The following is a 55,768-nucleotide window of genomic DNA, read 5'->3' as shown; positions in this document are numbered from 1 at the left end:
GCAAGCCCACGGCTTCGCACATGCGGCGAATCTGACGTTTCTTTCCTTCGCGCAGCGTGAAACTCAGCTGGTCTTCATTTTGCCAGCGCACCTTGGCCGGCTTGAGTGCCTTGCCGTCGAGTGACAGTCCGTGGTTGAGACGTTTCAAGTCGCTCTCCGGCAACTTGCCCGGCTTCGAATATTCCACGCGCACCAGATACTCCTTGTCGACGCTCGAATCTTCGCCGATCAGATGCTTGGCAATGCGGCCATCCTGCGTCAATACCAGCAAGCCAACCGAATCGATGTCGAGTCGTCCGGCCGGTACCAGGCTGCGCAACTGGGTCGGATGAAAGACGGTGTCGACCTTGTCTTCGCTCCAGCGGGTGGCGGCTTCCACCAGCGCGACCGCCGGTTTGTAACCATCTTCGGCCTGGCCGCTGACGTAACCCATGGGCTTGTTGATCAGAATCGTGACGCGTTTCGATTGTTCGGCGGCGGCTTGCCGCTCGACGGTGACTTTCTGATGCGGCAAGACTTTGCTGCCAAGGATGGCGACCACCACGCCGTCCACGCGCACCCAGCCTTTTTCGATCCACTCATCGGCTTCGCGGCGGGAGCACAATCCGAGTTCGGACATGCGTTTGGAAAGGCGTACTGGTTCTGTCATGATGAAATTAAAACGAATAAATAGGTGATGCCTGAGCGGGGCAGAAATGCATGGCCATGAGTTTACACGCGCAATGCCTGCAGCAGATCGGTTTCCAGTTGAATCTGGTTGCGCGGATGATTAAGTACCGGACCATCGATGACGAATACGTCTTCCACGCGTTCGCCGAGTGTCATGATCTTGGCGGTGTGCAGGTTGATCTTGTATTTCGCCAGCACATTGGAAATGGTGTAGAGCAGGCCGGTGCGGTCGTTGGCGGAGACCGACAGCAAATAATACTGGCCGCGTTCATCGGGACGCAGATCGACCGTCGGATTGATCGGGAAGGTGCGTGACTGGCGCGACAGGCGGCCACGAATCGGCGGCGGCAGCGGGCCGTCCGACTTCAGCAGCTCGGCCAGTTCATGCTCAATCAGGTTGATGATGTCGCGATAGTTTTTGGCGAACACCGGCGCGCTGATCACGAACGCATCGAGCGCATAATTCTTTTTTGTGGTGTGAATCTTGGCATCCAGAATGCTGAAATTCTTTTCATCGAAGTAGCTGCAGATGCGGGCAAACAGATCGGCGCGGTCCTTGGTGTAGACGGCGACCTGCACGCCTTCGCCAATCGGCGCCAGACGGCATTTGACCAGTGGCACCGGACTGTCGATGCGATCATGGAATGACCGCGTTTGCCAGGCGATGTCGGAAGCGTCATGGCGCAGGAAGTAGGCCACGTCAAGTTGCTGCCAGAATTTTTCATGGGCATCGGCTTCCAGCCCGTACAGACGCAAGGTCTTGATGGCTTCCTGTTGTGTGTTTTTCAGTTCGCGGTCGGCAGAAGGTGCTTCGCCGCCCAGCACGCGCAGCGTGATCCGGTACAGGTCTTCCAGCAGCTTGCCTTTCCAGGCATTCCACACCTTCGGGCTGGTGCCGCGGATATCGGCCACCGTCAACAGATACAGGGCGGTCAGGTGACGCTCATCCTTGACGCTGTCGGCAAATTGCTGGATCACGTCGGGATCTGACAGATCCTGTTTTTGCGCCACTTGCGACATGCTCAAATGATGCTCGACCAAAAACACGATCAGTTCGGTATTTTCCGCTGACACGCCATGTTGTTCGCAAAATTGACGGGCGTCGGCCATGCCCAGTTTGGAGTGGTCGCCGCCGCGTCCTTTGGCAATGTCGTGAAACAGCGCGGCGATATACAGGATCCAGGCTTGTCCGAAGTTGGCCATCAACTGACTGCAGAATGGATATTCGTGCGCATGTTCGCTCATGGTGAAGCGGCGCACATTGCGCACCACCATCAGGATGTGCTGGTCGACGGTATAGACGTGAAACAGGTCGTGCTGCATCTGGCCGACAATGCGGCGGAAATTCGGCAGGTAACGACCGAGCACGCTGGTCTGATTCATGCGGCGCAGAGCGTGGGTAACACCGCGCTTGCCCTGAATGATCTGCATGAACAGCGCGTGATTGTGCGGATCGCGGCGGAAGGCATTATCGATTTTGAAGCGTGCATGCCAGAGCGCGCGCATGGTCCGCGCCGACATGTTTTTGAGTTCCGGATGCTGAGTCAGCAGCAAAAATACTTCCAGCATCGCCGACGGTGTCTGTTCGAATGTATCGTCGTGCGCGATATCGAGAAAGCCGTTGAGTTCGTTGAAGCGGTCGTTGATCTTTTGCGGCACCACTTGTTGCGGAAACAGTTGCGCTTCGATGTTTTGCAGCAAGATGGTATTGAGCTGGGTGACTGCCTTGGCGGCCCAGTAATAGCGCTGCATCAGATACTCGCTGGCGCGCCGGGTATCGGTCGTCTTGAAGCCGAAGGTTTCGGCAATCGGTGTCTGGATATCGAATACCAGCCGGTCTTCGCGACGATTGGTGTAGATGTGCAGGCGGATCCGGATATCCTTGAAGGCGCGCTCTTTCTGCTTGAGCTGGCGCGCTTCGGTGGCGGTCAGCAAACCGCGCTGCGCCAGTTTGCTCCATGAATCGCCAAGCCCGGCAGCCTTGGCGACCCAGATGATGACTTGCAGGTCGCGCAGTCCCCCTGGGCTTTCCTTGCAGTTTGGTTCCAGGCTGTATGGTGTGTCTTCATACTTGATGTGGCGCTGGCGCATTTCCAGCGTCTTGGCCTGGAAAAAGGCGCGCGGATCCATGGCGGCGCTGCAGCGTTCCTGCAGCACATGAAACAGGGGCCGGTTGCCGGTCACCAGTCGCGCTTCCAGCAAGCTGGTCTGGACCGTGATGTCGGCCGCAGATTCGGCCAGGCATTCTTCTACGGTGCGGATGCTGTGACCGATTTCCAGTCCGATATCCCAGAACAGTTGCACCAGCTTTTCCAGCTTTTCCTGCAAACCGGCGTCGGGCGTGCCGTTGAGCAAAATCAGCACGTCGACATCGGAGTGCGGAAACAATTCGCCACGCCCATAGCCGCCGACCGCCACCAATGCAATGTCGCGCGGCATGCCGGACTCATCCCAGGCTTTGGTCAGGGCCGCATCCACATTGCGTCGCAACTGGGTCAGCAATTGATCGGTCTTGCCGTCAGCCTGAAACGTTTCTATCGCCAGTTGGCGATCCGTCTTTAATTGTTGTTTGAGCGAGGCGGCAAGGTTGGGCATGGAGTGGGTTTCTGGTGCTGATCAGGCGCTGGTGGTGGCAGTGGCGGTTGCTGGCGTGATGATTGCCGGTGGCGCCGGCATGCCGGGCGACACGGTCAGGACTTCGTAACCGTCGGCAGTCACCAGTACAGTATGTTCCCACTGTGCCGACAGGCTGCGATCCTTGGTTTTGATGGTCCAGCCGTCGCCCATCTCGCGGATTTCACGGCGGCCGGCATTGATCATCGGCTCGACCGTGAAGATCATGCCGGCTTCCAGTTTTTCCAGCGTGCCGGGACGACCATAATGCAATACCTGTGGCTCTTCATGAAAAACCTTGCCGATGCCATGGCCGCAAAATTCGCGGACTACACTGTAACCGGCCTTTTCGGCGTGTTGCTGAATGACGTGGCCGATGTCGCCGAGATGTGCACCCGGTTTGATCTTGGAAATGCCCAGCCACATGCACTCATAAGTGATCTCGGTCAGGCGGCGCGCCAGAATCGATGGCTCGCCGATATAGAACATGCGGCTGGTATCGCCGTGGTAATCATTCTTGATCACGGTGACATCAATGTTGAGGACGTCGCCGTTCTTCATGACCTTGTCGCCGGGGATGCCATGGCAAATGATGTCATTGAGGGAAGTGCAGATCGCCTTGGGGTAGGGGGTGTAGCCGGGCGGGCAGTAATTGAGCGGCGCCGGAATCGAATCCTGCACGTCGCGCATGTATTCGTGGCAGAGCCGGTCCAGTTCGCCGGTGGTGGTGCCGGCTTTGACGAAGGGGGCGATGTAATCGAGCACTTCTGCGGCCAGTTTGCCGGCGACGCGCATGCCTTCAATATCTTCCGCGTTTTTGATCGAAATGGTGCTCATGATGGTGTTAATCCGCTAAAAATCTTCAATCCGAGATTATAAACGAGCTGGCCGGGCGTGTCTGATCAGGTCCGGCGCAAAGCAGTCAGCTGCGGGCTGAAATGCCGTCGCGGCTGAAATGGTGATTGTCTTGCTTGCAGCGCTTGAATGGATTGGCTGGATGAGGTAGAATGCGCGGCTAACTTGAATTGTTCAGGTTGGAAGGCTTGATTTTCAGCAAGATGCCTGTCGGACGTGCAGCAATGTCATGGCGGGATGTCAGGTTGTCAACCTTGCTTATTTGAAATGTAGTGCACGCAAAACGCGAATCCGTTCGCCAAAAGGGTGCCTGGCCATGCATACGCCGGGTGACCGAATGGATTCCAGACCTAACCCTGGAGAAAATTATGTCCGTAACTATGCGCGAAATGCTGGAAGCCGGTGTCCACTTTGGTCACCAAACACGTTTCTGGAACCCAAAGATGGCGCCGTTCATCTTCGGTCACCGCAACAAGATTCATATCGTCAACCTGGAAAAGACCCTGGGCATGTATCAGGAAGCGCTGAAGTATGTGCGCCAACTGTCGTCCAATCGCGGCAACATCCTGTTCGTCGGTACCAAGCGTCAGGCACGTGAAACCATTGCTGCCGAAGCACAGCGCGCTGGCGTTCCTTTCGTTGATCAGCGCTGGTTGGGCGGCATGCTGACCAACTTCAAGACCATCAAGACATCGATCAAGCGTCTGAAAGACATGGAAGCAATGATCGAAGACGGTTCGATCGAAAAGCTGAGCAAGAAGGAAGCCCTGTTGTTCAGCCGCGAAATGGAAAAGCTGCAAAAATCCATCGGCGGCATCAAGGATATGGGCGGCATTCCTGACGCTATTTTCGTGATCGACGTCGGCTACCACAAGGGCGCCATCACTGAAGCCGCCAAGCTGGGTATCCCGGTTATCGGTGTGGTTGATACCAACCACTCGCCAGAAGGCGTGACTTACGTCATTCCAGGCAACGATGACTCCGCCAAGGCGATCACATTGTATGCACGCGGCATTGCCGATGCGATTCTGGAAGGCCGCGCCAATGCGGTCAACGAAGTCGTGGAAGCAGTCAAGAACGGCGGCGATGAGTTCGTCGAGGTAAGCGAACAGGCTTAATTCCGCCTTTTTGCAGCAGGTTTCAAAAGAGGGGTGACAGCGAGAACAAGCGCAGTTGACCCCTTTTTTTTGAGTAAATTTGTCGAATTTCAGATGTCCGTCGAACGGACATCCTTTGTTAGGAGAAGTATATGGCGGCAATTACCGCAGCACTGGTAGGCGAACTGCGCGCAAAGACTGATGCGCCAATGATGGAATGCAAAAAGGCACTGACCGAAGCCGACGGCGATCTGGTCAAGGCGGAAGAACTGCTGCGCGTCAAGCTGGGCAGCAAGGCTTCCAAGGCATCTTCCCGCGTGACTGCTGAAGGCGTGGTCGCGGCGTATATCGTCGGCGGCGTCGGCGCACTGGTTGAAGTCAACTGTGAAACCGACTTCGTGACCAAGAACGATGAATTCCTCGCGCTGGCCAATTCGGTTGCCAAGCTGGTTGCCGAAAACAACCCGGCAGACCTGGCTGCTCTGGCAGCATTGCCGCTGGATGGCAAGACCGTTGAAGAAAAACGTGCTGAACTGATCGGCCGCATCGGCGAAAACATGTCGATCCGTCGTTTCCAGCGTTTTGAGACAGCCGGCAAGCTGGTGTCTTACCTGCACGGCACACGCATCGGCGTGGTAGTCGATTTCGAAGGTGCTGATGAGCAAGTCGGCAAGGATGTCGCCATGCACATCGCAGCGATGAAGCCGGTGGCACTGTCGTCGGATCAGGTACCTGCCGATCTGATCGAAAAAGAGCGCTCGGTTGCATCCCTGAAGGCTGCAGAATCCGGCAAGCCTGCCGATATCGTTGCCAAGATGGTAGATGGCTCGGTGCAGAAATTCCTGAAGGAAGTTTCCTTGTTCAACCAATCGTTCGTCAAGAACGACAAGCAAACAGTTGAACAAATGCTGAAGGCCGCAAATACGTCGGTCAAGTCGTTCACCATGTACGTGGTTGGCGAAGGCATTGAAAAGAAACAGGACGACTTTGCAGCTGAAGTGGCTGCGCAAGTCGCCGCAGCGACCAAGCAGGCGTAAGTGATGTAGGAAAAGCGGGCCGAGAGGCCCGTTTTTTTAGGATGGCGTATTGTTGAGGCGGTTTTGTGACTGGCGTTGCAGGGGCAGGCATTTCAAAATGTAATTTCGCAGCGCAGCAAGCGGGGCAGGGCATAAAATGCCGAACGTTGCCGGTGGCAGCGATGTCGCAGTAAATTGCCGGACAGCCGCAGGCATGCCGGTGCGGTCCGGGAAAATCAGTTTCAGCAGTGCGGTATCAGCAGTTCAGTTTCAGCAGCAGATCAAGCAACAGATTCAGTACACACAGTCAAATCGGATAGAACACGGAGCCCAGCACATGACGACACCAGCCTATAAGCGCGTACTCCTTAAACTCTCCGGCGAAGCCCTGATGGGCGATGACGCTTACGGCATCAACCGCGCCACCATCGAGCGCATGGTGGCAGACGTCGCTGAAGTCAGCCGTCTCGGTGTCGAGCTGGCCATCGTCATCGGCGGCGGCAATATTTTCCGCGGCGTCGCGCCCGGAGCGCAGGGCATGGACCGCGCTACCGCCGACTACATGGGCATGCTGGCCACGGTCATGAACTCACTGGCACTGGCCGACGCAATGCGTCAGGCCGGTCTCACGGCACGGGTCATGTCAGCCATCGGCATCGAGCAAGTGGTCGAGCCTTATGTCCGCCCCAAAGCATTGCAATACCTGGAAGAGGGCAAGGTCGTAGTTTTCGCCGCCGGTACCGGCAACCCGTTTTTCACCACCGATACCGCGGCTGCCTTGCGCGGTTCGGAAATCGGTGCCCAGATCGTCCTCAAGGCCACCAAGGTCGATGGCGTTTATACTGCTGATCCGAAAAAGGATCCGGCCGCAACGCGTTATTCCACGATTACCTTCGATGAAGCCATTTCCAAGCATCTGCAAGTCATGGATGCGACCGCCTTCGCGCTGTGCCGCGACCAGAAGCTGCCGATCAAGGTGTTTTCCATCATCAAGCCCGGTGCGCTCAAGCGCGTTGTGATGGGTGAAGATGAGGGGACCCTGGTACACGTATAAATTGCGCGGGAGGGATGTCGGCGAGGGTGCCGGCGTGCCTGTCTGCAAATAAACGGGTAAACGGTCAGGTTTTTATTTACACTTCGGTTTTAGTATTACCGCATTAGATAGGAGAGCAGCAATGACTACCGCTGACGTCAAGAAAAGCGCAGAACAGAAAATGATCAAATCCATCGAGACGCTCAAGGCGAATCTCTCGAAGGTGCGCACCGGTCGTGCGCATACCGGCATTCTGGATCACATTCTGGTCGATTATTACGGTACCCCGACGAATATCACTCAGGTCGCCAATGTGACCCTGATCGATGCTCGTACCATTGGCGTGCAGCCATGGGAAAAGAAAATGCTGGCCGCAGTTGAAAAAGCCATTCGTGATTCCGACCTCGGTCTCAATCCTGCTTCCCAGGGTGACGTGATCCGCGTGCCGACGCCGCCGCTCAATGAAGAGCGCCGCAAGGAGATGGTCAAACTGGTCAAGAACGAAGGTGAAGATGCCAAGATTGCAGTCCGCAATATTCGCCGCGACGGCAATGAAAGCCTGAAAAAGCTGGTCAAGGACAAGGTTTGCTCGGAAGACGACGAGCGTCGTGGCCAGGAAGAAATCCAGAAGCTGACCGACAAGTTCGTGGCCGATATCGACAAGCTGGTGGCAGAAAAAGAAAAAGAAGTTCTGACGGTGTAGGCATCGGCTTTGCGATGGCACATGCAATGTGCCATCATGCAAACGGCCGGCATCCAGTCCGCGACTCAGTTCATTTTTTACACTGTATGACTTATAAAAGCTCAACCCAGGCGGTGCCAGAGGTATCGACGGTGCCGCGTCACGTTGCCATCATCATGGATGGTAACGGGCGTTGGGCCACCAAACGTTTTCTGCCGCGCGTGGCAGGGCACGTCAAAGGCGTCGAGGCGGTGCGTGACATCGTCGAAGCCTGCAGCCAGCGCGGCATTGAATATCTGACCCTGTTTGCCTTCAGTTCAGAGAACTGGCGTCGTCCCGCCGATGAAGTGTCGCTGCTGATGCGTCTGTTCATGACGGCGCTCGAACGCGAAGTCAGCAAGATGCACGCCAACAATATCCGCTTGCGGGTGGTGGGCGATCTCAGTCGCTTCGATCTCAAGTTGCAGGAGATGGTTACCAAGGCCGAGGCGCAGACCGCCGGCAATACGCGCCTGACCCTGACCATTTGCGCCAATTACGGCGGGCGCTGGGATATCATGCAGGCGATTGCCAAGATGTTGCGCGAGCAACCGGGTGTGACCGATTTTTCCGAAGATCAACTGGCACCGCATCTGGCAATGGCGTATGCGCCTGAGCCGGACCTGTTTGTTCGTACCGGCGGCGAAGAGCGCATTTCCAATTTCCTATTGTGGCAACTCGCCTATAGCGAGCTGTACTTCACCGAAACTTACTGGCCCGATTTCGATGGCGCGGCGCTGGATCTGGCGATTGCATCCTATCGTCAGCGGGAGCGACGTTTCGGACGTACCAGCGAGCAACTGGTTGAGCAAAAAAAGGCTTCCTGATGCTGAAAACGCGTGTCATCACGGCGTTGGTTCTCCTGGCAATTCTGTTGCCGATCCTTTACCTGAATAACTTCTTTGCCTTTGCCACGGTGACGGTCGTGTTTTTCGCCGCCGGCATCTGGGAAGGGTTTCGCCTGTTTCGCAGCAACCGGCCGGAACTGCTGGCCGGTGTCTGGACCGTGGCGTTTGCTTTCATCGTCTTCGTTACCGGCTTGCCGAGCGTGCGTGCCTTGTTCGGCTTGTGCGTGGCGTTGTGGGTGATTCGTTTCGTACCCGCGCTGGGGCTGGGCTTGCCCAAGCTGGAGTCGGCCGGCAACCGTCTGCTGAGCGTGACCTACTCGCTGGCCGTGCTGGGTTGTTTCATTGCCATTGTTTCCCTGTTTCAACATGCGCCGCTGTATCTGCTGTCGGTCATGGCGATTGTCTGGATTGCCGACGTAGGTGCCTATTTTGCCGGCAAGGGCTTCGGCCGTCACAAGCTGGCACCGTCGATTTCTCCGGGCAAGTCCTGGGAGGGCGTCATTGGCGGCTGGCTGGCGGTGCTGGTGGTGGGCGCGATTGTCGCCATGTATGTCGATGGCGATACCTTCGTCGGACGCCTGTACGCGCATTTCGGCTGGCTGGGCTTCGTTGCGGTGATGAGTCTGCTGGTCGCGGCCAGCGTCGTCGGCGACTTGTTCGAATCACAACTCAAGCGTCGCGCCGGCATCAAGGACAGCAGCAATTTGCTGCCGGGCCACGGCGGCGTGCTGGATCGCATCGACGCGCTGATTCCCGTGTTGCCGCTGGCAGCGCTGATCGATCTCTGGCTGTAGGAATTTCATGCAAGCAATTACCATTCTCGGCTCTACCGGCTCGGTGGGCGTCTCCACGCTGGATGTGCTGGGGCGTCATCCTGAGCGTTATCAGGTCTTTGCGCTGACGGCGCATACGCGCGTGGCCGAACTGGCAACGCAATGCCGGCAATTCCGGCCACGTGTGGCGGTAGTCGGCACGTCGGCGGCGGCGCTCGAATTGCAGGGACTGTTGCGCCAGCAAGGGCTGAGCACCGACGTGTTATACGGTGAGCAGGCCTTGTGCGAGGTTGCTGCGGCGCCGGAATGCGACATCGTGATGGCGGCCATTGTCGGCGCTGCCGGTCTGGCGTCGACACTGGCGGCGGCGCAGGCCGGCAAGAAAATTTTGCTGGCCAACAAGGAATCGCTGGTGATGTCGGGGCAACTGTTGATTGATGCGGTGGCCCGCAACGGCGCCACATTGCTGCCCATCGACAGCGAGCACAATGCGATATTCCAATGCCTGCCGCATGATTACAAACGCTCCTTGCCGGATTTCGGTATCGAACGCATCATGCTGACCGCCTCTGGCGGCCCGTTCCTGACGCGCGCGGTGGAGACGCTCGACAGCGTCACGCCGGAAGAGGCTGTGGCGCATCCCAAGTGGGTGATGGGGCGCAAGATTTCGGTGGATTCCGCCACCATGATGAACAAGGGCCTGGAAGTCATCGAGGCGCACTGGTTGTTCGGCGCGCCGGCGGCCAATATCGAAGTGGTGATCCATCCGCAGAGCGTGATCCATTCGATGGTGTCCTATGTCGATGGCTCGGTGCTGGCGCAGTTGGGCAATCCCGATATGCGCACGCCGATTGCCAATGCACTGGCCTATCCGGAGCGCATTGCGTCAGGGGTGGCGCCGCTTGATCTGGCGCAGATCGGTCAATTATTTTTCGAGCGACCCGATTTCGCGCGTTTTCCGTGTCTGAAACTGGCGTATGATGCTCTGCAGGCCGGAGGCAGCGCGGCAGCCATATTGAATGCCGCCAACGAAGTTGCCGTTCAGGCCTTTCTGAACCGGGAAATTGGATTCCGCATGATTGATCAATTGATCGCTCGCGTGATGGATAGCGTGTCGTCTGCGCCCGTCACTGACATTGCCGGCCTGCTGGAGCAGGATCGTGTTGCGCGCGCTGCCGCGCAAGCCTGCATCACGTCATGAACCTGCTGCATACCATACTGGCATTCGTCGTTGCACTCGGTACCCTGGTGGTGGTGCATGAACTCGGTCATTACTGGGTGGCACGCCTGTGCGGCGTCAAGGTATTGCGCTTTTCGGTCGGCATGGGGCGGGTCGTCTGGTCGCGCCGTTTTGGCCGCGATCAGACCGAGTGGGCGATTTCCATTTTGCCGCTCGGTGGCTACGTCAAGATGCTCGATGCCCGTGAGCAGGATGTCGCTGACATCGATCCGGCCGATCTCAACCGTGAATTTACGCGCCAATCGGTGTGGCGCCGGATTGCCATTGTAGCGGCCGGGCCATTGGCCAATTTTATCCTCGCCATCCTCTTGTTTGCCGGTCTGTACATGCATGGCATTCCCGAGCCGGTTGCCAGGTTGCGTGCCGCCGAGCCGCAGACGCTGGCCTACCAGGTTGGTGTGCGCGGCGGAGAAACCATTACTGCCATCAATGGCGAAGCCGTGCATGGCTGGTCTGATCTGCGCTGGAAGCTGATGCAGCTGGCGCTGGAAAAAACGACCGCGCGCATGGATGTCGAGCGTGCCGGGCCGGCCGGCTCAAAGCGCATCGATACCATCGTGTTGCCGCTCGACAGTCTCAGTGCCAAGGATCTGGAGAGCGATTTTCTGACGCGGCTCGGTCTGAGTCTGGCGCGTCCGCCGGCGATTCTGGGCAAGATCATGGATGGTCCTGCGCAACGTGCCGGACTGCAAAGCGGCGACTTGATTCTTGATGTCAACGGTGTGGCCGTCAAGGATGGTTTGGCGCTGGTGGAGCTGATCCGCGCCTCGCCGGGCAAGCAATTGGAATTGCATGGCGTGCGGGCAGGGCAGGATTTCCGTATTGCACTGGTACCCGATACGCAAGAGGACAACGGCAAGACGATCGGTCGCATCAAGGTCGAAGTGCCGCTGGCGCCGGAGATGACGGTCATCAGCGATGGGCCGCTGACGGCCATCGCCAAGGGCGCACAGCGGACCTGGGACACCAGCATGCTGACCTTCAAGATGATCGGCAAAATGCTGACCGGACAGGTCTCCTGGAAAAATATTACCGGCCCGATTACCATTGCCGATTACGCCGGACAGACCGCGCGCATTGGCCTGGTCAGTTACCTCAGCTTCATCGCCTTCATCAGTATTAGTCTGGGTGTAATGAATCTCTTGCCCATCCCGGTTTTAGATGGCGGGCATTTGCTGTATTATTCGCTGGAGATTTTGACTGGACGCCCTGTGTCCGAGCGGTTTGGAGAAATTGCTCAGCGTGCCGGTCTCGGTATTTTGATGACCCTGATGCTCGTGGCTGCTTTCAACGACATCGTGCGTCTGATGTTTTAGAACCTGTTGACGTTCTTTTAGGGAATAGTCCGTGGTCATTGTGGCAATACAATGGCGGTCGCGGGCTTTTACAATTATCCGGCTTGCCTTGCGGCGACAACCGGCAAGAATATAGTTAATAAACGATAGCTAATGAAATTACATTCCGAGCACTTCCCGGCACCGATTTTTTCCCGTCGTCTGATTGCCGCTGCAGCTTTTGTGCTGTGTTCCAGCCAGGCCTTTGCGGTTGAGCCTTTTGTGGTCAAGGACATCCGGGTCGAGGGCATCCAGCGTACCGAAGCCGGTACCGTGTTCAGCTACTTGCCGGTGCGCGTCGGCGATACCTTTACCGATGAAAAGGGCACCGCCGCCATCAAGGCCTTGTACGCAACCGGCTTTTTCAAGGATGTACGGGTGGAAGCCGAAGGCGACGTGCTGGTGGTGCAAGTGGAAGAGCGGCCGGCGATTGCCAGTGTCGACTTCACCGGCATCAAGGAATTCGATAAAGAACAACTGACCAAGGCGCTCAAGGAAATCGGCGTCGGCGAATCGCGCATTTTCGACAAGTCCCAGGTTGATCGTGCCGAGCAGGAACTGAAGCGTCAGTATCTGTCGCGCGGTCTGTACGGCGCCAAGGTCACGACGACCGTGACCCCGGTCGAACGCAATCGCGTGGCCGTGACGTTTGCCGTGGATGAAGGCGAAGTTTCCCGCATCAAGCAAATCAATATCGTCGGCAACAAGGCATTTTCGGACAGCGATCTGCGTTCCCAGCTCAAGCTGACCACGCCGGGCTGGTTTACCTGGTACACCAAGGCTGACCAATACTCCAAGCAAAAGCTGGCCGGTGACATCGAAAGCCTGCGTTCCTACTATCTGGACCGCGGCTACCTCGAAATGCAGGTGGAATCTACGCAAGTGTCGATTACGCCGGACAAGAAAGACATCTACATCACCGTCAATGTCAAGGAAGGCGACAAGTTCACCGTTTCCGACATCAAGCTTGAGGGTGAAATGTTCGGCATGGAAAAAGACCTGGCGACCTCGATCGAGCTCAAGAAGGGTGACGTCTATTCCGGCAGCAAGCTGACTGAAAGCACCAAGAAAATCGGCGAACGCCTCGGTAATTTTGGTTATGCATTTGCCAACATCAATACCAACCCGATCATTGATCGGGAAAAGAAGGAAGTTGCCTTCACCATCATGGTTGACCCGGGCAAGCGCGTCTACGTGCGTCACGTCAACATTGCCGGCAACGGCAAGACCCGCGATGAAGTCATCCGCCGCGAATTCCGTCAGTTTGAAGATTCCTGGTATGACGGCGAGAAGATCAAGCTGTCGCGTGATCGCGTTGACCGTCTGGGCTACTTCAAGGAAGTGACCGTCGAGACGCCGGAAGTACCGAACACGACCGATCAGGTTGATGTCAATCTGAAGGTGGAAGAAAAGCCGACCGGCAACATCATGATCGGTGCCGGTTTCTCGCAAACCGACAAACTGAGCCTGACCGGTTCGATTTCGCAAGCCAATGCCTTCGGCAGCGGCAACACCATCGGTATCGATGTCAATACCAGCTCGCGCTATCGCACCATTGCGGTGTCGCAAACCAATCCGTACTTCACCGATGACGGCATCAGCCGCACCTATGAAGTGTTCCTGCGCACCATCCGGCCATCGGCGTACACCACCGGTGATTATCGCGTCAAGACAGTCGGCGGTAACGTCCGGTTCGGCGTGCCGTTCTCGGAACTCGATACGATTTTCTTCGGCGTCGGTGTGGAAAACACCAAGGTCGATACCGATGCCACCAGCCCGAACCTGTATCAGGCTTATGTGCGCGACTTTGGCGGTTCTGCAAATTGTGCAAGTAATGCAACTACCGATCTAGCTAAAAATGGACCTAACTGCGGTATCGGTACCGCTTCTACCACAAGCTTCCCGCTAACGGCAGCATGGCAGCGCGACAGCCGCGACAGTGCACTGGTGCCGACCAAGGGCCGTTATCAACGTGCCAATTTTGAAATATCCGCCGTAGGTACCTTGCAGTACTATCGCGCCATTTACCAGCATCAGTACTTCCAGCCATTGTTCAGCAATGCCGTGACCCTGGCCATGAACGGCGAGCTGGATTACGGCAAGGGCTATGGCGGCAAGCCGTACCCGATCTTCAAGAACTTCTATGCCGGTGGTATCGGCTCCGTCCGTGGTTACGAGCCGTCATCGCTGGGTAACCTGAAGGATCAGTACGGTGACTCGATGGGTGGATCGTCGCGCGCGATTGCCAGCCTGGAATTGCAATTCCCGTTCCCGGGTTCGGGGCAGGATCGCAGCTTGCGCTGGTTCACTTTCTTTGACGGCGGTAACGTGTTTGCCGATGGCGAACGCATCAAAGTCAACGATTTGCGCTATTCTGCTGGTTTCGGTATCAGCTGGATTTCGCCAATCGGTCCGCTCAAGCTGAGCTACGGTAAAGCCTTGAACGCGAAGAACGGTGACGGTTCGGTCACCAACCCAGGTGATAAACTGCAATCCTTCCAGTTCCAGCTCGGCACCGGATTCTGACCAGACTTAATGGCATAATTGTTTTTTGCAATACGGAGAATGATCTTGAAGTTCATGACCAAATCGTTGTTATCGTTTCATACCGCAGTGCTGGCAGTCGGCCTGCTTTCGTTTTCCCATGCGCAGGCGCAGGAAAAAATCGCTTTTGTCAGCACTGAGCGCATTTTCCGCGAAGCGGCGCCAGCCAAGGCTGCGCAAACCAAGCTGGAGCAGGAATTCGCCAAGCGCGACAAAGACCTGCAAGACGTGGCTGCACGCCTGAAGGCAACTTCCGACAAGCTCGACAAGGATGCCGCCGTGCTGTCCGAGTCCGAGCGCATGAAGCGTCAGCGCGACCTGAGCGATCTGGACAAGGAATTCCAGCGCAAGCAGCGCGAATTCCGTGAAGATCTGAATCAGCGTCGCAATGAAGAACTGGCAGTGGTGCTGGAACGTACCAACAAGGTGATCCGTCAGATCGCCGAAGCTGAAAAATACGACATCGTATTCCAGGAGGCAGTCTATGCCAGCAAGCGCATCGACATCACCGACAAGGTGCTCAAGGAATTGTCCAAGTAATCCAATCCGCCGTCCGCGGTTGCATTGTGTGCCCCTGGCAGCAATGCGCAGCGGCGGCGGAGCAACAAGCTAAGAAGGCCAACATGAGTATTCGGCTGGAACAGTTGGTCGAACGCCTGGGTGGCCAACTGCAGGGCGATGCACAGATTGAAGTCAGTGCCATCGCGCCGCTCGACGCGGCAACTGCGTCCCACATCACGTTTCTCTCCAATCCCAAATTCAGAGCGCAGGCCGGGCAAACGCAGGCGGCAGCGCTGATCTTGTCCGAAGCCGATAACGCTGCCATCAGCAGTTATGGCGGCGCGCGCATCATCACCAAAAATCCTTACGCCTATTTCGCCCGTGCCGCGCAGTTATTTGCCGCTGCTGCTGCCGATCCGCTGGTGCCCGGTGTGCATGCCAGCGCTTGCGTTGACCCTGCCGCCAGTATTGCCGCCAGCGCCGTCATCGGACCGCAGGTGGTGATTGAAGCGGGTGCCGTCATCGGCGAGCGCGCCGTGATCGATGCCGGCAGCTATATCGGTCGTCACGCCAGTGTCGGTGCGGATACCCATTTTTATGCCCGGGTTACCCTGCATGCTGCTTGTATCATCGGCGCACGCGGTATCGTGCACTCCGGTGTCGTCATTGGCGCTGACGGTTTCGGCTTTGCCAATGAAGGCGGCGAATGGATCAAGATTCCGCAGGTCGGTCGGGTGGTCATCGGTGACGACGTCGAAATCGGCGCCAACACCACGATTGATCGCGGCGCCTTGTCGGATACCGTGATCGAAGAGGGCGTCAAGCTCGATAACCAGATCCAGATTGCCCACAATTGCCATATCGGTGCGCATACGGCGATTGCCGCCTGCGCCGGTATCGCCGGCAGCGCCACCATCGGCAAATATTGCTCGATTGGCGGCGCGGCGATGATTCATGGCCATATCACGATTGCCGACCGGGTCCATGTCTCGGCCGGCACGCTGGCATTGCGCTCGATTTCGGAGCCGGGCCAATATACCGGGTTTTATCCGGTCGCCAAGCACGGCGATTGGGAAAAATCTGCTGCACTGGTACGCAATCTGGGCTCAATGCGTGAGAAAATCCGGGCATTAGAAAAAACGATCAAATCGCTGACAGAACAAAATGACTAGCCTAGACATCAATCAAATCAAAGAATACCTCCCGCATCGTTATCCGCTGTTGCTGGTCGACCGCGTACTCGAATGGGAAAGCGGCAAGACCATCACCGCACTCAAGAACGTGACTGCCAACGAAGAGTTCTTCAATGGCCATTTTCCGAACAAGCCGGTAATGCCGGGCGTACTGACCATCGAAGCGCTGGCGCAAGCCGCCGCCTTGCTGTCGTTCCTGACGGAAGGCCGCAAGCCGGATGAGCATACCGTGGTGTATTTCCTCGGTATCGACAAGGCTCGCTTCCGCCGTATCGTGGTGCCGGGCGACCAGCTCAAGCTGCAAGTCGAGATCGTGCGTATCGTGCGCGGTATCTGGAAGTACAAGGCAGTGGCCACGGTGGATGGCGAGATGGCGGTCGAAGCCGAGTTCATGTGCACCATGCGCAATGCCAACGATGGCGCCAAGCCCGACTGATCCATGGCTATTCATTCCAGCGCCGTTATTGCCCCCGGCGCACAACTTGACTCATCAGTAGAGGTTGGTGCGTTCACGGTGATCGGTCCGCATGTGCAGATCGGCGCCGGTACCCGTATCGGTCCGCATGTCGTGATCGAAGGCCATACCACGATTGGCCGTGACAACCAGATTTTCCAGTTCAGCTCGCTCGGCGCTGCGCCGCAGGACAAGAAGTACGCCGGCGAACCGACCCGGCTGGAAATCGGCGACCGCAATACCATCCGCGAATTCGTGACCTTCAATCTGGGCACGGTACAGGATGCGGGCGCGACGCGCATCGGCAATGACAACTGGATCATGGCCTATGTGCATCTGGCCCATGATTGTCAATTGGGCAACAACATCATCCTGGCCAACAATGCAACGCTGGCCGGACATGTGCATCTGGGCGACTGGGTGTTCCTGGGCGGGTTCACTTCGGTGCACCAGTTCTGTCATATCGGCGCCCATGCGATGACGGCATTCACCGCTGCAGTCAGCCAGGATATCCCGCCGTTCGTGACGGCGGCCGGCAACCGCGCAGTACCGGCCGGCATCAACAGCGAAGGCTTGAAACGACGCGGTTTCAGCAGCGAACAGATCATGGCGATCAAGCGTGCCTACAAGGTCGTCTATCGCTCCGGTCTGCCGCTGGAACAAGCCAAGCTGGAACTGCAGCAACTGGAAGACAAGTCTCCCGAATCCGCAGCGCATATTCGTCAGATGCGAGAATTCATCGAGGTTTCGACACGTGGCATTATCCGATAACGTCTCCATAGCGATGGTCGCCGGCGAAAGCTCCGGCGATCTGCTTGCGAGCCGGTTGTTATCGGGTTTGCGTCCGCGTTTGCCGCATGCGCATCTGCATGGCATCGGCGGCATGCACATGGCGGCCGAGGGTTTTGTCAGCGACTGGCCCATGGACAAGCTGACCGTGCGCGGCCTGTTTGAAGTGATTCCCCGTTACCGCGAAATCAAGGGCATTCAAAATGCCTTGCGTGATCAGTTGCTGGCGCAGCGTCCGGCGGCCTTCATCGGCATTGATTATCCCGGTTTCAATCTTGGTCTCGAATTGCAATTGCGCGAGGCCGGCATTCCCACCATGCATTTCATCGGTCCGCAAATCTGGGCCTGGCGTGGCGGTCGTATCAAGAAAATCGCGCGTGCAGTGTCGCACATGCTGGTCATTTTCCCGTTCGAAGAAGAGATCTACCGGCGCGCCGGCATTCCGGTAACCTATGTCGGTCATCCGCTGGCGGAAGTGATTCCGATGGTGCCGGATCAGGCGGCGGCGCGCACGGCGCTGGGTCTGTCGCAGCAACGGCGGGTAGTCGGCATCTTGCCCGGCAGCCGGATTTCAGAATTGAAATACAACAGCGCCAGTTTTCTTGGCGCAGCGCGTTTGCTGGCGCAACGCGATCCGCAACTGCAATTTGTAGTGCCGATGGCGGGCGACAAGCAGCGCGCCTGTTTCATGCAATTGCTGCAACAGGCGGGCGTGGCCGATCTGGACATTCAGGTCATCGACGGTCAGTCGCATCGCGTGATGGAAGCATCCGACGCGGTGCTGGTGGCCTCCGGTACCGCCTCGCTGGAAGTGGCGCTGTACAAGAAGCCGATGGTGATAGCGTACAAGATGATGTGCGCTTCCTACCAAATCATGCGCCACATGAATTACCAACCCTGGATTGGTTTGCCGAATATTCTGGCACGCGAATTTCTGGTGCCGGAGTTGGTGCAACAGGCGGCAACGCCGCAAGCGTTGGCGGATGCCTTGTGGCAGCAAATGGAAGATCCGGCACATCTGGAGCGCTTGCGACAGCGCTTCATCGATATGCATCACTCACTCTTGCGCGATACCGCAAATGCAAGTGCGCAAGCGGTTTGCGCAATGCTCGAAAGACACGCCGGCGGAACCAGTTCCGGGCGATAACACAATGGTAAACATGGCGGCTGATCTGAGTTTTAATTTGTTCGATTACGATGGCGAAGTGATTTGCGGCGTCGATGAAGCGGGCCGTGGCCCGTTGGCCGGCCCGGTGTTTGCGGCTGCCGTGATACTGGACCCGCAGCGGCCGATTGCCGGTTTGCGCGATTCCAAGAAGCTCAGCGAAGCACGGCGCGACAACCTGGCGCTGGAAATCAAAGAGCATGCGCTGGCCTGGGCGGTGGCGCAATGCTCGGAAGAAGAGATCGACAGTCTCAATATCCTGCACGCCAGCATGCTGGCAATGCGACGCGCAGTGGAAGCCTTGCAGGTGGTGCCGACACTGGCGCTGATCGATGGCAATCGCTGCCCGGTGATGACGATACGTTCGGAAGCCATCATCAAGGGTGACGACAAGGTGGCTGCCATTTCGGCCGCATCGATCCTGGCCAAGACCGCACGCGATGCGGCACTGGTCGATTTGCATATGCAGTATCCGCACTACGCGTTTGATCGTCACAAGGGTTATCCGACCGCATTGCATCTGGAGTTGTTGCGTTTGCACGGTGTATCGCCGGTACATCGCCGCTCTTATGCGCCAGTGCGCGCTTTGCTGTCGGTCGCCGGTCGCAAATGACGGAGCCCCGGCATGAAACCGATCTCTTCCCGCGATAATCCGCTTTACAAAGAACTCAAGCAACTGGCCACCAGCGCCCAGGCACGGCGTAAAGCCGGCCAGAGCCTGCTGGATGGCGTGCATCTGGCGCAGGCCTGGCTGCAACGCGGCGTCGCGCCGCTGTACTGCATCGTGGCCGACAGCGCGTTGGCGCATGCGGAAGTCAGTCCGCTGGTGGCGCAGTGCGAGCAGCTTGGCACTGCCTGCATTTGCTTGCCGGATGTCTTGTATCAGGCCATCAGTCAGGTTGAGCATGGGGTCGGTTTGTTGCTGGTTATCGAGACGCCCAGACCGGTGGCGCCGCCAGCATTGACGAGCTCGGCAGTATTGCTCGACAACGTGCAGGATCCCGGCAATCTCGGCTCGATTCTGCGCAGTGCGGCAGCCGCAGGGATCACGCAAGTGTTTTGTGCACCGGGCACCGCCGCGGCATGGTCGCCCAAGGTGCTGCGCGCCGGCATGGGCGCGCATTTCCTGCTCGATATCGTCGAAAACGCTGACTTGCTGACGCTCTGCAAGGACAGTCGCATTCCGGTGTTGGCCACCAGTTCCTACGCGCAGAAAACCATTTACCAGGCCGACCTGAGCGCACCGGTGGCATGGTTGTTCGGTCATGAAGGGCAGGGCGTGTCGGCCGAGTTGCTGGCTGCGGCCAGTTTGCAGGTGGTGATTCCGCATCGCGGTGCGATGGAGTCACTCAACGTTGCCGCCGCTGCCGCCGTCTGTTTTTTCGAGCAGATGCGCCAAAGCGTGCCGCATTAAGACATCCGTGCCGTCATGACCCGCCCGAACCAGGACCTGTTTCAGTTCTTTCGCGGCAATTGGCGCTTGACGCGCGCGGTACTCGATGGCGCACAACGCACTGTGGCGCAGGCCAGCGGTGTCGCCGGATTTGTTGCCGGCAGCGGGGCCGGCGAGCTGCTGTTCGAGGAGCGTGGACAATTGCTGCTGACCGCCTCGGTCAATGGCCGCCCGATCCCGTTCACGCGGCGTTATCGTTATGTCTTGCGGGATGACCTGGTCGACGTGTTTTTCGCCGACGGCACCGATAACGGCAAATCCTATCAATCGTATCGCTGGTCGCCGTCACGCCAGGCCTTGCTGCCATGTGCAGTGCATACCTGCATCGCAGACTGTTACAGCAGCCAGTACCGGCTCGCGGATGGAGATCATTTCGAGATGCAGACCACGATTCAGGGACCGCACAAAAGCCAGGTATTGCAGACCATCTTTGCCAGAATGCCGTGAGCCGGCGGCAATGAAAAATGCCGTCCAGTGTTGGCTGAACGGCATGTTTTGCCCGAGCTGGCGGGCATGACGTCACGCTGAAATCAGGATTTGAGATCGGCAATCAGGTCGATGTACTGCTGCATGGCATCTTCTTGGCCGGTGCCTTTGAGTGCATTCCATGCATCCCATTTGGCGCGGGCCACGAAGTCGGTCATGCCCGGACGTTCGCCTTGCGCATCGCCGCTGCTGCCTTGTTTGTAGAGACCGTACATCTTCAGCAGTGTCATGTTGTCCGGCCGTTGCGCCAGATTCTTTGATTCCGCTACCGTTTGTTCAAACTGTTCTTTCAAGCTCATCGTCAGGCTCCTTGGCGGGTTCAGACTGCCAGCAATTCAACTTCGAAGATCAGCGTGGCGTTCGGTGGAATCACGCCGCCGGCGCCGCGTGCGCCATAACCCAGCGCAGCAGGAATGATCAGCTTGCGTACGCCGCCGACTTTCATGCCTTGTACGCCTTCATCCCAACCCTTGATCACATGGCCGGCACCCAAAGGGAACGCAAACGGATCATTGCGGTCTTTACTCGAGTCAAACTTGCTGCCGGCGCTGCCGTCGGTATTTTGCAGCCAGCCGGTGTAATGCACGCTGACATGGTTGCCAGCCTTGGCTTCTTCGCCAGTGCCAAGTTGCAGTTCTTCGTATTGAAGTCCGGAAGCGGTAACGTTGGTGGACATGGTTTTCCTTTCAGTTGATAAATATTGTCGAGATGGTTTGGGGTCGCATATCCGGAGGTTGGCCACCGTTCGCAACCCGCGTCGCGGGTCCGATTTCGGTGTGCAAAAGACATGTTTCAGTGCTTTTCGGCATGCCTGCAATGCGCCTGCCGGACGGCGTTGCAGGCAGTGTAAACCAAAATGCCCGTGACAACATCGGGAAAGCAGCCTGGAATGAGGTACTGCCGGCATTTCTGTCGGGCATTTCTAAATGCGAAATTGCCTGACAAGTTGTCAGCCGGATTGCTGTCACAGGCGTTAAGAGTCGACAGGACGTGCGTCATCGCACGATAAGATTGCCGTTTTTTTTGTAAAGTTCTTCATGCTGCGTTGTCTTATTCGGTTTTCTCAGGTGTTGCTGTGCATGTTACTGAGCGCACAGGCGTACGCCAATGTCGTGGTCGTTCTCAATTCCGGCGATGCGACGGTGTCGCTGCTGGATCAGTCCACCTATAAAGAAATCAATACGTTTTCGGTCGGCAAGGAGCCGCATCACCTGATGGCGACGCCGGACAACAAGTCCCTGATCGTCGCCAGCGCCACCGGCAATCAATTGATTTTCCTTGATCCGAAGACCGGCGAAGTGCAACGCAAACTGCGCGGGATTGTCGATCCGTATCAGATCGGCTTTTCTCCTGATCAGAAATGGTTTGTCGCCAATGGCCTGCGGCTGGATCGCGTCGACGTCTATCGTTACGACGGCCATGACCTGCAACTGGTCAAGCGCGTACCGCTGGCCAAGACCCCGAGCCATATTGCATTCGATGCCGACAGCACCACTGCCTTCATCACCTTGCAGGGCAGCAACGAAGTCAGCGCCATCGATCTGGCCACGCAACAGGTGAAATGGACCATGCCGGTAGGGAAATTGCCGGCTGGTATTTTCATGACGCCCGACAACAAGCATTTGATGATTGGCATCATGGGCCGCGATTACGTTCAGGTGATCGACTGGCGCACCCAGAAAATCGTCAAGACCATCAAGGCCGGCGAAGGCGCGCACAACTTCCGCGCGCTCGGTGACAAGCGCCATGTATTTGTCTCCAACCGGGTGTCCAACACGATCAATGTGATCGATTTGCACACATTGGAAAACGTCGGCACCATCGCCGTGCCGGGCGGTCCTGATTGCATGGAAATCACGGAAGACGGCAAGACCATGTGGGTCACCTTGCGCTGGATCAAGAAAGTCGCGGTGATTGATCTGGCCACCAAAAAGGTAGTCAAGATCATTCCGGTCGGCCGCTCGCCGCACGGTATCTACTTTTTCAATCGCGCACCGGATCTCTGATGAACTACCGCTCTGTGCGCCAGCGCCTGGTCATGCTGGCTGCCGTTACGGCAGCGGCATTGGCCAGTTGGCCGGCGCAGGGCGAGGGCAGTTGCAAGGGCACGATTTATCTGACGTTTGACACCGGCAGCCAGTCTCAGGCCGAGCTCGTAGCGAACACGCTCAGGAAACATCACATCAAGGCCACGTTCTTTCTGGCCAACGAAAAAACCATTCACGGCGATTATTCTCTCGACCCGGCCTGGGCGCCGTATTGGAAGAGCCTGGTCGCCGATGGTCACGCTTTCGGTACGCACACCTTCGATCATGTCTATGCCGTGCGCGATCTGCCCGACGGCAAGATTGAAGTCAGGCCGCAGTTCGGCGCTCAGGCCGGAAAGAAACAGGCCTGGACCGGCGCGCAGTATTGCAGCGAAATGAAACGTGTGGCTACCCGTTTTCATGAACTGACCGGCGCTCAGCTCGATCCGCTGTGGCGTGCGCCAGGCGGCAAGCTGACACCACATTTGCTGGCCGCCGGGCAGGCTTGTGGTTACGCCCATGTGGTGTGGGCCGAAGCCGGTTTCTCCGGCGATGAATTGCCCAGCGACAAATGGCCGAATGCCGTATTGTTGGAACAGTCCTTGCGCAAGCTGAGGGACGGCGACATCGTCATGGCCCATCTGGGAATCTGGTCGCGTCGCGATCCGTGGGCGCCGGCAGTACTTGAGCCGCTCATCAGTGGTCTGGAGCAAAAGGGTTTCTGTTTCGCCACCTTGCGCGAGCATCCGCAATATCGGCGTACAATCCCCGGGAAAAATTAAGCAGGCAGGAAAATATGCACATGATGCAGGTAGTAGTCGACTTATTCTCTGCGGCACAGGGCTGGCTGTTTGAAACCGTTGTCCAGCCGCTGGTGTTCCAGCTCGATCTGGGTGAGTATGTCGAGGAAGCGTTTACCGGCACCGAATGGTTTTTGGTCGGCGTCTGCGAACTGGCGATCCTGTTCGTGATCTTGCGACCGCTGGAAGCCATGATCCCGGTGCATGCCATTACTGACAAGCGCGCCCGCTGGAATGACTTCATCTATACCGCCTTGCATCGCCTCGGTGCCTTTTCCATTCTGGTGTTCTTTTTGCTCGACCCGCTGCTGGCGAGTCTGACTGAATTGCTGCATCTGGAAGGCTGGGGCTCCTTCAATCTGGATGATTTGTGGCCCGGCGTGACGGACCAGCCGCTGGTCAGTTTCCTGATCTATCTGGTGGTGCTGGATTTCTGCGACTACTGGTATCACCGCGCGCAGCATGGCTGGCGCTGGCTGTGGGCGCTGCACAGCTTGCACCACAGTCAGGAAAACATGAATTTGTGGAGTGATGACCGCAATCACGTGCTCGACGATTTGCTGCGCGATGTCCTGATGGGTGTCGTCGCCATCGGCATCGGCGTACAACCGGGGGAGTATGTGTTGCTGGTATCGGCATCGCGCATGTTGCAGAGCTTGCAGCACGCCAATGTGCGGATTCACTTTGGCCGGCTGGGCGAATACCTGCTGGTCTCGCCACGCTTTCACCGCATGCATCACGCGATTGGCATCGGTCATGAGAGCCACGGCAAGAATTCGCTCGGCGGTCACAATTTTGCAGTGTTGTTCCCGATCTGGGATGTGCTGTTTCGCACCACGCATTTCGGCCAGGGTTTTGCCATGACCGGCGTGCGCGATCAATTGCCGCCGCCCGCCGGTAAAGGCCGCAATTACGGTCGCGGCTTCTGGGCGCAACAATGGCTGGGCCTGAAACGTATCGTTGAATTCACGCGCCGGAGCACTCGCTGATGCGCCTGTTTTTTGCTTCCTTCGGCCGCGCGCTGGTATCGCAGCTGCATTTCAGAATGCTGTGGCTGACGGTGTTTCCGTTCATCATCTCGATCATCATCTGGGGCGTTGTGCTGTGGCTGTGCCTGCAACCGATGATTGACTGGCTGCAGAATTATTTTGTGGTCAACAATGGTTTTGGCATTGCCGGCACCATCCTCAACTGGTTCAACATGGGCGTGCTGAAGACGGTGATCGTGCCGCTGATTGCCATGTGGACGCTGTTGCCGCTGATGATTCTGACGGCGCTGGTGTTTGTCGGTTTGTCGGCAGTGCCGGCGATCTCGCGGCATATCGGCGCGCGTCACTATCCCTTGCTGGAGAAACGCCACGGTGGTACCTGGTGGGGCAGTCTGTGGACCTCGTTGTGGTGCTTTGCCATATTTGTCGTGGTGTGGATCGTGACTTTGCCGCTGTCGTTGTTCCCGCCATTGGCATTCGTGGTGCATCCCTTGCTATGGGGCTGGCTGACCTATCGTGTGATGGCGTATGACACGCTGGCCGACTATGCCAGCGTTGACGAGCGGCGCCAGATTCTGTTGCAGCATCGCTGGCCATTGCTGGCCATCGGCGCAATCGCCGGCAGCATGGGCGCGGCGCCTACCTTGCTGTGGCTGGGCGGTGCCTTGTCGGTGATCTTTTTCCCGATTCTGGCCGCCGGTGCGATCTGGCTGTATGTACTGGTGTTCGTGTTTACCGGACTCTGGTTTCAGTATTACTGCCTGGCGGCGCTGACGGAAAACCGGGCGCGGGCAACGCCACCCGGGGCCGCCGCATGCACCCCGGCAACCGTGGATTTCACGCCGCAATAGAAGATGCCGAATCAGGCATAATTCGGGGTGAGTATCCATCAGAACAGAACAATTGGAACGGACATTTATGGCTATCGGCTTAATCATCATCGGCGACGAAATTCTGTCTGGCAGGCGGATTGACAAGCATTTCCCCAAAGTCCTGGAATTGTTGACCGCGCGCGGCTTGCAACTGAGCTGGGCGGAATATCTGGGCGACGATCCGCAACGCATTACCGCTACCTTCAAACGCACCCTGGCCAGCGAAGACATCGTCTTTTGTACCGGCGGCATTGGCGCGACGCCGGACGATCACACGCGGCAATGCGTGGCGGCAGCGATGGGCGTCGGATTAGAACTGCATCCGGATGCCCGCATCAAGATTCAGGAACGGATCACCGATACCGCGCGCGAAGCCGGTGTGGTTCCCAATCTGGAGGCACCGGAAAATCTGCATAGGCTGAAGATGGGCGAGTTTCCGGCTGGCTCCTCGATCATCCCCAATCCCTACAACAAGATCCCCGGATTTTTCGTCGATAATGCCAGCGGCGTTGGCGCGCATTACTTCGCGCCCGGTTTTCCGGTGATGGCATGGCCGATGTTTGAATGGGTGCTCGATACGCGCTATGCCGACTTGTTTCACCGTCAGGCCTGGGATGAAAAAGCGGTGCTGGTATTCGAGACTGCAGAGTCAGCGCTGACGCCGCTGATGGAAGCCATCGAAGCCGAGTTTGCGGAGGTCAAGGTATTCAGTCTGCCGCATGTCGGCGATGAACAGACGCGGCGTCATATCGATCTGGGCGTCAAGGGTAATCCGGAACAGGTGGTGCCGGCATTCCAGAAAATGCTGGCTGGTCTGGAGTTGCTGAAGGCGGAGTATCAGTTGCTGGAACCGGCGCAGCCAACGCCGCGTACATAAAAAGATGCCCCCGTTTTCACGGGGGCAATCGAAACGGTATCCTGGAGAAGTCAGATACCGAGGAGATCTGGTTCATGCGCCGGCCTCAGTAGCAAAATGTCAACTGAGGCGTACTGCAACCCGGTACAAGTTGCGCGTCTGAATGGCCATCATATCCAATAATTCAAAAGCGGGTGAGAAACCCCGCAAAAATCATTTCTTGGCAGTGCGTGCCGTTGCTTTTATGGTGGCTTGCGAAAGCTGATCGACGGCAGTGCTGACGTTTGCTTCCAGTGCATCAGTGGCTTGTTTGGCGCTTTTGGAAAAATGTTCATAACCGGCATTGATATTGCCGATGGTCGACTTCACAAGCGAAATGGCATTTTCAGAACCGGCCGGTGCATTCTTGGCCGCTTCATCAATCAGCGAAATGACCTTGCGGTTGACTTCCGCCAGTTGCGCTTCGGCAGTCTTGGTCAGTTCGGCCTGGGTGCCGGTCACGATACCTGCAAAGTGACGGCTGTAAGCGATGCTCTTTTCAACGCCGGGCTGGGCCTGGGCAGTTGTCAGCGACAGGAATTCCTGTGGGTCCTTGGCGGCAAACAGCTTGTGCGCTGTATCCTGGCCTTCTTCCAGCGAGCTTTTGACTGCTTTCAGATTCAGTTCCACCAGTTTTTCCACACCTTCAAATGTCTTGCTGGCAAATTGATTGATCAGCGCCAGTTGTGCTTCAAAATTGGCTTTGCTGGCGGCAGAAAATTGTTCTGTAAATGTAGACATATGCGTAATCCTTGATTCGGGGTGGGATGGAAGACGAAGTTGGCTATGTGGCTATGTGAGCACTGACAAATGATCGCAATTGCTTGTCCATGATCGTTTGTGCAGTGCACAATAATGATTCTAGACGGATTGTTTTCCTTGTCAATCCCTTTTTTGCCGGCCCTTGCAGCTTATCTGCATTTCCCGAAAACCGGCGAGGGCTGATAGCATGCTGCTTTGCCAACAGCCCCAACGAAAGTCGAGTCTTGAAAGCTTTTTACAGCGATCACTTTGTTTTGCCCTTGCCGGCCGGCCATCGTTTTCCGATGCGCAAGTACCGCATGATCCGGGAGCAGGCAGCACGGGCGGTTCCGTCACTGGAATTTGCCGAGGCCCCGGCAGCCACCGATGGTGTGCTGGCGCTGGCGCATCATCCTGCCTATATCGGTCGGGTTGCCAGCGGCACCTTGTCGGCGGCGGAGCAAAAAGCCATCGGTTTTCCATGGTCGCCGGAAATGGTGGAGCGCTCCCGGCGTTCGGCCGGCGCCACGATTGCGGCTTGTCGCAGTGCAATGGAACAGGGTTGTGCGGTCAATCTGGCGGGTGGCACCCATCATGCCCAGGCCGAACGCGGCGAAGGGTTTTGCATATTCAATGACGCCGCCATCGCGGCGCGCCTGATGCAGGCCGAGCGACGGCTGCAACGCGTGGCCATCGTCGATCTGGATGTGCATCAGGGCAATGGCACCGCTGCGATTCTGCAAAATGACGATTCGATATTCACTTTGTCGCTGCATGGTCAGAACAACTATCCGTTTGACAAGGCCTGCAGTGATCTCGACGTCGGTCTGCCGGACGGGATCGAAGACGAGGCTTATCTGGCAGCACTGCAAGCGGCGCTCGCGCAGATGACGGCGCGCTTCATGCCGCAGCTCATCATTTATCTGGCCGGCGCCGATCCGCATCAGGGCGATCGTCTGGGTCGCATGCAACTGAGCTTTGCCGGACTGGCGGCACGCGATGAGATGGTGTTTGCACTGGCGCGTCAGCACAAAATTCCGGTTGCGGTTACGATGGCGGGCGGTTACGGCAGAAATATAGAAGATACCGTCACCGTGCATGTCCAAACCATTACGCTTGCCAGTCGCTTTGCCGCTGGCTGGCAACACCACTGATTACCGGTGTCGGCAGCAGCGACACTCCCTGGAAAATTATGATTCGCACCACGCCTGTCGCCGGAAAACCCGCCATGTTCAATCTGGTGCCACTGGCTTTTGTCCTGATCTGGAGCACCGGTTTTGTGGTGGCCAAATTCGGCTTGCCGTATTCGCCGCCGCTGACCTTTCTGATTTTGCGTTTCGTCGGCGTGCTGGTGATTTTGTTGCCGCTGGTGTGGATCATGCGGGCTCCCTGGCCGAAGGGCAAAGCCGCTCACATCGCGGTGGCGGGCGTGCTGTTGCAGGCCGGTTATCTGACCGGTGTCTGGTGCGCGATCAAACTCGGTATGCCGGCCGGTCTGACGGCGCTGATCGTCGGTTTGCAGCCGGTGCTGACGGCCTTTGCGGCACCGCTGATCGGCGAGTCGGTACGACGTCGTCAATGGCTGGGGCTGGCACTCGGATTGTGCGGCGTCGGGCTGGTGGTGGCCAACAAGATTTCACTGATCGGTTTGTCACTCGACAGTATCTTGCTGTGCGTGATGGCGCTGCTGTGCATCACGCTCGGCACGCTTTATCAGAAACGTTTTTGTCCGCACTTTGATTTGCGTACCGGCACCATCATTCAATTCAGCGCGTCGACGCTGGTACTGGTGCCGCTGGCGATGCATTACGAAGCATTCGACTGGCATCTGCATACGGTGCAATGGACTTCGCATTTTATCGGCGCGTTGTTGTGGTCGATTTTTGCGCTCTCCATCGGCGCCATCTTCCTGTTGTTTGCGCTGATCCGCAAAAGCGCGGCGACCCAGGTGTCCAGCCTGTTGTATCTGACGCCGCCGACCACCGCGGTGATGGCGTGGCTGATGTTCGGAGAAGCTTTCAGTCTGGTCGGCATCATCGGCATGATCGTGGCCGTAATCGGCGTCGCCTTTGTGGTGCGCAAATAAACGCACCGCTGAACAGGCTCGATTGCCTCAGGCCGGCATCAGTGTGATCAGTTTCAGATCGGGGCGATTGACGACGCGGAAATTGACTTGCTGATACGTCAGTGCGCCGCGTTGCGGATGCGTGAAACGGCGTTCGCCGCCTTCGCGCTCAATCACGTCCTGCATGCGCCATGCGCGCTTGAACAACGGACTGTGCGCTGACAGTTCATCCACCAATTGTTTGATGCCCGGATCGTCCAGATACTGACTGCAATCGGCACGGAATTCCGCGACCAGCCGGCGCGCCCGTTGCTCCCAGTCGGCAATCAGTTGCGGTGCGGCGGTAGAGCAAAACATGAACAGCAACAAATTCGGCAACGGCGTTTTGTCATCCAGCCAACCGCTGAACAGTTTTTTTGCCGGGCCATTCCAGGCCAGTGCATTCCAGTAACGATCAAGCAGGTAAGCCGGCTCCCGGATGCTGCGCACCACATTCAACATTTCAGGCGCCACGACATCGGCATCTTGCTGCGGCAAGGCCGGATCATTTTTGCCTGCCAGCACGAACAGGTAGCTGCGCTTGGCGCGCGGCAGATGCAAGGCGTCGGCGATGCGTGCCAGCGCCTGCGGCGATACCGATTCAGTACGGCCTTGTTCGATCCAGGTGTACCAGGTGACGCTGATGCCGCACAACTGGGCAATTTCCTCGCGTCGCAAACCGGGCGTGCGACGCCGGGTGCCATAGGAAAGATGCGCCAGTCCGGCGGCCCCGGGCGAGGTTTGCTGGCGTTGCGACTTGATGAATTCACCAAGTGCCTTGGGCTTGCTGTTGGGCATGAAAAATCCTGTGCAGGCGGCGAAAGAACGCTGCCGGGAGAATGAGTATAGTGGCGTAACGACAGATTGTCCGGCTCAGCATATTACATTTGATACCAGTATAAACATGCTACTTGTAACAGGATAAGAAGAAATTAAACTGATGTTTCTTTACTCAACTTCGGAGCCAATGATGCGCAGCCATAACCAAGTGATTTCTGAACAATTCGGCACCACTGCCGCCTCTTATCTGACCAGTGCGGTGCATGCGCAGGGCGCCGATTTGCAGGAACTGGCGCAGATCGCCGGCGCCGGCCAGCAGCCGCGCATTCTCGATCTCGGTTGTGGTGGCGGCCACGTCAGTTTCGCCATGGCGCCGCAGGCGGCGGAAGTGGTTGCCTATGATTTGTCGCCGGACATGTTGCAAGTAGTGGCAGCCGCAGCACGCGAGCGCGGCTTGAACAATATCGTGACGCAACAAGGCAGCGCCGATCACTTGCCGTTTGCCGGCGAGAGTTTTGATCTGGTCTGTACCCGCTACAGCGCGCATCACTGGCGCAACTTGCCGCAAGCCTTGCAGGAGGCGGCGCGGGTCTTGAAGCGCGGTGGCAAATTCATCATGATCGATACCGGCGCACCGGAAGATGTACTCGCAGATACTTACGTGCAGGCAATCGAGTTGCTGCGCGACACGTCGCATGTGCGCAATGTCAGTCGCAGCTCGTGGCGCAAGCTGGTGGAACGCACCGGCTTGCAAGTGGAAACCGAAAAGAGCTGGAAATTGCGGCTGGAATTTGCTTCCTGGGTGGCGCGCATGCGGACCCCGCCTGATCATGTGACGGCGATTCAATCGCTGTGGCGCAGCGCGCCGCAAGAAGTGCGCAGTTATTTCAATCTCGGCGAGGATTATTCCTTCGATATTGATACCTTGATGCTGCAGGCAATAAAACGGTAACCGAAGTAAACCGCCGGGCCTGCCGGCGCGTTACTAAGCTGTTGCAATCGCCTTATTTGAGGCCGGTATTGACCTCTGTTGTCAGGATTGCATTCAGGTAACGATGTCTACAATGCTTTCATCGCCACCCCGGCGCGAGCAGTTCAGGTTGACCTGGCGAAGACTTCAAAACGGGGTGGCGGGGGCAGAAAATGCAGGAACCGGATGGCACGCAGTGAAGAGGCAGGGGGGAAACTGCCGTTTTCCATAGAAAATCGTTTAAATAGTTGAGCTAACTACTTAATTCCCTTGCGATTTTTCTTTGGTTTGCTACACTTGCGGGCAAGTTTATCGTACATATTCAAGGGGGGAGGTCCACCGATGCTCAAATTTGCGCTAGCAATGATCACTACGCTATTTTTTGTTCTGGCGGGCCCGGCTCCTGTGCAAGCGCAAAATTCGCCATCCGGTGCCAAAAAGGTCGTCGCCAAAAAGACGCCGGTCAAGAAAGCGCCCGTAAAACGGCCGGTCGCCGCGCACGCCAAACGTCCGCAAACAGCAAATCGTCGTGCTGCGCCGCAAGCATCGCTGGATCGCCGTGAAAAACTGGTCAAGAAAGTCGCCGTCGTCAACGGCAAGCGCCGCGTGGTGTACCACCGCGTTGCCGCCATGCCGACTCTGCCGGTGGTGCCGCCGGTACTGACCGCAGGCGACATTGCCGGTCTCAATCTGACACAGGATCCGCTGGCATTGAAATCCAATGTGGCATTTGTCGTGGATCAGGCCAGCTCCCAGGTCTTGTTCGAAAAGAATTCGTCGGTCGCACTGCCAATCGCTTCCGTCACCAAGCTGATGACATCGCTGGTGGTGGTCGAAGCGCGTCTGAACATGGAAGAAACCCTGGAAGTCACCGATGAAGATGTGGACCGCGAAAAGCACAGCAGTTCGCGTCTGCGTGTCGGTGCCCAGTTGTCGCGCGACGACATGCTGCATATCGCCCTGATGAGTTCGGAAAACCGTGCCGCTTCAGCGCTCGGCCGCAACTATCCGGGTGGCTTGCCGGCCTTTGTCGCCGCCATGAATGCCAAGGCCCGCTCGCTCGGCATGCTCGATACCCATTACGTTGATTCAACCGGCCTGTCGAGCCGCAATGTGGCCAGCGCCCGTGACCTCGCCAAGCTGGTCGTGGCCGCATATCAGTATCCGATTATTCGTCAGTACTCGACTGATGCCAAATACATGGTTGAGCCGAGCGGACATGCACTGCAGTACGCCAGCTCCAACCGTCTGGTGGCCAGCAAGGATTGGGATATCGGCCTGCAAAAGACCGGTTACATCAATGAAGCAGGTCACTGCCTCGTGATGCTGACCAAGATCGACGGCCGCTCCGTGGTCATGGTATTCCTCGACTCCAAGGGCAAACTGTCGCACGTCGGCGATGCCGCCCGCATGCGCAAGTGGCTGTCGGAGCAGGGACCGCAAAACCTGACCCGCGTCAAGATGCGCGCCGATCAGGGCTGAACAGTCAGCGGCAGAATGTAAAAAAAGCGAACCGGATGGTTCGCTTTTTTATTTGTCCGCTGCACCTCAGGCGCTGTCCTGCTGGCTGATCACATAGCCGAGCGCCGATGAAATCTGGTTGGCGGTGCCGATCAGGTCTTCCACCCATTCTTCCTGCAGGCGATCCGCCGGTGCCGAGATCGACAGACCGGCGACCAGTTTGCCGGAGTCGTCGCGAATGCCGGCGGCCATGCAGCGCACGCCCAGTTCCAGTTCTTCATTGTCACGCGCATAGCCCAGCGCGCGCACCATGCTGAGTTCGCGTTCCAGTTTGCTCAGATCGGTGATCGAGTTCTTGTTGTGTCCTGCCAGCCCGGTACGGGTGGCGTAAGCACGTACCGCCTTGGGGTCGTCAATCGACAGGAACAGCTTGCCGGTTGAGGTCAGGTGCAGCGGTGCACGACCGCCGATGGCGCGCACTACCTGCATGCCGGAGCGCTCGGAAAACGAACGGTCGATGTAGACGATTTCATCGCTTTGGCGGACCGACAGATTGATGGTCTGATGGGTCTTGCGATGCAGGGCGCGCATGAAGTCGAGCGCAGCTTCGCGCACGCTGAGGCGGCTCTTGACGATATTGCCCAGTTCCAGCAGGCGCATGCCGAGGCGATAGGAGCCTGGCTCGGAGCGGTCGACGAAACGCTTGACCACCAGATCGTTGAGGATGCGGTGCGCGGTGGAAGGGTGGAGTTTGGTTGCGGCAGACAATTCTTTGAGGCTGACCGGATCGGGATACATCGCCAGAGCGTCAAGCAACGAAATCATGCGCTCGATGACCTGTATTGATATGACTGCAGTCTCGTCCGGATTCTCTTTTTTCATGTCCATGATTGATGCATTGCAATAAGAACGTTATACCACATTGTGAAAAAATCAAAAAGCACAGCACTGCCCGGTTTTTTTCGCGTGGCTGCGTAACCCGCATGGCAACGGTGTCTGTCATGACGTCGCTGGTTGCGATATTACGATTCTCTTGATCCGGGGCAGTTCATATAGCTGATCGCTATATTGCCCGAAGTGATTCCCTTATGCGTTATTGATATGAAAGCGAAGTATCTATATTCGGCGGGGCTGCGATTGCATATCTGATTTCTGCATATCGAGAGAAGAAAGTATTCGTTCTTTTTTTTTCTTCATCTTATTAACCTGTGATCTCCAGAATAAAACTGAATCAGAGGGAAGCAGATCATGTTGAAAAAATTTATCCAATCAGTCGCGGTAGTCGCACTATTGTCGCAGGCAGCACATGCAGCGGACATTTCCATCCTGAATGTTTCGTACGATCCGACACGTGAACTCTATGCTGACTATAACAAGGCCTTTGCCAAATACTGGAAAACCAAAACCGGCGACAACCTGACCATCAAGGCTTCGCATGGCGGCTCGGGCAAGCAAGGCCGTTCGGTGATCGACGGCATCGATGCCGACGTGGTGACGCTGGCGCTGGCTTACGATATCGATGAAATTTCCGAAAAGGCCAAACTGTTGCCGGCCGACTGGCAAAAACGCCTGCCGCACAACAGCTCGCCATACACCTCGACCATCGTGTTCCTGGTGCGCAAAGGCAATCCCAAGCATATCAAAGACTGGGACGACCTGATCAAGCCGGGCGTTTCGGTGATCACGCCCAATCCGAAGACCTCGGGCGGCGCCCGCTGGAATTATCTGGCAGCGTGGGCCTATGCACTGAAGAAGGGTGGCAATGATGCCGCTGCGCGTGACTATATTTCCAAGCTGTTCAAGAATGTGCCGGTGCTGGACTCCGGTGCCCGTGGCGCCACCATCAGCTTTGTCGAGCGCGGTCTCGGTGACGTCTTGCTGGCATGGGAAAACGAAGCCCTGATCTCCTTGAAGGAATGGGGCCCGGACAAGTTTGACATCGTTGCACCATCGCTGTCGATCCTGACGGAACCACCGGTTGCCGTAGTCGATAAAGTGGCCGACCGTCGTGGTACCCGCAAGGTTGCGGAAGAATACCTGAAGTATCTGTATTCCGACGAAGGCCAGGAAATCATCGCCAAAAACTACTATCGTCCGATCAATCCGAAGATCGCCGCCAAGTATGCATCGCAGTATCCGAAGCTCAATCTGATCACGGTCGACAATACGTTCGGCGGCTGGCAGAAAGCGCAGAAAGATCACTTCTCCGATGGCGGCAGCTTCGATCAACTGTACGTACCGAACAAGAAGTAAAGGCACACCATTCCGGATCTTGCGCAGGGCAGAAAGCGCGGCAACATCCGGAATGCCTTTTTGAACTATCAGCTGTATTGGCAAAGTTTTCATCATGACGATTCTCTTGTTGGCAGGCAGTCCTTCGGCACCATCCCGTTCTACCCGTTTGTTGCATCATGTCGGCGAAAAGCTGGCCACGCTGGGGCATCGTTACAGCCGTCTGGATGTACGGGATTTGCCGGGCCAGGCACTGATCCGGGCTGACTTTAATGACCCAGCGATCAAGGCCGCGCTGGCGCAGGTGGAAGCAGCGTCTGCCGTGGTGGTGGCGACGCCGGTGTACAAGGCGGCTTACAGCGGGGCGCTGAAAGCATTTCTTGATCTGTTGCCGCAATTCGGTCTGACCAACAAGCTGGTGCTGCCGCTGGCGACCGGCGGCAGTCAGTCGCACATGCTGGCACTTGATTACGCTTTGCGTCCGGTGCTGTCATCGCTGGGACCGCGTCATGTGTTGCCTAGCATCTATGCTACCGAAGCCCAGGTGCTGTGGTCGGAGCAAGACGGTCTGGTGCTCGATGCGCCCATCGTGGCGCGGGTGCAGGAAGGGGTTGACCAATTGTCATCCAGCTTGCTGGCGTTGCATAAAGCTGCCGCCGAAGTATTTCTGGATGTGCCGTTTTCTCAGGTGCGATGTAGCGTGTAGCAGTCGCGGCATTGCCGGTTCATCGGCGATACGCACGAATAACAACTAGAACTCATTTCATAAATAGCCGCGAGTGCGAACGGCCGGAAGTGCCGCTGGCCGCGTTGCACTCCTTACGCATAGCACCGCTATGCGACGCGTCGCACGCCTTGCCAGCGACGCTTCTGGCAAGTACGTATCGCGCGGTATTTATGAAATGAGTTCTCGCAGTTCACATATTGCGGCCAGGATCTGCACACGGTGCAGAGGGGACTGGCTACGCCAACAATTGGCAGGAATGTCGACAGGAAACGAAACATGACTTTGCATAACAAAAATAGTTCGAAACGCCGCACGCTGGGTTTGTTGTCGGCACTGGCGCTGGTCGCCGCCGGCAGCATCGCTCCGGGTTTTGCCACGGCACAATCGAAACCGGTGTTGCGCATCGGTTATCAAAAGGCCGCCAGCACACTGGTCTTGCTCAAGGCGCATGGCGCACTGGAAAAACGTTTGCAGGCGCAAGGGGTGGAAGTGAAATGGGCTGAGTTCGCAGCCGGTCCGCAATTGCTCGAAGCGCTCAATGTCGGCTCGGTCGATTTCGGTTACGTCGGTGAAGCGCCGCCGGTATTTGCGCAGGCGGCAGGTGCTGACTTTGTTTATACCGCATACGAAATCCCGACGCCGGATGCCGAAGGTTTGCTGGTGCAAAAGAATTCACCGATCAAGACCGTGGCCGACCTGAAAGGCAAGAAGATCGCCTTCAACAAGGGTTCCGATGTGCATTGGCTGGTAGTGGCGCTGCTCAAGAAGGCCGGGCTGACCTATGCCGATATCCAGCCGGTTTATCTGGCGCCGGCCGATGCCCGCGCCGCGTTTGAAAAAGGTGCCGTGGATGCGTGGGCGATCTGGGATCCGTTCCAGGCTGCGGCAGAAAAGCAGATCGGTGCGCGACGTCTGGCCAGCGGTGTCGGCGCCGTCAGTCACCATCAGTTTTTCCTGAGCGCGCGGCCATTCGCTGAAAAGAATGGCGCCATCCTCAAGATCTTGCTGGAAGAGATCAGCAAGGAGGGGCAATGGATTCGCGCCAACAACAAAGAAGCGGCAGCCCAGCTGGCACCGATTCAGGGGCTCGATGTGGATGTGATCGAAGTCAGCCTGAAGCGTTACGAACACATTTTCAAACCGGTCGACGCCAAGGTGCTGGAAGAGCAGCAACGGATTGCCGATGCCTTCTTTGAATTGAAGCTGATTCCCAAGAAGCTCAACGTCAGCGACGCTGTCCTCAAGTAATTCTTCGCCATTTTTCTTCACCGAAAGCACCTATGCAGACAGCTTCGATCAGCCGCCGGATTCAGCAGCGCCGCCGCTATGTGCTGGGTGCCTTGATGGCAACCCTGGCGTTGCCGGCCACCCTGTGGAGTGGCATGGCAACGGCGCAAACGCCCCCGGAAAGCGCACCGCAGATTCGTATCGGTTTCCAGAAGTCAGCGGTCAATCTGGTGATTCTCAAGCAACGCGGCATCCTCGAGCAACGCTTCAAGGATAGCAAGGTGAGCTGGATCGAATTCCCGGCCGGGCCGCAATTGCTGGAAGCCTTGGCCGTCGGCAGTCTGGAAATCGGGTTGACTGGCGACAGTCCGCCGGTATTCGCCCAGGCCGCCGGCAAGGACTTGCTGTACGTCGGTGTTGAGCCGCCAAAACCGGAAAGCTCGGCGGTACTGGTGCCGGCCAATTCGGCGATTCACACGCTGGCCGATCTGAAAGGCAAGAAAATCGCTTTGCAAAAAGGCTCCAGCGCGCATTACCTGCTGGTACGCACGGTCAAGCGCGCCGGCCTGCAATGGAGCGATATCCAGCCGATCTATCTGGCGCCGGCCGATGCCCGCGCCGCCTTTGAAAAAGGGGCGGTCGATGCCTGGGCCATCTGGGATCCGTATTACGGCGCGACCGAACTGGCGCTGAAACCACGGGTACTGACCACTGGCAATGGCTTGTCCGGCAACAACTCGTTTTATCTGGCCTCGCGTAACTTTGCAGAGCGTTATCCGGAGACGGTACTGGCGATTCTTGATGCGTTGACGGCAGCGGACCGCTACGTCCAGCAAAACCGCAAGGAAGTGGCGCAATTGATTGCCGATTACAGCGGACTCAATCTGGCCACGGTGCATTTGTTCATCAGCCGTCGTCCGGTGCCATCACCCACCACGGTACTGACGCCGGCAGTGACCCGCGAGCAGCAGCAGGTGGCAGACAGTTTCTTTGAGCTGGGATTGTTGCCGCGCAAGGTCACGGTCGCCGATCTGGTGTGGCGTCCGGCAGCACGGGCAGGGCAGGCGCCGCAGGCAAGCAAGTAATTCAAATTTCATTTTTGGAGTTTTTCATGAACGTTTTCTGGTTTATTCCTACCCATGGCGACAGCCGCTATCTCGGCACTGCCGAGGGCGGCCGGCTGGTCAGTTATGACTACATGAAGCAAGTGGCGGTGGCGGCCGACACGCTGGGATATGACGGCGTGCTGTTGCCGACCGGACGTTCCTGTGAGGATGCCTGGGTGACCGCCTCGAGCCTGATCGGCGCGACCCGGCAATTGAAATTTCTGGTCGCGGTGCGGCCGGGCCTCAGTTCGCCGACCTTGTCGGCGCGCATGGCGGCAACCTTTGATCGCTTGTCGGGCGGCCGCTTGCTGGTCAATGTGGTGACCGGCGGTGATCCGGCCGAGCAAGAAAGCGATGGCATCTTCGGTACGCATCAGGAGCGCTATGAAATTTCCGATGAATTCCTGAAAATCTGGCGCGAAGTATTGAGCAAGACCCACACCGGCGAAAGCACCGATTTCAGCGGCAAGCATTTGAGCGTCAAGGGCGCCAAGGCTTTGTATCCGCCCGTGCAGAAACCGTATCCACCGTTGTACTTCGGTGGCTCCTCGCCGGAAGCGATTGATCTGGCGGCCGAGCAGGTCGATGTCTATCTGACCTGGGGTGAACCGCCGGCGGCAGTGGCAGAAAAGATTGCAGCCGTGCGCAAGCGCGCGGCGCTGGCGGGTCGTACTTTGCGCTTCGGCATTCGGTTGCACGTGATCGTGCGCGAAACCAATGAAGCCGCATGGCGTGCCGCCGATGAATTGATCAGCAAGCTCGATGACGACACCATCGCCAAGGCGCAAGCCAATTTCGCCAAGATGGACTCGGAAGGCCAGCGTCGCATGGCGGCTTTGCATGGCGGCAAGCGTGATCGATTGGAAGTCAGCCCCAATTTGTGGGCCGGCGTCGGCCTGGTGCGCGGCGGTGCCGGTACGGCACTGGTCGGTGATCCGCAGACCGTGGCCGCGCGCATGCAGGAATACGCGGATTTGGGTATCGATACCTTCATCTTTTCGGGCTATCCGCATCTGGAAGAATCGTATCGCTTTGCTGAACTGGTATTCCCGCTCTTGCCGCGCAAGCAGCAAGAGACCTTGCCCGGCTTCAATCTGAGCGGTCCGTTTGGTGAAATCGTGGCCAATACGTACGCGCCAAAAGCGGCACTGGTAGCGGAAAGCTGAGGAATCACATGAGTACAAGTGCATTGCGCGGCGCAGCCGCAGTCCCGGCCGCAGCCAATCCGGGCAACGTTAAAAAAAACGGTGGACGGCGTTTCGGCGGTACCGAATTGTTGTCGTGGGCCTTGCCAGTGGGGCTGGTGGTGTTGTGGGAAATCGCCGCACAGGCGGGCTGGTTGTCGAGCCGCATCTTGCCGGAGCCGCTGGCGGTATTGAAAGCCGCATGGCACCTCGCGGTCACGGGAGAGTTGTGGGTGCATCTGGGCGTCAGCAGCGGTCGTGCTGCATCCGGTTTTGCGGTCGGCGGCGGCCTCGGCCTGTTGCTGGGTTTGCTGACCGGTACTTTCCGTCAGGCGGAAATCCTGCTCGACACCACCTTGCAGATGGTGCGCAATATTCCGGCGTTGGCGCTGATCCCGCTGGTGATTCTGTGGTTCGGCATTGATGAAACATCGAAGTTGTTTCTGGTTTCGGTCGGCGTGTTCTTTCCGATCTATCTGAATACCTTTCACGGTATCCGTTCGGTGGACAAGGGCCTGATCGAAATGGCCAAGAGTTATGGTCTGTCCGGCTGGCCGTTGTATCGCGATGTGATCTTGCCGGGCGCGTTGCCATCGATTCTGGTGGGGGTGCGTTTTGCGCTGGGTCTGGTGTGGGTCTTGCTGATCGTGGCAGAAACCATCTCGGCGCAATCCGGCATCGGTTACATGACCATGAATGCACGTGAATTCCTGCAAACCGACGTGGTGCTGGTGGGCATTCTGTTGTACGCCTTGCTCGGCAAGCTGGCGGATGTACTGGCGCGAGGTCTCGAAAAATTCTGGTTGCGCTGGCATCCCGGGTACCAATAAGAACGCATAGGAAAGTCAAAGGAAATCAGATGCAAAACAATCCTGTCGAGAATTCGGAAGTGCAGCAGATTGCCGGCCAGCGCCCGGGGCGCGGCGTGGCGATCAACATCGCCGGCTTGTCCAAGGCGTATGCCGGACGCGAAGTATTGAAAGCAGTCAATCTGCAAGTGGCACCCGGAGAATTCGTGGCGATCGTCGGTCGCAGCGGTTGCGGCAAGAGCACCTTGCTGCGCCTGATCGCCAAACTGGAAACCGGTAACGGCGATATCACATTCGGTAAAGACGGCGTGCAGCCGTATGCGCCTGAAACCCGCATCATGTTTCAGGATTCGCGCCTGTTGCCGTGGAAGCGGGTACTCAACAACGTCGCGCTCGGTTTGCCCAAGGCGGCAGCACCGTCGGCTTTGCAAGCGTTGCGCCAGGTCGGTTTGGAAGAGCGCGCCGGTGAATGGCCGGCCGTGCTGTCGGGCGGCCAGCGCCAGCGCGTGGCATTGGCGCGGGCGCTGGTGCATGACCCGGAACTGTTGTTGCTCGATGAGCCGCTCGGCGCTCTCGATGCCCTGACCCGGATTGAAATGCAGCAATTGATCGAAGGCTTGTGGCAGCGTCGCGGTTTCACTGCGGTGCTGGTGACCCACGATGTACAGGAAGCGATTGCGCTGGCGGACCGGGTGGTGCTGATCGAAGACGGCAACATCACGCTCGATCAGCAAATCGATTTGCCGCGTCCGCGTGCCCGTGGCAATCCGCGTTTTGCGCAAATCGAGGAATACATTCTGTCGCGCGTGTTGCAACATCCGGCCAGCGCGCCGGACAGTGCACTCGGCGACGTCTCGCTGCAACGTACCGTCAATCAGGTGCAGTGGGCAGTATAAGTTTTCGCCCTAAAGATAGGCAGATGCAGGCGACGGCATCTCACGCATTATCCTTTTCAATTTGTTCAACTGTCATCAACTCAGGAGTTATTCATGACCATCCAAGCCATCAACGTCCGTAATCAATTCAAGGGCAAAGTCAAAGCCATCATCGAAGGTTCGGTCGTGTCCGAAGTCGATGTCGAAACGCCGGCCGGTATCGTTACCTCGGTCATCACCACCCGCTCGGTGAAAGATCTGGGTCTGGTCATCGGCAGTGAAGTGGTGGCGCTGGTCAAGGCGACCGAAGTGTCGATCGCCAAGATCTGAAGCAGAACGGAGAGTTGCACTCATGACGTCTCATGCCCTGGAAAATTATCTGGCTCGCCTCAACAGCTCCGTGCAGGCGCAGTCCAGGGTATGGCTGGACGCCGAGGGGCGGGCGCAAGGCAAGTATTTCAATACCACGCTGACCTCCGCTTTTCAGCCGGTCCGTTTGTTTGGCGCCGGACATATCATTGCCTATGAAGGCTTCGCTCGCAGTTATTCCGAAAGCGACAGCGGCCTGCATTTGTGGAAATTGCTGGACCATGCTGCCAGCGATGACGAATCGGTGGAGCTGGACCGGCTGTGCCGCATGCTGCATGCCATCAATTTTTACCGGCAGCCGCAGGCCGCCGCGGTCGATTTGCATCTGAACGTGCATGCACGGTTGCTGGCCGCAGTGGGCAGCAATCACGGCATTGCGTTTCGGCGCATCTTGAATCTGCTGGAATTGCCGCATGAAAAGATCGTGCTGCAAATGCCGGTCGTGACCCAAAATCAGGGCTGGCTGTTGAACTATGTGCTGGATAATTACCGGCGCAACGGTTTTCGTCTCGGCATCAGCGCTGTTGATGCGCGCGATGCGCTGCATCTGCTGGAAAAGGTCAAGCCCGACATGATCAAGGTTGATGCCCGCGAGCTGAGCGACGAAGCGAGTACCGCAACCTTGCTGCGACGCACGCTGGAACTCGGTATTCAGGTAGCGTTCAAGCGTGTCGAGAATCCGGCGGTGTTCGCTTCATTGCAGCAACTGGCGCTCGGCAGCGGACAAACCTTGCATGCCCAGGGTTATCTCTGGGATCAACCGCAGGCAACGCTGGGCGTCGATCTCGACGTCAGGGTGGCCTGACATGCCCGCCGTCGCTGCCAGCTTGCCGGCCCGGCTGGCCGACTTTCGGGTGCTGGTGGTGCCGGGTTTGCATGGCAGCGGCCCGGAACATTGGCAATCGCGCTGGCAGCGCTTGTATCCGGCGTTCGAGCGGGTAGAGCAAGTGCAATGGGATGTGCCGGAGTTGCCGGTATGGTCGGGGCGCTTGCAGGACGTATTGCGCCAGCCGGTACGCGCTGGTCAACGCCCGCCATCGTCCGCTCAGCATCAGCAACGAGATACACCGGCCAACCAGCAGCCGACGCTGATTGTGGCGCACAGTTTTGGCTGTCTGACGACGGTGCATGGTGCGGCGACCGACGCCGGCAATATTGTCGGCGCGTTGCTGGTGGCGCCGGCCGATCCCGAAAAATTCAAGGTGGCCGCGCAGGTGCGCCATCGTTTGCCGTTTCCGGCGATTGTCATCGGCAGTGACAATGATCCCTGGATGAGTGCCGAACGCGCTGCCCACTGGGCCCGCGAGTGGGGCGCCGACTTCATCAATGCCGGTGCCCTCGGCCATATCAATGCCGATACCGGCCTTGGCGACTGGCTGCATGGACAGTCACTGTTGCAGCAACTGGTGCGCGACGTCGCCGTTGCCGGGGCAGGCCGTCGCTGACCTTGATTTGCGCCCGGTTGCCACTGAAAGTTCCCGGTCTGCGCCAGCCCATCCCGTCGCTGATGCCGTCATGGCAAATTTTTGCGTTGCCAGAAGCGCTACCGAATATTGCTGTTTGGCATGCAAAGCCTTTTCCACACTGGTGTCGGGCTGATAAAGCGGGGGCGGCGCGGCGGTTTCTTTATATGTAAATCGTCTATGGTCATGCAAAAAAATTCGTTCTCTTTATAACAAACCGATGCGAACATTCCTCATCGTTAGTCGTATTTGTAATAAGAAGAGGATTCATGCGCCCAGCAATTGCCATCGTTCCAGCCAGAAAAGCACCGTTTCGCGTGTTGCCAGGGTTTCACCTGTCGCTCGGTTTTACGCTGTTTTATCTGGCCCTGATCGTCCTGATTCCGCTTTCTGCGGTGTTTCTCAAAACCTTCACCATGACCTGGGATGCCTTCGTCAGCGCCGTGACTTCACCGCGCGTGATGGCATCCTACCGGCTGACCTTCGGCGCCTCGTTGCTGGCGGCGCTGATCAACGTCATCTTTGGCGGCATCGTGGCCTGGGTATTGGTGCGCTACAAGTTTCCCGGTAAACGCATCATTGATGCGCTGGTCGATTTGCCATTCGCCTTGCCCACGGCCGTTGCCGGTATCGCCTTGACTACCTTGTATTCGCAAAACGGCTGGATCGGCCGCTATCTGGAACCGCTCGGCATCAAGGTGGCATTCACGCCATTGGGGGTACTGGTGGCGCTGACCTTCATCGGTTTGCCGTTTGTGGTGCGCACCGTGCAACCGGTGCTGGAAGATGCCGAACGTGAACTGGAAGAAGCCGCCGCCAGTCTTGGTGCTTCGCGCTGGCAGATTTTTGCGCAGGTGATTTTTCCGACCGTGTTTCCCGCCTTGCTGACCGGTTTTGCGTTGGCCTTTGCGCGTGCCACCGGCGAATACGGCTCGGTGGTGTTCATCGCCGGCAACATGCCGATGGTGTCGGAAATCACGCCGCTGTTCATCATTACCAAGCTGGAGCAATACGACTACACCGGGGCCACGGCGATTGCGGTGGTGATGCTGCTGGTGTCGTTCGTGATGTTGTTGACCATCAACCTGTTGCAAGCCTGGGTGCGCAAGCGCGGCCAGTCTGAGAAAGTCTGAGGAGGTTTGCCATGAGCGCAGTTGCCAATTCCTTGCCGCTTGCCGCGGCCCCGCGCGGCGAACCGGTTTACGCTTCGAATGCCACGCTGGAGCCGGCGTCGGTCCGTATTTTCCTGATCGTGGTGGCGTTCGCCTTTTTGACGCTGTTCCTGTTTGTGCCGCTGGTGGCGGTGTTTTATGAAGGCTTGAAAAAGGGCTGGGATGTCTACGTGGCGTCGATTGTGGAAGCCGATGCCTGGTCCGCCATCAAACTGACCTTGCTGACGGCGGCGATTTCGGTGCCGCTCAATCTGGTGTTCGGGGTGGCTGCTGCGTGGGCCATTGCCAAGTTCGAGTTTCGCGGCAAGAGCGTTTTGCTGACCTTGATCGATTTGCCGTTTTCCGTGTCGCCGGTCATTTCCGGTTTGATTTTCGTGCTGCTGTTCGGCTTGCAGGGTTACTTCGGTTCCTGGCTGCGCGAGCACGATATCAAGATTCTGTTTGCGGTGCCGGGAATTGTGCTGGCTACCATTTTCGTCACCTTTCCGTTTGTGGCGCGTGAGCTGATTCCACTGATGCAATCGCAGGGCAGTGAAGAGGAAGAGGCGGCGCTGGTGCTCGGTGCTTCGGGCTGGAAGACCTTCTGGCATGTCACGTTGCCGAACATCAAATGGGGTTTGCTGTATGGCGTGATCTTGTGTAACGCCCGTGCCATGGGCGAGTTCGGTGCGGTGTCAGTGGTGTCCGGTCACATTCGCGGTGAAACCAACACGATCCCGTTGCAAGTCGAAATTCTCTATAACGAATTCAATATCGTCGGCGCCTTTGCCGTGGCTTCTTTGCTGGCATTCCTGGCATTGATCACGCTGGCCATCAAATCCTTCATCGAATGGCGGCTGCATAGTCAAATGACGATCGACGCGCCTCACCTTCAGGAGTAAGTCATGAGTATCGAAGTCAAAGATATCAACAAGCGTTTCGGTAATTTCGTCGCCTTGAACAATGTGTCGCTGAATTTTCCAGCGGGTGAACTGACGGCCTTGCTGGGCCCGTCCGGCTGCGGCAAGACTACGCTGCTGCGCATCATCGCCGGTCTGGAAGCGCCGGATTCAGGACAGGTAATACTGGATGGTGAAGATGCTTCGGCGCGTCACGTGCGCGAGCGTCAAGTCGGTTTCGTGTTCCAGCATTACGCCTTGTTCAAGCACATGACGGTGTTTGACAACATCGCCTTCGGCTTGCGCGTCAAGCCGCGCAGCCAGCGCCCGTCGGAAGCAGTGATCAAGGAAAAGGTCACCAAATTGCTGCAACTGGTGCAACTGGATTGGCTGGCCGATCGTTACCCGCCGCAATTGTCCGGTGGCCAGCGTCAGCGTATCGCACTGGCGCGCGCACTGGCGGTGGAGCCGCGCGTATTGCTGCTGGATGAACCGTTCGGTGCGCTCGATGCCAAGGTGCGCAAGGAACTGCGACGCTGGTTGCGGCGCTTGCACGATGAATTGCATGTGACCAGTATTTTTGTCACCCATGATCAGGAAGAAGCACTGGAAGTGGCAGACCAGATTGTGTTGATGAACAAAGGCAATGTGGAGCAGATCGGTTCGCCGGCTGAAGTCTACAATCACCCGGCATCGCCGTTCGTGTATGGCTTCCTCGGTAACGTCAACCTGTTCCACGGCCGCGTGCATGAAGGCGTGCTGGAAGCCGGTGGCGTCACTTTCGATGCGCCCGATCATACGCAGGCGCAGGATGAAAAGGGCATCGGTTATGTTCGTCCGCACGATCTGGAAGTGGATCGTTATTCGCCGGGCGCGACCGGTATCGTGGCGCAATTGCGCCGCTCGCACGCCATCGGCCCGCTGGCGCAACTGGAGCTGGAACGCGACGACAATGCGGAAATCATCGAAGCCGTGATTTCCAATGAACGTTTTGCGCAGCTCAATCTCAAGGATGGCGAAACGCTGATAGTGCGTCCCAAACGTTTGCACGTGTTTGTGGATAACGCGGCGCAACCAGTCCCAACCAATCAAGTGAATCGGGATGCACGATGAATTTCCAACAATTAAGATCCATCCGGGAAGCGGCGCGTTGCGGCTTCAATCTGACCGAAGTGGCGAATGTTCTGTTTACCTCGCAGCCGGGCGTGAGCCGCCAGATTCGCGAACTCGAAGAAGAACTCGGCGTGGAAATCTTCGAACGCAACGGCAAACGGCTGATCGGCCTGACGGAACCGGGCAAGGGCATTTTGCATATTGTCGAACGCTTGTTGCTGGAAGCGGAAAACCTGCGTCAGGCCAGTCAGGAATATGCCGGCGAACAAAGCGGTACGCTCAGCATCGCCACCACCCACACGCAGGCACGTTATGTCTTGCCGCGCGTGGTACAGGCATTCCGTGCTGCTTTTCCGCAAGTGCGCATCGCCTTGCAGCAAAGTGCGCCGGAACATATCGCGGAGTGGGTGTTGTCGGGCAAGGCCGATATCGGCATCGCCACGGAAGGCTTGAGTCAGTTCAAGGACCTGGTGTCCTTTCCCTGTTATACCTGGAGCCACGTGGTCGTGGTGCCGCAGGGACACCCCTTGCTGAAATTGACGCAGCCAGTCAGTCTGGCCGATCTGGCGGCGTATTCGCTGATTACCTATGACGTCGGTTTTACCGGCCGTGGTCATATCGACGATGCCTTCCGTAGTGCGGGCATTGAAAAGGATATTGTGCTGACCGCGATGGATTCGGACGTGATTCAGCAATATGTCGCGCTTGGACTGGGCGTTGGTATTGTGGCGTCAATGGCCATCGAGCAAGGCAAGCATCACGGTCTGGAAGCGATTGAGGCAGCGCATTTGTTCAAGCCGAATATCACGCGGCTGGCGGTGCGGCGCGGTGCTTATCTGCGTGCCTATACCTATGACTTCATTTTGCAATTTGCACCAGATCTGAAACGCGCCGATATTGTTGCTGCGCTTAACGAACCCACTTCCTGACCGGGATGGTGATGCCGGCCCGCTGGCTGGCATCACCTCTTGCATGTTCAGAGATAGATCATTTCCAATGTCGCCGAGCCGTTGAGCTGCAGATCATCGCCGGCTGGCAAATTGTTCAGCTTGTCGATGACGGCGCGAATATTCAGGTAGCCCGTGATTCGTTTGAATGCACTGGGGCCGCTGATATCGCTGATACCCCATGATTTTTGGTCGCCCGAGAAATAGTGATCAGCAATCTGCGCATTCCTGAGCCAGCCGCTACTGCTGTCGTCGCGGTGATAGGGCGTGATCAATCCGCTCTCGCCATTGACGGCATGAAACTGGACGCCATACACCCCGAGATGTTTATTGTTGGCGGTACCGAGACCGAAGGCGGTCTTGTCGCCGAGTGAGTTGTCGATGGTCTGGATGATGCCGTTGACGACTGTGTCAGCGCGATTGTCGGTCAGTTTGAGAGCAGTCTTGGTCGCGCTGCCGGGGCAATTGATCACGAAGACAACGATTTTTTCGGGGAGCGCGGTAGGTGCGGTAACGGATAATGCAGTGCGCGCGATGGTGCCGTAATCGACGGTGCCGCGCGACGAAAGGGTCAGGTCACAAGCGCCGGGTCGGATCACGCCGGTGACTTTCAGATTGGCAGTGCCGGCGGCATGGGCTGCGCTGGCGGTGCCGAGCATGATCAATACGGCGGTGGGTAATGCAATCGATAAAGATATTCTTTTCATGTCATTTCTCTGGGGTAGTTCAATCGAATAAATTGATGATGTGAGGACCCTGAATGTTGACGATGATGGCGATGAATTTGAATAATGAAAAGGGTAAAAAAACATCGTGAATTTGCGATGTTTTGAGTGAATAAGTTTTGCATTCTGCGCGCCGCCGGCAAGCAACGCGCTCCGCTCAGTGACAGGCCAATGCCTCCAGCGTGTTGCGCATGGCTTGCGCCAGCGGCGTATGCGGTTCACTGCCGAGCACGCTGCGCAGTTTGCTGTTGTCCATGCGGATTGCTTGCTGCCACAGATAACGCATTTCCTTGAGCTCGCTGAAAAACGGCACCAGCGGCGCCGCCAGCGGGACCAGCCACCATGGAAAGGCGCGTACCGGCAATGCCGGCTTGGCAAGTGCGGTGCGAATCGCTTCTGTCATGCGCGCGCCATCCTGATCCCAATGTCCTTGCATGTGAAAGGTATCAAACGTGGCCAGTGCTTCCGGCCGGTTCACCAGTTGCAGCATGGTTTCCGCCACATCGGGCAAGTATGCCCATTGATGACCCAGTCCGGGTTTGCCGGGATAGGTGATGGCAGTCACTTCGCGTCCCGGCTTGACCAACCCCTGCGACAGCCAGTTGTTGCCGGCATGTGGACCAAAGAAATCACCGGCGCGGACGATCAGGCTGCGCACGCCGTCATCGGCAGCAGTGCGCAAACGCTGTTCCAATTCGACCCGGACAGCGCCTTTGCGCGTCACCGGATGCTGTGGCGAGGATTCAGTCAATTCCGGCAGCGCATCGGGACCGTAGTTGTATATCGTGCCTGGCAGCAAGATGCGGGCACCGGTGGCACGGGCCGCAGCAATGCTGTTGTCGATCATCGGCAACACCAGTTGCTGCCAATGCCGGTAGCCGGGAGGATTGACGGCATGCACGATGAGCGTTGCCGGCGCGCCTTGCAGGGCGGCAGAGACAACGTCGGCACGTTGCATGGCGTCGCCTTGCAGCCATTGCAGTCCGGCGTTGCCGGCGGTGCGGCTGGCGGTGGCGGCATGGCGGTGCAAGGCCCGGACTTGCCAGCCATCGGCGAGCAGGCGACGTGCCAGCGTACCGCCGATGCCACCGGTGGCGCCGAGTACCAAAGCAATGCGGGGTGAGGTTGTCATAAAGTGCTCCATTCCTGGTAAGTGGTCGATGGAAGGCAGTGTGGATGATAATTTTGTTAAATGGAATTGCTTAAAATCGATGGGTCGCTATACTTATTTGTATGACTGACTATATCGAAGATCCCGGTTGGGAGTTGTATCGTTCCTTTCTCGCTGTGTTGCAGGAAGGATCGCTGTCGGCGGCGGCGCGGGCGCTGGGCGTGACGCAGCCGACCATCGGCCGTCATATCGACGCCCTTGAGGCGGCCCTGGGTTTTGCCTTGTTCACCCGTTCGCAACATGGCTTCAAACCGACCGAGGCAGCACTCGCGCTGGGGCCGCATGCCGAAAATCTGGCCTTGAATGCGGCAGCGCTGCTGCGCGTGGCATCGGCGCATGGCGGTGACGGCAGCGCGGTACGCGGCACGGTCCGGATCAGCGCCAGCGAAGTGGTCGGTGCCGAAGTGTTGCCGCCGATACTGACTGCATTGCGCGTTGCCCATCCGCAATTGGTGATCGAGCTGGTGTTATCGAATCGGATCGACGATTTGCTGCTGCGGCAGGCCGACATTGCCATCCGCATGTTGCGGCCGACGCAAGAGGCGCTGGTCACGCGCCGCGCCGGCAACATCACATTGGGATTGCATGCCCATCGTCGCTATCTGCAACAGCATCCGGCGCCGCAAGACATGCGTGAACTGGGGCAGCATGCGCTGATCGGCTTCGATCGCGAAACTGCCTTCATCCGCAGCTTCATGCAGGCCACCGGCAACTTGCAGCGCGCTGCATTTGCCTTGCGTACCGACAGTGATCTGGCGCAACTGGCGGCGATCCGCGCCGGCTTCGGCATCGGCATCTGTCAGGTCAATCTGGCGCGCCGTGATCCGGGTCTGGTGCATCTGCTGCCACAGCAATTTGTGATGCAACTCGATACCTGGGTGGTGATGCATGAAGACTTGCGCGGCAGTCCGCGTTGCCGGATTACCTTCGATGCCCTGGCCGATGGCTTGCAAGCCTACATCGCCGGTGATGCACAATCAGACGCGGGCAGGCCATGAGCGAATTGCTGAGTGCCGTAAACAAACGGGCGCAATGCGCGCAATGCCTGCGTCCGCAAACTACCTGCATTTGCGGTTGGGTGCAGACCATCACCCCGGAGGTGGAGGTCCTGATTTTGCAGCATCCGCTGGAAGTGCATAACGCCAAGGGCAGTGCGCGTTTGTTGCATCTCAGTCTGGCGGGCAGTGTGCTGGCCAGCGGCGAACAATTTGCCGAACCGGCACTGCGGGCTTTGCTGTACGGCAGCAGCGGCGCAGCGCCGCGACAGCCGGTATTGCTGTATCCGGATATGCCATTGCTGACCGCCACCGCCATTGCGACGCCGGCGGCGACCGCGCCGGACTGGTCTGTCATGCCGCCAGCGCAACTGCGGCTGGTGGTACTGGATGCGACCTGGCGCAAGAGTCGCAAGCTGCTGCATCTGCATCCTTTGCTGCAAGCATTGCCGCGCCTGCCGCTGCGTGATCCGCCGCCCTCGCTGTACCGGATTCGCAAGGCGCACCGGCCGGATCAGTTATCGACGTTGGAAGCAACGTGTTATGCGTTGATGCAACTGGAACAGCGTAGCGCACCTTACCAGCCATTGTTGCAAGCCTTCGATGGTTTCGTGCAGGAGCAACTGGAGCGGGTGGCAGAACTGGCGGTGCGCGCCAAAAAAAATGACTGAAGCATTCTGGTGCGGGAATTAGTGTGTAGAATTTGAAGCATTGCAGGGTTCTGTCGAAAGGCGATCATCATGGTCAAGTACATCGGCATCCGTTACATGCAAGCGTTACTCGCGCAGCGTTCCGTGGAACGTATCATCGCGGGACTGGCCGACTATATCGACGCCGATTATCAGCGTTGGCCGGTATTTGAAAAGACCATCCGGCTGGCCAGTCATTCCGCGCAGGGCGTGATTGAACTGATGCCGATATCCGATGGCAACCTCTACGCATTCAAGTATGTCAACGGTCATCCCTCGAATCCCGGGCGCGGCTTGCTGACGGTCACGGCATTCGGCGTGCTGGCCGACGTGGCGAGCGGATATCCGCGACTGTTGAGCGAACTCACCATCAGCACCGCCTTGCGCACCGCCGCGACCTCATTGCTGGCAGCGCGCAGCATGGCGCGTGCCGACAGCCGGGTCATGGCGCTGATTGGCAACGGCGCGCAAAGTGAATTCCAGGCGATTGCATTTCACTGCCTGCTGGGAATCAAGCGCGTGCAGGTATTCGATATCGATCCGGCCGCGACCCAAAAATTGTGTCGCAATCTGGCGGCCTATCCGGCCTTGCAGGTAGTGCCTGCCGCCAGCGTCGCCGAGGCAGTGCAGGGTGCGGATATCGTCACCACGGTTACCGCCGACAAGCGCAATGCCGTGATTCTGACACCCGGGATGCTGGAGCCCGGCATGCATATCAATGCGATTGGCGGTGATTGTCCCGGCAAAACCGAATTGCATCGCGATGTGCTGGCGGCGGCGCGGGTGGTGGTGGAGTTCGAGGCGCAATCGCGTATCGAAGGCGAGTTGCAGCAAATGGCCCCGGACTTTGCCGTGACTGAATTGTGGCAAGTCTTGTCGGGGCAGGCACCCGGGCGTGAACTTGATGAGGAAGTGACGGTCTTTGATTCGGTAGGTTTTGCGCTGGAAGATTTTTCCACCTTGCGCTTTCTGGATGCGTTGTCAGAGCAACTGTCGGATGAACTTGAAATCGACAGCATTGATTTGATCCCGACGCAAAGCGACCCGAAAGATTTGTATCAGATGGCAATTGATGATGTCGCGCCATACCAGGGACACAGATGAGAACACTCAGATTGATCGGCGCACCGACGGATATCGGCGCCAGCAGGCGTGGAGCTTCGATGGGGCCGGAAGCGTTGCGGGTGGCCGATTTTCAGCACGTCATGCAGCGCCATGGCTGGGCCGTGGAAGATGCCGGCGATCTGTCAGGTCCGCCTAACCCGCAACTGCCGCCGGCCAATGGTTTGCGCCATCTGGAGCAAGTGACGCAGTGGAACCGGCTGGTGTGCGACGCCGTGCAGGCCGCATTGCATGCCGGCCGCTTGCCGATTCTGATGGGCGGTGATCACGCCTTGGCAATCGGTTCGATTGCCGCCGTGGCCCGTCACTGTCGCGACACTGGCAAGAAGTTGCTGGTGTTGTGGCTGGACGCGCATGCCGATGCCAATACCGGCGCCTCATCGCCGACCGGCAATATTCACGGCATGCCGGTTGCTTGCCTGTTTGGCGAGGGACCGCCGGAACTGACCGGGATTGGCGGTCAGACCCCGGCATTGACGCCGGATGCCATGCGCCAGATTGGTATCCGCAGTGTCGATCAGGAAGAAAAACAGCATTTGCGGACCCTTGGCTTGCAAATCTTCGACATGCGGCATATCGATGAGTACGGCATGCGCCAGACCATGGAACAGGCGCTGGCCGGCATCGATGAACATACCCATTTGCACGTCAGTTTTGATATCGATTTCCTCGACCCGGCGGTGGCACCCGGCGTCGGTACCGCGGTGCCGGGCGGACCGACTTACCGCGAAACGCAGTTGTGCATGGAAATGATTGCTGATACCGGACGCCTGGCGTCGCTTGATCTGATGGAACTCAATCCGGCCTGCGATGTACGCAATCGTACTGCCGAACTGGTGGTGGAGCTGGTCGAAAGCCTGTTCGGCAAATCGACCCTGCTGCGGCGCTGAAACAGCGGTTTGATACGCGGCTCAGCGCAGGCTGGCGGCGCATTCCTTGACCAGTGCCGGACCGCGATAGATCAGTCCGGTATACACCTGCACCAATGCCGCACCGGCATCGATCTTGGCCTTGGCATCGGCGCCGCTGAAGATGCCGCCGACACCGATGATCGGCAGGGCGTCACCCAACTCGGCTTTGAGGCCGCGGATCACCTGATTGGACAGATGGAATACCGGCGCGCCCGACAGGCCGCCGGCTTCGGCGCCATGCACCATGCCTTGCACCGCATCGCGCGAGGTCGTGGTGTTGGTCGCGATGACGCCATCGATACCATGCCGGATCAAGGCTTCGGCGATATTCTTGATTTGTTCGTTATCCATGTCCGGCGCGATCTTGAGCGCCAGCGGCACATAGCGCTTGTGCTGATCGGCCAGCCGCTGCTGGGCTTGCTTGAGTTGCGACAACAAGGCATCGATTTCGGAAGCGCCTTGCAACTGCCGCAGATTCTTGGTATTGGGCGAGGAAATATTGACCGTCACGTAGCTGGCGTAGGGATAGACCTTTTCCAGGCAGTGCAGGTAATCGTCGGCAGCGCGCTCGATCGGGGTGTCGGCATTCTTGCCGATATTCAGCCCCAGTACGCCTTGACGGTCCTGATAGAAGCGCGACGCCTGGACATTGGCGACAAAGGCATCGACCCCGCCATTATTGAAGCCCATGCGATTGATCACTGCGTTGGCGGCGGGCAAGCGGAACATGCGCGGCTTGGGATTGCCGGCCTGTGCCCGGGGTGTCACGGTGCCGACTTCAATCGAGCCGAAACCGAGTGCCGCCAGGCCATCGATGAACGCGCCATCCTTGTCGAGGCCGGCCGCCAGACCGACCGGATTGGGGAAGGTCACGCCCATCAGGGTGCGCGGATTGGCCGCCGGTTTGCCGAGCATGCCGGTCAGACCCCAGGCGGCAGCGCGCTTGAGGGCAGGCAAGGTCAGGTGGTGCGCGCGTTCCGGATCGAGGGAAAACAGCAGGGGGCGAAGCAGGGCGTAGAGTAATTTGTCGGACACGATGGGCGCAAATAAGAAAAAAGTGCGCTATTTTAACTTGTCCATCCGTGGCCCGGCATCAAACTGCCGGCTTTTCGGCACATCAGGCCGGATCGTCCGCCATTGGCGCCCAGATGCCGTCCTGCAAGGCTTCCAGTGGCTTGAAGTTGGTTTTGTATGCCATTTTCGGACTTTCCTTGATCCAGTAGCCGAGGTAGACGTAGGGAATCCCCAGTAACCGGGCCTGTTCGATTTGCCACAGGATATTGAAGGTGCCGTAGGAAGCGCCGGCGATATCGGGGTCGTAGAAGGTGTAGACCGAGGACAGACCGTCGTCGAGGACGTCGATGATGCTGACCATGCGCAACACGCCATCCGGTTCGCGAAACTCGACCAGCCGCGTGTTGACCTTGCTTTGCAGCAGGAATTGCGCGTACTGGTCGCGGCTGTCCTGATCCATGCCGCCGCCGGCGTGGCGTACCGACTGATAGCGCAGATACAGTTCGTAATGCTCGTAGGCGTAGGTCAGGTTGGTCACCAGCGCCACCAGATGCCGGTTCTTGTGCCAGGCGCGGCGCTGGCTGCGGTTGGCGACAAAATCGGCGCTGCGGATGCGCACCGGGGTGCAGGCATGACAGCCGTCGCAATACGGGCGATAGGTGAAAATACCGCTGCGCCGGAAACCGGTCTTGACCAGTTCCGAATAGACATCGGCATTGATCAGATGCGACGGCGTCGCCACTTGCGAGCGCGCCTGCTGATTATCGAGGTAGCTGCACGGATAAGGCGCCGTTGCATAAAACTGCAAGGTCGAAAAAGGCAGGTCTTTGAGATGCGTCATGTGCGTCCTGTATGACAGTAGCGCAGCCGGCGATGGCGGGCCGCGCTGAGTCTCGTGCGACAAATTGATATCAGTACTGATAATTTACACTACTTTGGCACGCGAGTAACAGCGGCAACATGAAGGTCTTGCCGGCGCCATCGGCAAGCTTAATGCGCAGGCGGTTGTCCGGCGCTGTCGGGCGAGAACAGATCAAGCGGATGCCAGAAGCCGATCTGGGGCGACCGGATCGCGCTGCGCAGATGTGTCAGAAAGGCCTGGCGCGAGATCGGCGCCGCGCCCAGTGAGGCCAGATGCGGGGTTTCCTGCTGACAGTCGATCATGCGCACGCCGTGCCGGCGCAGGAAATGCACCAGATACGCCAGCGCTACCTTGGAGCCGTCGCTGACGCGGGCGAACATCGATTCGCCGTAAAACATCTGGCCGATGCTGACGCCATATGCGCCGCCGACCAGCTCACCTTCCAGCCACACTTCCGACGAATGGGCAAAACCCTGGCGGTGCAGGCCGCAATAGCCGCGAATGATGTCTTCTGAAATCCAGGTGCCGGATTCATGCTTGCGCGGCGCAGCGCACGCGCGCATGACGGCTTCAAAGTCGGAATCGAAACGAATCTCCCAGCGGCCATCGGTATGGCGGCTGCGTTCGATCTTGCGCAAGGTTTTTTGCAGGCTGTCGGAAATGATGAAGCGCTCGGTCTGCAACACCATGCGCGGATCGGTACTCCACCACAGAATCGGCTGACCTTCGGAAAACCAGGGAAAGATGCCGTGGCGGTAAGCATCCAGCAAGCGCGCCGGTGACAGATCGGCGCCGGCGGCCAGCAGGCCGGCCGGATCAGTCAGCGCCCGTGACACGTCGGGAAAGGGGGAGTCGCTATCCAGCCAGGCAATCATGGACGCTCCCGCAGTTTATTCAGGGCGCAGCATGGAACGGCGGATGTCTTGCGTATGCAAGCTGAAGCTGCCGCCTTCGGCCGCTACCTTTTTGGCATCGGCAAAGAAGGCGCGCAAGGTGTATTCGATAGTAGGGAAGGCAATCTCGGACCACGGAATCTCGGCTTCGGTAAACATCGCCACTTCCAGGCTTTCGATGCCGGCCATGTAATCCAGATCCAGCAAGGTGGCGCGGTAGAACAGATGCACCTGATGCACGTGTGGCACATTGATCAGGGAAAACAGCTCATGCAACTGCACCCGCGCTCCGGCTTCTTCTTCGGTTTCGCGGCTGGCGGCATCGCTGGTGGTTTCATCGTTTTCCATGAAACCGGCGGGCAATGTCCAGTAACCGAGGCGCGGTTCAATTGCACGGCGGCACAACAACACGCGCAATTCGCCATCGGTTTGCCACACCGGGATCGACCCCACCACCATTTTCGGATTTTGATAATGAATCGTGCCGCAGTTGCCGCAAACATAACGCGGGCGATTGTCATCTGCCGGAATTTGCAGAGAAACGGGATGAGCGCATTCAGAACAGAATTTCATAAAGGGCAGTAGACAATGTGGAAGTGCACGATATATCAGGACGCGCCGGACAAAACACCCGACGCCGGGCGCGGGTAGAAGTGTATCACTGAGCACCGGGCATTTCACATATGGACGATGCGATCAGCACCGACAGACGGTATAGGGTCATATACAGCCTGCCGGGCATTTACTTTCAGCAATCGTTTGCATGATTCCCTGAAATGCCATATACTCTCATTCTTCAGACGCGGGGTGGAGCAGTCTGGCAGCTCGTCGGGCTCATAACCCGAAGGTCGTAGGTTCAAA

The 55,768-nt window shown here is 57.7% G+C and carries 58 protein-coding genes and 1 tRNA gene (2 of these 59 only partly in view); 45 read left to right on the top strand and 14 right to left on the bottom strand.

Features of this window, described 5'->3' with window-relative positions:
- The 3 genes from AKL27_RS10270 to map all read right to left on the bottom strand — a co-directional run.
- Positions 1-649 carry the 5' portion of a pseudouridine synthase gene (locus tag AKL27_RS10270; RefSeq protein WP_050462721.1) on the bottom strand. 98 nt of this gene lie to the left of the window's left edge, so only the first 649 of its 747 coding nucleotides appear in the window; it begins with the start codon at positions 647-649; its stop codon lies beyond the left edge, outside the window.
- 62 nt (positions 650-711) lie between these two features.
- Positions 712-3,264 carry a [protein-PII] uridylyltransferase gene (locus AKL27_RS10265; protein WP_050462720.1) on the bottom strand — a complete coding sequence of 851 codons (2,553 nt, stop codon included), beginning with the start codon at positions 3,262-3,264 and terminating at the stop codon, positions 712-714.
- A gap of 21 nt (positions 3,265-3,285) precedes the next feature.
- Positions 3,286-4,119: a type I methionyl aminopeptidase gene (map, locus tag AKL27_RS10260; RefSeq protein WP_050462719.1), complete on the bottom strand. Its 834-nt coding sequence runs from the start codon at positions 4,117-4,119 to the stop codon at positions 3,286-3,288.
- 386 nt (positions 4,120-4,505) lie between these two features.
- Between map and rpsB the strand changes: the two genes are divergently transcribed.
- The 17 genes from rpsB to AKL27_RS10175 all read left to right on the top strand — a co-directional run bounded on the left by rpsB (position 4,506) and on the right by AKL27_RS10175 (position 20,745).
- Complete coding sequence (rpsB, locus tag AKL27_RS10255; protein ID WP_050462718.1) at positions 4,506-5,255, top strand: 30S ribosomal protein S2; 750 nt, start codon at positions 4,506-4,508, stop codon at positions 5,253-5,255.
- 131 nt (positions 5,256-5,386) lie between these two features.
- Entirely contained in the window at positions 5,387-6,271 is an 885-nt protein-coding gene (gene tsf, locus AKL27_RS10250) for a translation elongation factor Ts (RefSeq protein ID WP_050462717.1), read from the top strand.
- Positions 6,272-6,587: 316 nt separating this feature from the next.
- A complete protein-coding gene (pyrH, locus tag AKL27_RS10245) occupies positions 6,588-7,304 on the top strand; it encodes a UMP kinase (RefSeq protein WP_050462768.1) in 717 nt (238 codons plus the stop codon).
- A 121-nt stretch (positions 7,305-7,425) separates the two neighbouring features.
- Positions 7,426-7,986, top strand: coding sequence for a ribosome recycling factor (frr, locus tag AKL27_RS10240; protein ID WP_050462716.1), 561 nt, complete (start codon positions 7,426-7,428; stop codon positions 7,984-7,986).
- An 86-nt stretch (positions 7,987-8,072) separates the two neighbouring features.
- Positions 8,073-8,831 carry a polyprenyl diphosphate synthase gene (gene uppS / locus AKL27_RS10235; protein WP_050462715.1) on the top strand — a complete coding sequence of 253 codons (759 nt, stop codon included), beginning with the start codon at positions 8,073-8,075 and terminating at the stop codon, positions 8,829-8,831.
- Positions 8,831-9,646, top strand: a complete 816-nt coding sequence (locus tag AKL27_RS10230; protein WP_050462714.1) for a phosphatidate cytidylyltransferase — start codon at positions 8,831-8,833, stop codon at positions 9,644-9,646. The genes uppS and AKL27_RS10230 overlap by 1 nt, the downstream gene beginning before the upstream one ends.
- A 7-nt stretch (positions 9,647-9,653) precedes the next feature.
- Positions 9,654-10,826: a 1-deoxy-D-xylulose-5-phosphate reductoisomerase gene (gene ispC / locus AKL27_RS10225; protein ID WP_050462713.1), complete on the top strand. Its 1,173-nt coding sequence runs from the start codon at positions 9,654-9,656 to the stop codon at positions 10,824-10,826.
- Positions 10,823-12,181 (top strand): RIP metalloprotease RseP, encoded by a 1,359-nt coding sequence (gene rseP / locus AKL27_RS10220; RefSeq protein ID WP_050462712.1) that lies wholly within the window; start codon positions 10,823-10,825, stop codon positions 12,179-12,181. Before ispC ends, rseP begins: the two co-directional genes overlap by 4 nt.
- Before the next feature lie 132 nt (positions 12,182-12,313).
- The gene (gene bamA / locus AKL27_RS10215; protein ID WP_050462711.1) at positions 12,314-14,725 is read left to right on the top strand and encodes an outer membrane protein assembly factor BamA; all 2,412 of its coding nucleotides are present in this window, start codon (positions 12,314-12,316) and stop codon (positions 14,723-14,725) included.
- Between the two features lie 39 nt (positions 14,726-14,764).
- Positions 14,765-15,283 carry an OmpH family outer membrane protein gene (locus AKL27_RS10210; RefSeq protein ID WP_198155934.1) on the top strand — a complete coding sequence of 173 codons (519 nt, stop codon included), beginning with the start codon at positions 14,765-14,767 and terminating at the stop codon, positions 15,281-15,283.
- An 83-nt stretch (positions 15,284-15,366) separates the two neighbouring features.
- Entirely contained in the window at positions 15,367-16,416 is a 1,050-nt protein-coding gene (gene lpxD / locus AKL27_RS10205) for a UDP-3-O-(3-hydroxymyristoyl)glucosamine N-acyltransferase (RefSeq protein WP_050462710.1), read from the top strand.
- Positions 16,409-16,873, top strand: coding sequence for a 3-hydroxyacyl-ACP dehydratase FabZ (gene fabZ, locus AKL27_RS10200; protein ID WP_050462709.1), 465 nt, complete (start codon positions 16,409-16,411; stop codon positions 16,871-16,873). The genes lpxD and fabZ overlap by 8 nt, the downstream gene beginning before the upstream one ends.
- A gap of 3 nt (positions 16,874-16,876) precedes the next feature.
- Entirely contained in the window at positions 16,877-17,662 is a 786-nt protein-coding gene (gene lpxA / locus AKL27_RS10195) for an acyl-ACP--UDP-N-acetylglucosamine O-acyltransferase (RefSeq protein ID WP_050462708.1), read from the top strand.
- A 13-nt stretch (positions 17,663-17,675) separates the two neighbouring features.
- Positions 17,676-18,827 (top strand): lipid-A-disaccharide synthase, encoded by a 1,152-nt coding sequence (gene lpxB / locus AKL27_RS10190; protein ID WP_157056881.1) that lies wholly within the window; start codon positions 17,676-17,678, stop codon positions 18,825-18,827.
- A gap of 4 nt (positions 18,828-18,831) precedes the next feature.
- The gene (gene rnhB, locus AKL27_RS10185) at positions 18,832-19,458 is read left to right on the top strand and encodes a ribonuclease HII (RefSeq protein ID WP_408609763.1); all 627 of its coding nucleotides are present in this window, start codon (positions 18,832-18,834) and stop codon (positions 19,456-19,458) included.
- A 12-nt stretch (positions 19,459-19,470) separates the two neighbouring features.
- Complete coding sequence (locus AKL27_RS10180) at positions 19,471-20,259, top strand: TrmH family RNA methyltransferase (RefSeq protein ID WP_050462705.1); 789 nt, start codon at positions 19,471-19,473, stop codon at positions 20,257-20,259.
- Between the two features lie 15 nt (positions 20,260-20,274).
- Positions 20,275-20,745 (top strand): DUF6314 family protein, encoded by a 471-nt coding sequence (locus AKL27_RS10175; protein WP_050462704.1) that lies wholly within the window; start codon positions 20,275-20,277, stop codon positions 20,743-20,745.
- Positions 20,746-20,828: 83 nt separating this feature from the next.
- On the opposite strand, the gene AKL27_RS10170 is transcribed toward AKL27_RS10175, so the two are convergent.
- Together AKL27_RS10170 and AKL27_RS10165 are read right to left on the bottom strand one after the other, a co-directional pair.
- Entirely contained in the window at positions 20,829-21,083 is a 255-nt protein-coding gene (locus AKL27_RS10170; protein ID WP_050462703.1) for an acyl-CoA-binding protein, read from the bottom strand.
- 20 nt (positions 21,084-21,103) lie between these two features.
- Positions 21,104-21,460 (bottom strand): FKBP-type peptidyl-prolyl cis-trans isomerase, encoded by a 357-nt coding sequence (locus AKL27_RS10165; protein ID WP_050462702.1) that lies wholly within the window; start codon positions 21,458-21,460, stop codon positions 21,104-21,106.
- A gap of 361 nt (positions 21,461-21,821) precedes the next feature.
- On the opposite strand from AKL27_RS10165, the gene AKL27_RS10160 reads away from it, so the two are divergent.
- The 5 genes from AKL27_RS10160 (at position 21,822) to AKL27_RS10140 (ending at position 26,349) form a co-directional block, all read left to right on the top strand.
- On the top strand, positions 21,822-22,790 hold the full coding sequence (locus AKL27_RS10160; protein WP_050462701.1) for a YVTN family beta-propeller repeat protein: 969 nt from the start codon (positions 21,822-21,824) through the stop codon (positions 22,788-22,790).
- A gap of 32 nt (positions 22,791-22,822) precedes the next feature.
- A complete protein-coding gene (locus AKL27_RS10155; protein WP_408609764.1) occupies positions 22,823-23,593 on the top strand; it encodes a polysaccharide deacetylase family protein in 771 nt (256 codons plus the stop codon).
- A gap of 20 nt (positions 23,594-23,613) precedes the next feature.
- A complete protein-coding gene (locus AKL27_RS10150) occupies positions 23,614-24,600 on the top strand; it encodes a sterol desaturase family protein (protein ID WP_050462699.1) in 987 nt (328 codons plus the stop codon).
- Positions 24,600-25,451: an EI24 domain-containing protein gene (locus tag AKL27_RS10145; RefSeq protein ID WP_050462698.1), complete on the top strand. Its 852-nt coding sequence runs from the start codon at positions 24,600-24,602 to the stop codon at positions 25,449-25,451. Before AKL27_RS10150 ends, AKL27_RS10145 begins: the two co-directional genes overlap by 1 nt.
- A 67-nt stretch (positions 25,452-25,518) precedes the next feature.
- Positions 25,519-26,349, top strand: coding sequence for a competence/damage-inducible protein A (locus AKL27_RS10140; RefSeq protein WP_050462697.1), 831 nt, complete (start codon positions 25,519-25,521; stop codon positions 26,347-26,349).
- Between the two features lie 192 nt (positions 26,350-26,541).
- Here the strand turns inward: AKL27_RS10140 and AKL27_RS10135 are convergent, their stop codons facing one another.
- Positions 26,542-27,108, bottom strand: a complete 567-nt coding sequence (locus AKL27_RS10135; RefSeq protein ID WP_050462696.1) for a phasin family protein — start codon at positions 27,106-27,108, stop codon at positions 26,542-26,544.
- Between the two features lie 245 nt (positions 27,109-27,353).
- On the opposite strand from AKL27_RS10135, the gene AKL27_RS10130 reads away from it, so the two are divergent.
- Together AKL27_RS10130 and AKL27_RS10125 are read left to right on the top strand one after the other, a co-directional pair.
- Positions 27,354-28,262: a histone deacetylase family protein gene (locus AKL27_RS10130; protein ID WP_050462695.1), complete on the top strand. Its 909-nt coding sequence runs from the start codon at positions 27,354-27,356 to the stop codon at positions 28,260-28,262.
- A 38-nt stretch (positions 28,263-28,300) separates the two neighbouring features.
- Positions 28,301-29,194, top strand: coding sequence for a DMT family transporter (locus tag AKL27_RS10125; protein ID WP_050462694.1), 894 nt, complete (start codon positions 28,301-28,303; stop codon positions 29,192-29,194).
- 27 nt (positions 29,195-29,221) lie between these two features.
- On the opposite strand, the gene AKL27_RS10120 is transcribed toward AKL27_RS10125, so the two are convergent.
- Positions 29,222-30,010 carry a helix-turn-helix transcriptional regulator gene (locus AKL27_RS10120; RefSeq protein ID WP_050462693.1) on the bottom strand — a complete coding sequence of 263 codons (789 nt, stop codon included), beginning with the start codon at positions 30,008-30,010 and terminating at the stop codon, positions 29,222-29,224.
- A gap of 172 nt (positions 30,011-30,182) precedes the next feature.
- On the opposite strand from AKL27_RS10120, the gene AKL27_RS10115 reads away from it, so the two are divergent.
- Together AKL27_RS10115 and pbpG are read left to right on the top strand one after the other, a co-directional pair.
- The gene (locus tag AKL27_RS10115; protein ID WP_050462692.1) at positions 30,183-30,944 is read left to right on the top strand and encodes a class I SAM-dependent methyltransferase; all 762 of its coding nucleotides are present in this window, start codon (positions 30,183-30,185) and stop codon (positions 30,942-30,944) included.
- 360 nt (positions 30,945-31,304) lie between these two features.
- Entirely contained in the window at positions 31,305-32,444 is a 1,140-nt protein-coding gene (pbpG, locus tag AKL27_RS10110; protein ID WP_050462691.1) for a D-alanyl-D-alanine endopeptidase, read from the top strand.
- Between the two features lie 66 nt (positions 32,445-32,510).
- Here the strand turns inward: pbpG and AKL27_RS10105 are convergent, their stop codons facing one another.
- Complete coding sequence (locus AKL27_RS10105; protein WP_050462766.1) at positions 32,511-33,305, bottom strand: IclR family transcriptional regulator; 795 nt, start codon at positions 33,303-33,305, stop codon at positions 32,511-32,513.
- A gap of 366 nt (positions 33,306-33,671) precedes the next feature.
- On the opposite strand from AKL27_RS10105, the gene AKL27_RS10100 reads away from it, so the two are divergent.
- From AKL27_RS10100 to AKL27_RS10035, 14 genes are all read left to right on the top strand, one after another.
- Positions 33,672-34,676 (top strand): sulfate ABC transporter substrate-binding protein, encoded by a 1,005-nt coding sequence (locus AKL27_RS10100; protein ID WP_050462690.1) that lies wholly within the window; start codon positions 33,672-33,674, stop codon positions 34,674-34,676.
- A 94-nt stretch (positions 34,677-34,770) separates the two neighbouring features.
- Entirely contained in the window at positions 34,771-35,361 is a 591-nt protein-coding gene (gene ssuE / locus AKL27_RS10095) for an NADPH-dependent FMN reductase (protein ID WP_050462689.1), read from the top strand.
- A 297-nt stretch (positions 35,362-35,658) separates the two neighbouring features.
- Positions 35,659-36,630, top strand: coding sequence for a sulfonate ABC transporter substrate-binding protein (locus AKL27_RS10090; protein WP_050462688.1), 972 nt, complete (start codon positions 35,659-35,661; stop codon positions 36,628-36,630).
- 32 nt (positions 36,631-36,662) lie between these two features.
- Positions 36,663-37,694, top strand: a complete 1,032-nt coding sequence (locus AKL27_RS10085; protein ID WP_050462687.1) for a sulfonate ABC transporter substrate-binding protein — start codon at positions 36,663-36,665, stop codon at positions 37,692-37,694.
- Between the two features lie 26 nt (positions 37,695-37,720).
- The gene (ssuD, locus tag AKL27_RS10080; RefSeq protein ID WP_050462765.1) at positions 37,721-38,881 is read left to right on the top strand and encodes an FMNH2-dependent alkanesulfonate monooxygenase; all 1,161 of its coding nucleotides are present in this window, start codon (positions 37,721-37,723) and stop codon (positions 38,879-38,881) included.
- A gap of 8 nt (positions 38,882-38,889) precedes the next feature.
- Positions 38,890-39,729 (top strand): aliphatic sulfonate ABC transporter permease SsuC, encoded by an 840-nt coding sequence (gene ssuC, locus AKL27_RS10075; RefSeq protein WP_050462686.1) that lies wholly within the window; start codon positions 38,890-38,892, stop codon positions 39,727-39,729.
- A gap of 29 nt (positions 39,730-39,758) precedes the next feature.
- Complete coding sequence (locus AKL27_RS10070) at positions 39,759-40,604, top strand: ATP-binding cassette domain-containing protein (RefSeq protein ID WP_050462685.1); 846 nt, start codon at positions 39,759-39,761, stop codon at positions 40,602-40,604.
- Between the two features lie 93 nt (positions 40,605-40,697).
- Positions 40,698-40,913 (top strand): TOBE domain-containing protein, encoded by a 216-nt coding sequence (locus AKL27_RS10065; protein WP_050462684.1) that lies wholly within the window; start codon positions 40,698-40,700, stop codon positions 40,911-40,913.
- 22 nt (positions 40,914-40,935) lie between these two features.
- Entirely contained in the window at positions 40,936-41,757 is an 822-nt protein-coding gene (locus AKL27_RS10060) for an EAL domain-containing protein (RefSeq protein WP_050462683.1), read from the top strand.
- Position 41,758: 1 nt separating this feature from the next.
- Positions 41,759-42,397 carry an RBBP9/YdeN family alpha/beta hydrolase gene (locus tag AKL27_RS10055; RefSeq protein WP_050462682.1) on the top strand — a complete coding sequence of 213 codons (639 nt, stop codon included), beginning with the start codon at positions 41,759-41,761 and terminating at the stop codon, positions 42,395-42,397.
- A 287-nt stretch (positions 42,398-42,684) separates the two neighbouring features.
- Positions 42,685-43,548 (top strand): sulfate ABC transporter permease subunit CysT, encoded by an 864-nt coding sequence (gene cysT / locus AKL27_RS10050; RefSeq protein ID WP_050462681.1) that lies wholly within the window; start codon positions 42,685-42,687, stop codon positions 43,546-43,548.
- 11 nt (positions 43,549-43,559) lie between these two features.
- Positions 43,560-44,468, top strand: coding sequence for a sulfate ABC transporter permease subunit CysW (gene cysW / locus AKL27_RS10045; protein ID WP_050462680.1), 909 nt, complete (start codon positions 43,560-43,562; stop codon positions 44,466-44,468).
- Positions 44,469-44,471: 3 nt separating this feature from the next.
- On the top strand, positions 44,472-45,578 hold the full coding sequence (locus tag AKL27_RS10040) for a sulfate/molybdate ABC transporter ATP-binding protein (RefSeq protein WP_050462679.1): 1,107 nt from the start codon (positions 44,472-44,474) through the stop codon (positions 45,576-45,578).
- On the top strand, positions 45,575-46,507 hold the full coding sequence (locus AKL27_RS10035) for a CysB family HTH-type transcriptional regulator (RefSeq protein ID WP_050462678.1): 933 nt from the start codon (positions 45,575-45,577) through the stop codon (positions 46,505-46,507). The genes AKL27_RS10040 and AKL27_RS10035 overlap by 4 nt, the downstream gene beginning before the upstream one ends.
- Before the next feature lie 47 nt (positions 46,508-46,554).
- On the opposite strand, the gene AKL27_RS10030 is transcribed toward AKL27_RS10035, so the two are convergent.
- A complete protein-coding gene (locus tag AKL27_RS10030) occupies positions 46,555-47,232 on the bottom strand; it encodes a DUF1120 domain-containing protein (RefSeq protein ID WP_198155933.1) in 678 nt (225 codons plus the stop codon).
- A 175-nt stretch (positions 47,233-47,407) separates the two neighbouring features.
- Positions 47,408-48,382: an NAD-dependent epimerase/dehydratase family protein gene (locus AKL27_RS10025; RefSeq protein WP_050462676.1), complete on the bottom strand. Its 975-nt coding sequence runs from the start codon at positions 48,380-48,382 to the stop codon at positions 47,408-47,410.
- A gap of 101 nt (positions 48,383-48,483) precedes the next feature.
- Between AKL27_RS10025 and AKL27_RS10020 the strand changes: the two genes are divergently transcribed.
- The 4 genes from AKL27_RS10020 (at position 48,484) to rocF (ending at position 52,117) form a co-directional block, all read left to right on the top strand.
- The gene (locus AKL27_RS10020; protein WP_050462675.1) at positions 48,484-49,419 is read left to right on the top strand and encodes a LysR family transcriptional regulator; all 936 of its coding nucleotides are present in this window, start codon (positions 48,484-48,486) and stop codon (positions 49,417-49,419) included.
- Positions 49,416-50,087 (top strand): tRNA-uridine aminocarboxypropyltransferase, encoded by a 672-nt coding sequence (locus AKL27_RS10015; RefSeq protein ID WP_050462674.1) that lies wholly within the window; start codon positions 49,416-49,418, stop codon positions 50,085-50,087. The genes AKL27_RS10020 and AKL27_RS10015 overlap by 4 nt, the downstream gene beginning before the upstream one ends.
- Before the next feature lie 69 nt (positions 50,088-50,156).
- Positions 50,157-51,209, top strand: a complete 1,053-nt coding sequence (locus AKL27_RS10010) for an ornithine cyclodeaminase (protein ID WP_050462673.1) — start codon at positions 50,157-50,159, stop codon at positions 51,207-51,209.
- Complete coding sequence (gene rocF / locus AKL27_RS10005; RefSeq protein WP_050462672.1) at positions 51,206-52,117, top strand: arginase; 912 nt, start codon at positions 51,206-51,208, stop codon at positions 52,115-52,117. The genes AKL27_RS10010 and rocF overlap by 4 nt, the downstream gene beginning before the upstream one ends.
- Before the next feature lie 21 nt (positions 52,118-52,138).
- Here the strand turns inward: rocF and AKL27_RS10000 are convergent, their stop codons facing one another.
- The 4 genes from AKL27_RS10000 to AKL27_RS09985 all read right to left on the bottom strand — a co-directional run bounded on the left by AKL27_RS10000 (position 52,139) and on the right by AKL27_RS09985 (position 55,480).
- A complete protein-coding gene (locus AKL27_RS10000) occupies positions 52,139-53,173 on the bottom strand; it encodes a quinone-dependent dihydroorotate dehydrogenase (protein WP_050462671.1) in 1,035 nt (344 codons plus the stop codon).
- Between the two features lie 82 nt (positions 53,174-53,255).
- Positions 53,256-53,993 (bottom strand): arginyltransferase, encoded by a 738-nt coding sequence (locus AKL27_RS09995; RefSeq protein WP_050462670.1) that lies wholly within the window; start codon positions 53,991-53,993, stop codon positions 53,256-53,258.
- Positions 53,994-54,142: 149 nt separating this feature from the next.
- The gene (gene aat, locus AKL27_RS09990; protein ID WP_050462669.1) at positions 54,143-54,889 is read right to left on the bottom strand and encodes a leucyl/phenylalanyl-tRNA--protein transferase; all 747 of its coding nucleotides are present in this window, start codon (positions 54,887-54,889) and stop codon (positions 54,143-54,145) included.
- Positions 54,890-54,904: 15 nt separating this feature from the next.
- Complete coding sequence (locus AKL27_RS09985; protein ID WP_050462668.1) at positions 54,905-55,480, bottom strand: NUDIX hydrolase; 576 nt, start codon at positions 55,478-55,480, stop codon at positions 54,905-54,907.
- A 228-nt stretch (positions 55,481-55,708) separates the two neighbouring features.
- Here AKL27_RS09985 and AKL27_RS09980 point away from each other — a divergent pair.
- Positions 55,709-55,768 (top strand) — tRNA-Met (locus AKL27_RS09980); it runs 17 nt beyond the window's last position.

It is taken from the genome of Herbaspirillum autotrophicum, assembly GCF_001189915.1.
In the GTDB taxonomy this organism is placed as follows: Bacteria; Pseudomonadota; Gammaproteobacteria; order Burkholderiales; family Burkholderiaceae_D; genus Herbaspirillum; species Herbaspirillum autotrophicum.
This window is presented reverse-complemented; position numbering and strand designations above follow the sequence as displayed.

Coding starts and splice junctions, on each gene's coding strand:
- AKL27_RS10265 (WP_050462720.1), bottom strand. CDS start 3,264: ATGCCCAACCTTGCCGCCTCGCTCAAACAACAATTAAAGACGGATCGC.
- map (WP_050462719.1), bottom strand. CDS start 4,119: ATGAGCACCATTTCGATCAAAAACGCGGAAGATATTGAAGGCATGCGC.
- rpsB (WP_050462718.1), top strand. CDS start 4,506: ATGTCCGTAACTATGCGCGAAATGCTGGAAGCCGGTGTCCACTTTGGT.
- tsf (WP_050462717.1), top strand. CDS start 5,387: ATGGCGGCAATTACCGCAGCACTGGTAGGCGAACTGCGCGCAAAGACT.
- pyrH (WP_050462768.1), top strand. CDS start 6,588: ATGACGACACCAGCCTATAAGCGCGTACTCCTTAAACTCTCCGGCGAA.
- frr (WP_050462716.1), top strand. CDS start 7,426: ATGACTACCGCTGACGTCAAGAAAAGCGCAGAACAGAAAATGATCAAA.
- uppS (WP_050462715.1), top strand. CDS start 8,073: ATGACTTATAAAAGCTCAACCCAGGCGGTGCCAGAGGTATCGACGGTG.
- AKL27_RS10230 (WP_050462714.1), top strand. CDS start 8,831: ATGCTGAAAACGCGTGTCATCACGGCGTTGGTTCTCCTGGCAATTCTG.
- ispC (WP_050462713.1), top strand. CDS start 9,654: ATGCAAGCAATTACCATTCTCGGCTCTACCGGCTCGGTGGGCGTCTCC.
- rseP (WP_050462712.1), top strand. CDS start 10,823: ATGAACCTGCTGCATACCATACTGGCATTCGTCGTTGCACTCGGTACC.
- bamA (WP_050462711.1), top strand. CDS start 12,314: ATGAAATTACATTCCGAGCACTTCCCGGCACCGATTTTTTCCCGTCGT.
- AKL27_RS10210 (WP_198155934.1), top strand. CDS start 14,765: ATGATCTTGAAGTTCATGACCAAATCGTTGTTATCGTTTCATACCGCA.
- lpxD (WP_050462710.1), top strand. CDS start 15,367: ATGAGTATTCGGCTGGAACAGTTGGTCGAACGCCTGGGTGGCCAACTG.
- fabZ (WP_050462709.1), top strand. CDS start 16,409: ATGACTAGCCTAGACATCAATCAAATCAAAGAATACCTCCCGCATCGT.
- lpxA (WP_050462708.1), top strand. CDS start 16,877: ATGGCTATTCATTCCAGCGCCGTTATTGCCCCCGGCGCACAACTTGAC.
- lpxB (WP_157056881.1), top strand. CDS start 17,676: ATGGTCGCCGGCGAAAGCTCCGGCGATCTGCTTGCGAGCCGGTTGTTA.
- rnhB (WP_408609763.1), top strand. CDS start 18,832: ATGGTAAACATGGCGGCTGATCTGAGTTTTAATTTGTTCGATTACGAT.
- AKL27_RS10180 (WP_050462705.1), top strand. CDS start 19,471: ATGAAACCGATCTCTTCCCGCGATAATCCGCTTTACAAAGAACTCAAG.
- AKL27_RS10175 (WP_050462704.1), top strand. CDS start 20,275: ATGACCCGCCCGAACCAGGACCTGTTTCAGTTCTTTCGCGGCAATTGG.
- AKL27_RS10170 (WP_050462703.1), bottom strand. CDS start 21,083: ATGAGCTTGAAAGAACAGTTTGAACAAACGGTAGCGGAATCAAAGAAT.
- AKL27_RS10165 (WP_050462702.1), bottom strand. CDS start 21,460: ATGTCCACCAACGTTACCGCTTCCGGACTTCAATACGAAGAACTGCAA.
- AKL27_RS10160 (WP_050462701.1), top strand. CDS start 21,822: ATGCTGCGTTGTCTTATTCGGTTTTCTCAGGTGTTGCTGTGCATGTTA.
- AKL27_RS10155 (WP_408609764.1), top strand. CDS start 22,823: ATGCTGGCTGCCGTTACGGCAGCGGCATTGGCCAGTTGGCCGGCGCAG.
- AKL27_RS10150 (WP_050462699.1), top strand. CDS start 23,614: ATGATGCAGGTAGTAGTCGACTTATTCTCTGCGGCACAGGGCTGGCTG.
- AKL27_RS10145 (WP_050462698.1), top strand. CDS start 24,600: ATGCGCCTGTTTTTTGCTTCCTTCGGCCGCGCGCTGGTATCGCAGCTG.
- AKL27_RS10140 (WP_050462697.1), top strand. CDS start 25,519: ATGGCTATCGGCTTAATCATCATCGGCGACGAAATTCTGTCTGGCAGG.
- AKL27_RS10135 (WP_050462696.1), bottom strand. CDS start 27,108: ATGTCTACATTTACAGAACAATTTTCTGCCGCCAGCAAAGCCAATTTT.
- AKL27_RS10125 (WP_050462694.1), top strand. CDS start 28,301: ATGATTCGCACCACGCCTGTCGCCGGAAAACCCGCCATGTTCAATCTG.
- AKL27_RS10120 (WP_050462693.1), bottom strand. CDS start 30,010: ATGCCCAACAGCAAGCCCAAGGCACTTGGTGAATTCATCAAGTCGCAA.
- AKL27_RS10115 (WP_050462692.1), top strand. CDS start 30,183: ATGCGCAGCCATAACCAAGTGATTTCTGAACAATTCGGCACCACTGCC.
- pbpG (WP_050462691.1), top strand. CDS start 31,305: ATGCTCAAATTTGCGCTAGCAATGATCACTACGCTATTTTTTGTTCTG.
- AKL27_RS10105 (WP_050462766.1), bottom strand. CDS start 33,305: ATGAAAAAAGAGAATCCGGACGAGACTGCAGTCATATCAATACAGGTC.
- AKL27_RS10100 (WP_050462690.1), top strand. CDS start 33,672: ATGTTGAAAAAATTTATCCAATCAGTCGCGGTAGTCGCACTATTGTCG.
- ssuE (WP_050462689.1), top strand. CDS start 34,771: ATGACGATTCTCTTGTTGGCAGGCAGTCCTTCGGCACCATCCCGTTCT.
- AKL27_RS10090 (WP_050462688.1), top strand. CDS start 35,659: ATGACTTTGCATAACAAAAATAGTTCGAAACGCCGCACGCTGGGTTTG.
- AKL27_RS10085 (WP_050462687.1), top strand. CDS start 36,663: ATGCAGACAGCTTCGATCAGCCGCCGGATTCAGCAGCGCCGCCGCTAT.
- ssuD (WP_050462765.1), top strand. CDS start 37,721: ATGAACGTTTTCTGGTTTATTCCTACCCATGGCGACAGCCGCTATCTC.
- ssuC (WP_050462686.1), top strand. CDS start 38,890: ATGAGTACAAGTGCATTGCGCGGCGCAGCCGCAGTCCCGGCCGCAGCC.
- AKL27_RS10070 (WP_050462685.1), top strand. CDS start 39,759: ATGCAAAACAATCCTGTCGAGAATTCGGAAGTGCAGCAGATTGCCGGC.
- AKL27_RS10065 (WP_050462684.1), top strand. CDS start 40,698: ATGACCATCCAAGCCATCAACGTCCGTAATCAATTCAAGGGCAAAGTC.
- AKL27_RS10060 (WP_050462683.1), top strand. CDS start 40,936: ATGACGTCTCATGCCCTGGAAAATTATCTGGCTCGCCTCAACAGCTCC.
- AKL27_RS10055 (WP_050462682.1), top strand. CDS start 41,759: ATGCCCGCCGTCGCTGCCAGCTTGCCGGCCCGGCTGGCCGACTTTCGG.
- cysT (WP_050462681.1), top strand. CDS start 42,685: ATGCGCCCAGCAATTGCCATCGTTCCAGCCAGAAAAGCACCGTTTCGC.
- cysW (WP_050462680.1), top strand. CDS start 43,560: ATGAGCGCAGTTGCCAATTCCTTGCCGCTTGCCGCGGCCCCGCGCGGC.
- AKL27_RS10040 (WP_050462679.1), top strand. CDS start 44,472: ATGAGTATCGAAGTCAAAGATATCAACAAGCGTTTCGGTAATTTCGTC.
- AKL27_RS10035 (WP_050462678.1), top strand. CDS start 45,575: ATGAATTTCCAACAATTAAGATCCATCCGGGAAGCGGCGCGTTGCGGC.
- AKL27_RS10030 (WP_198155933.1), bottom strand. CDS start 47,232: ATGAAAAGAATATCTTTATCGATTGCATTACCCACCGCCGTATTGATC.
- AKL27_RS10025 (WP_050462676.1), bottom strand. CDS start 48,382: ATGACAACCTCACCCCGCATTGCTTTGGTACTCGGCGCCACCGGTGGC.
- AKL27_RS10020 (WP_050462675.1), top strand. CDS start 48,484: ATGACTGACTATATCGAAGATCCCGGTTGGGAGTTGTATCGTTCCTTT.
- AKL27_RS10015 (WP_050462674.1), top strand. CDS start 49,416: ATGAGCGAATTGCTGAGTGCCGTAAACAAACGGGCGCAATGCGCGCAA.
- AKL27_RS10010 (WP_050462673.1), top strand. CDS start 50,157: ATGGTCAAGTACATCGGCATCCGTTACATGCAAGCGTTACTCGCGCAG.
- rocF (WP_050462672.1), top strand. CDS start 51,206: ATGAGAACACTCAGATTGATCGGCGCACCGACGGATATCGGCGCCAGC.
- AKL27_RS09995 (WP_050462670.1), bottom strand. CDS start 53,993: ATGACGCATCTCAAAGACCTGCCTTTTTCGACCTTGCAGTTTTATGCA.
- aat (WP_050462669.1), bottom strand. CDS start 54,889: ATGATTGCCTGGCTGGATAGCGACTCCCCCTTTCCCGACGTGTCACGG.
- AKL27_RS09985 (WP_050462668.1), bottom strand. CDS start 55,480: ATGAAATTCTGTTCTGAATGCGCTCATCCCGTTTCTCTGCAAATTCCG.